The 54,122-nt window shown below is 63.8% G+C and carries 59 protein-coding genes and 1 tRNA gene (2 of these 60 running past the window's edge); 34 read left to right on the top strand and 26 right to left on the bottom strand.

Annotated features, from left to right (window positions below; genetic code table 11):
* The 9 genes in view from IGS55_RS11790 to IGS55_RS11830 are tightly spaced (at most 55 nt apart) and all read left to right on the top strand, a layout consistent with a single transcriptional unit that may run on beyond the window.
* Positions 1 to 158 carry the 3' portion of a hypothetical protein gene (locus IGS55_RS11790; protein ID WP_230518117.1) on the top strand. Its footprint begins 145 nt before the window's first position, so the window shows 158 of its 303 coding nt (coding positions 146–303); the start codon falls outside the window, past its left edge; it ends in the stop codon at positions 156 to 158.
* Entirely contained in the window at positions 148 to 1,575 is a 1,428-nt protein-coding gene (locus IGS55_RS11795; RefSeq protein WP_230518118.1) for a pilus assembly protein TadG-related protein, read from the top strand. The genes IGS55_RS11790 and IGS55_RS11795 overlap by 11 nt, the downstream gene beginning before the upstream one ends.
* Positions 1,572 to 2,054 (top strand): TadE/TadG family type IV pilus assembly protein, encoded by a 483-nt coding sequence (locus IGS55_RS11800; RefSeq protein ID WP_128140989.1) that lies wholly within the window; start codon positions 1,572 to 1,574, stop codon positions 2,052 to 2,054. The genes IGS55_RS11795 and IGS55_RS11800 overlap by 4 nt, the downstream gene beginning before the upstream one ends.
* Positions 2,044 to 2,652, top strand: coding sequence for a TadE/TadG family type IV pilus assembly protein (locus IGS55_RS11805; RefSeq protein ID WP_230518119.1), 609 nt, complete (start codon positions 2,044 to 2,046; stop codon positions 2,650 to 2,652). The genes IGS55_RS11800 and IGS55_RS11805 overlap by 11 nt, the downstream gene beginning before the upstream one ends.
* Positions 2,653 to 2,707: 55 nt before the next feature.
* On the top strand, positions 2,708 to 3,877 hold the full coding sequence (locus IGS55_RS11810) for an AAA family ATPase (RefSeq protein WP_230518120.1): 1,170 nt from the start codon (positions 2,708 to 2,710) through the stop codon (positions 3,875 to 3,877).
* 49 nt (positions 3,878 to 3,926) lie between these two features.
* On the top strand, positions 3,927 to 5,273 hold the full coding sequence (locus IGS55_RS11815; protein WP_080698639.1) for a CpaF family protein: 1,347 nt from the start codon (positions 3,927 to 3,929) through the stop codon (positions 5,271 to 5,273).
* A gap of 10 nt (positions 5,274 to 5,283) precedes the next feature.
* Positions 5,284 to 6,261 carry a type II secretion system F family protein gene (locus IGS55_RS11820; protein ID WP_230518121.1) on the top strand — a complete coding sequence of 326 codons (978 nt, stop codon included), beginning with the start codon at positions 5,284 to 5,286 and terminating at the stop codon, positions 6,259 to 6,261.
* A gap of 13 nt (positions 6,262 to 6,274) precedes the next feature.
* Positions 6,275 to 7,213: a type II secretion system F family protein gene (locus tag IGS55_RS11825; protein WP_046681967.1), complete on the top strand. Its 939-nt coding sequence runs from the start codon at positions 6,275 to 6,277 to the stop codon at positions 7,211 to 7,213.
* Positions 7,214 to 7,224: 11 nt separating this feature from the next.
* Positions 7,225 to 8,292: a LytR C-terminal domain-containing protein gene (locus IGS55_RS11830; protein ID WP_230518122.1), complete on the top strand. Its 1,068-nt coding sequence runs from the start codon at positions 7,225 to 7,227 to the stop codon at positions 8,290 to 8,292.
* 67 nt (positions 8,293 to 8,359) lie between these two features.
* On the opposite strand, the gene IGS55_RS11835 is transcribed toward IGS55_RS11830, so the two are convergent.
* Complete coding sequence (locus IGS55_RS11835) at positions 8,360 to 9,352, bottom strand: EDSAP-1 family PEP-CTERM protein (RefSeq protein WP_230518123.1); 993 nt, start codon at positions 9,350 to 9,352, stop codon at positions 8,360 to 8,362.
* Positions 9,353 to 9,563: 211 nt separating this feature from the next.
* Positions 9,564 to 9,938, bottom strand: a complete 375-nt coding sequence (locus IGS55_RS11840) for a hypothetical protein (RefSeq protein ID WP_230518124.1) — start codon at positions 9,936 to 9,938, stop codon at positions 9,564 to 9,566.
* Between the two features lie 150 nt (positions 9,939 to 10,088).
* Here IGS55_RS11840 and IGS55_RS11845 point away from each other — a divergent pair, with 150 nt between their 5' ends.
* On the top strand, positions 10,089 to 10,400 hold the full coding sequence (locus IGS55_RS11845; protein WP_230518125.1) for a hypothetical protein: 312 nt from the start codon (positions 10,089 to 10,091) through the stop codon (positions 10,398 to 10,400).
* Between the two features lie 27 nt (positions 10,401 to 10,427).
* Here the strand turns inward: IGS55_RS11845 and IGS55_RS11850 are convergent, their stop codons facing one another.
* From IGS55_RS11850 to petA, 7 genes are all read right to left on the bottom strand, one after another.
* The gene (locus IGS55_RS11850; protein WP_034753599.1) at positions 10,428 to 10,634 is read right to left on the bottom strand and encodes a dodecin; all 207 of its coding nucleotides are present in this window, start codon (positions 10,632 to 10,634) and stop codon (positions 10,428 to 10,430) included.
* Between the two features lie 191 nt (positions 10,635 to 10,825).
* Positions 10,826 to 10,901 (bottom strand) — tRNA-Thr (locus IGS55_RS11855).
* A gap of 26 nt (positions 10,902 to 10,927) precedes the next feature.
* A complete protein-coding gene (locus IGS55_RS11860) occupies positions 10,928 to 11,440 on the bottom strand; it encodes a ClpXP protease specificity-enhancing factor (RefSeq protein WP_230518126.1) in 513 nt (170 codons plus the stop codon).
* A gap of 227 nt (positions 11,441 to 11,667) precedes the next feature.
* Positions 11,668 to 12,279 carry a glutathione S-transferase N-terminal domain-containing protein gene (locus IGS55_RS11865; protein ID WP_010394154.1) on the bottom strand — a complete coding sequence of 204 codons (612 nt, stop codon included), beginning with the start codon at positions 12,277 to 12,279 and terminating at the stop codon, positions 11,668 to 11,670.
* Positions 12,280 to 12,399: 120 nt separating this feature from the next.
* Positions 12,400 to 13,164 carry a cytochrome c1 gene (locus tag IGS55_RS11870; RefSeq protein WP_034753006.1) on the bottom strand — a complete coding sequence of 255 codons (765 nt, stop codon included), beginning with the start codon at positions 13,162 to 13,164 and terminating at the stop codon, positions 12,400 to 12,402.
* A 36-nt stretch (positions 13,165 to 13,200) separates the two neighbouring features.
* A complete protein-coding gene (locus tag IGS55_RS11875) occupies positions 13,201 to 14,613 on the bottom strand; it encodes a cytochrome b (RefSeq protein ID WP_230518127.1) in 1,413 nt (470 codons plus the stop codon).
* A 2-nt stretch (positions 14,614 to 14,615) separates the two neighbouring features.
* Positions 14,616 to 15,224, bottom strand: coding sequence for a ubiquinol-cytochrome c reductase iron-sulfur subunit (petA, locus tag IGS55_RS11880; protein ID WP_034753009.1), 609 nt, complete (start codon positions 15,222 to 15,224; stop codon positions 14,616 to 14,618).
* A gap of 412 nt (positions 15,225 to 15,636) precedes the next feature.
* On the opposite strand from petA, the gene mscL reads away from it, so the two are divergent.
* From mscL to IGS55_RS11900, 4 genes are read left to right on the top strand one after another with little or no spacing between them, the layout of a single operon-like run.
* Positions 15,637 to 16,086, top strand: a complete 450-nt coding sequence (gene mscL / locus IGS55_RS11885; RefSeq protein WP_034753010.1) for a large conductance mechanosensitive channel protein MscL — start codon at positions 15,637 to 15,639, stop codon at positions 16,084 to 16,086.
* 41 nt (positions 16,087 to 16,127) lie between these two features.
* Positions 16,128 to 17,288 (top strand): Do family serine endopeptidase, encoded by a 1,161-nt coding sequence (locus IGS55_RS11890; protein ID WP_072455825.1) that lies wholly within the window; start codon positions 16,128 to 16,130, stop codon positions 17,286 to 17,288.
* Between the two features lie 21 nt (positions 17,289 to 17,309).
* Positions 17,310 to 18,002 carry a DUF2461 domain-containing protein gene (locus tag IGS55_RS11895; protein ID WP_230518128.1) on the top strand — a complete coding sequence of 231 codons (693 nt, stop codon included), beginning with the start codon at positions 17,310 to 17,312 and terminating at the stop codon, positions 18,000 to 18,002.
* 15 nt (positions 18,003 to 18,017) lie between these two features.
* Positions 18,018 to 18,362 (top strand): hypothetical protein, encoded by a 345-nt coding sequence (locus IGS55_RS11900; RefSeq protein WP_230518129.1) that lies wholly within the window; start codon positions 18,018 to 18,020, stop codon positions 18,360 to 18,362.
* A 24-nt stretch (positions 18,363 to 18,386) separates the two neighbouring features.
* Here IGS55_RS11900 and IGS55_RS11905 read toward each other — a convergent pair whose 3' ends face one another.
* From IGS55_RS11905 to IGS55_RS11925, 5 genes are all read right to left on the bottom strand, one after another.
* Positions 18,387 to 19,427: an NAD(P)H-dependent glycerol-3-phosphate dehydrogenase gene (locus IGS55_RS11905; RefSeq protein WP_230518130.1), complete on the bottom strand. Its 1,041-nt coding sequence runs from the start codon at positions 19,425 to 19,427 to the stop codon at positions 18,387 to 18,389.
* Positions 19,428 to 19,463: 36 nt separating this feature from the next.
* On the bottom strand, positions 19,464 to 19,925 hold the full coding sequence (locus IGS55_RS11910) for an SH3 domain-containing protein (protein ID WP_128141000.1): 462 nt from the start codon (positions 19,923 to 19,925) through the stop codon (positions 19,464 to 19,466).
* Positions 19,926 to 20,007: 82 nt separating this feature from the next.
* Entirely contained in the window at positions 20,008 to 20,481 is a 474-nt protein-coding gene (secB, locus tag IGS55_RS11915; RefSeq protein ID WP_010394167.1) for a protein-export chaperone SecB, read from the bottom strand.
* Positions 20,482 to 20,641: 160 nt separating this feature from the next.
* Positions 20,642 to 20,908, bottom strand: coding sequence for a glutaredoxin 3 (gene grxC, locus IGS55_RS11920; protein WP_070220900.1), 267 nt, complete (start codon positions 20,906 to 20,908; stop codon positions 20,642 to 20,644).
* A gap of 25 nt (positions 20,909 to 20,933) precedes the next feature.
* Positions 20,934 to 21,350, bottom strand: coding sequence for a rhodanese-like domain-containing protein (locus tag IGS55_RS11925; RefSeq protein WP_230518131.1), 417 nt, complete (start codon positions 21,348 to 21,350; stop codon positions 20,934 to 20,936).
* A gap of 106 nt (positions 21,351 to 21,456) precedes the next feature.
* On the opposite strand from IGS55_RS11925, the gene gpmA reads away from it, so the two are divergent.
* The 17 genes from gpmA (at position 21,457) to IGS55_RS12010 (ending at position 39,573) form a co-directional block, all read left to right on the top strand.
* A complete protein-coding gene (gene gpmA / locus IGS55_RS11930) occupies positions 21,457 to 22,203 on the top strand; it encodes a 2,3-diphosphoglycerate-dependent phosphoglycerate mutase (protein WP_070280024.1) in 747 nt (248 codons plus the stop codon).
* A 76-nt stretch (positions 22,204 to 22,279) separates the two neighbouring features.
* Positions 22,280 to 23,743 carry a murein hydrolase activator EnvC family protein gene (locus tag IGS55_RS11935; protein ID WP_230518180.1) on the top strand — a complete coding sequence of 488 codons (1,464 nt, stop codon included), beginning with the start codon at positions 22,280 to 22,282 and terminating at the stop codon, positions 23,741 to 23,743.
* 47 nt (positions 23,744 to 23,790) lie between these two features.
* Positions 23,791 to 25,284, top strand: coding sequence for a S41 family peptidase (locus IGS55_RS11940; RefSeq protein WP_034753035.1), 1,494 nt, complete (start codon positions 23,791 to 23,793; stop codon positions 25,282 to 25,284).
* 123 nt (positions 25,285 to 25,407) lie between these two features.
* Complete coding sequence (locus IGS55_RS11945) at positions 25,408 to 26,169, top strand: HesA/MoeB/ThiF family protein (protein ID WP_070304513.1); 762 nt, start codon at positions 25,408 to 25,410, stop codon at positions 26,167 to 26,169.
* A gap of 93 nt (positions 26,170 to 26,262) precedes the next feature.
* Positions 26,263 to 26,715, top strand: a complete 453-nt coding sequence (gene gspG, locus IGS55_RS11950) for a type II secretion system major pseudopilin GspG (protein WP_058051125.1) — start codon at positions 26,263 to 26,265, stop codon at positions 26,713 to 26,715.
* A 12-nt stretch (positions 26,716 to 26,727) separates the two neighbouring features.
* A complete protein-coding gene (locus tag IGS55_RS11955) occupies positions 26,728 to 27,222 on the top strand; it encodes a GspH/FimT family pseudopilin (protein WP_230518132.1) in 495 nt (164 codons plus the stop codon).
* Complete coding sequence (gene gspI / locus IGS55_RS11960) at positions 27,222 to 27,602, top strand: type II secretion system minor pseudopilin GspI (protein WP_230518133.1); 381 nt, start codon at positions 27,222 to 27,224, stop codon at positions 27,600 to 27,602. The genes IGS55_RS11955 and gspI overlap by 1 nt, the downstream gene beginning before the upstream one ends.
* Positions 27,602 to 28,225, top strand: coding sequence for a PulJ/GspJ family protein (locus IGS55_RS11965; protein WP_230518134.1), 624 nt, complete (start codon positions 27,602 to 27,604; stop codon positions 28,223 to 28,225). The genes gspI and IGS55_RS11965 overlap by 1 nt, the downstream gene beginning before the upstream one ends.
* On the top strand, positions 28,222 to 29,208 hold the full coding sequence (gene gspK, locus IGS55_RS11970; protein ID WP_230518135.1) for a type II secretion system minor pseudopilin GspK: 987 nt from the start codon (positions 28,222 to 28,224) through the stop codon (positions 29,206 to 29,208). Before IGS55_RS11965 ends, gspK begins: the two co-directional genes overlap by 4 nt.
* Positions 29,209 to 29,227: 19 nt before the next feature.
* The gene (gene gspL, locus IGS55_RS11975) at positions 29,228 to 30,457 is read left to right on the top strand and encodes a type II secretion system protein GspL (protein WP_230518136.1); all 1,230 of its coding nucleotides are present in this window, start codon (positions 29,228 to 29,230) and stop codon (positions 30,455 to 30,457) included.
* Positions 30,454 to 30,987 carry a type II secretion system protein GspM gene (gene gspM, locus IGS55_RS11980; RefSeq protein ID WP_230518137.1) on the top strand — a complete coding sequence of 178 codons (534 nt, stop codon included), beginning with the start codon at positions 30,454 to 30,456 and terminating at the stop codon, positions 30,985 to 30,987. Before gspL ends, gspM begins: the two co-directional genes overlap by 4 nt.
* The gene (locus tag IGS55_RS11985) at positions 30,984 to 31,760 is read left to right on the top strand and encodes a type II secretion system protein N (RefSeq protein WP_230518138.1); all 777 of its coding nucleotides are present in this window, start codon (positions 30,984 to 30,986) and stop codon (positions 31,758 to 31,760) included. The genes gspM and IGS55_RS11985 overlap by 4 nt, the downstream gene beginning before the upstream one ends.
* On the top strand, positions 31,757 to 34,000 hold the full coding sequence (gspD, locus tag IGS55_RS11990; RefSeq protein WP_230518139.1) for a type II secretion system secretin GspD: 2,244 nt from the start codon (positions 31,757 to 31,759) through the stop codon (positions 33,998 to 34,000). The genes IGS55_RS11985 and gspD overlap by 4 nt, the downstream gene beginning before the upstream one ends.
* 10 nt (positions 34,001 to 34,010) lie before the next feature.
* Positions 34,011 to 35,432: a type II secretion system ATPase GspE gene (gene gspE / locus IGS55_RS11995; RefSeq protein WP_230518140.1), complete on the top strand. Its 1,422-nt coding sequence runs from the start codon at positions 34,011 to 34,013 to the stop codon at positions 35,430 to 35,432.
* A gap of 10 nt (positions 35,433 to 35,442) precedes the next feature.
* Entirely contained in the window at positions 35,443 to 36,663 is a 1,221-nt protein-coding gene (gene gspF, locus IGS55_RS12000; protein ID WP_230518141.1) for a type II secretion system inner membrane protein GspF, read from the top strand.
* Positions 36,664 to 36,679: 16 nt separating this feature from the next.
* Complete coding sequence (locus tag IGS55_RS12005) at positions 36,680 to 37,246, top strand: type II secretion system protein N (RefSeq protein ID WP_080698615.1); 567 nt, start codon at positions 36,680 to 36,682, stop codon at positions 37,244 to 37,246.
* A 68-nt stretch (positions 37,247 to 37,314) separates the two neighbouring features.
* Complete coding sequence (locus tag IGS55_RS12010) at positions 37,315 to 39,573, top strand: patatin-like phospholipase family protein (protein ID WP_230518142.1); 2,259 nt, start codon at positions 37,315 to 37,317, stop codon at positions 39,571 to 39,573.
* Here the strand turns inward: IGS55_RS12010 and IGS55_RS12015 are convergent.
* On the bottom strand, positions 39,546 to 40,331 hold the full coding sequence (locus IGS55_RS12015) for a helix-turn-helix domain-containing protein (protein ID WP_034753060.1): 786 nt from the start codon (positions 40,329 to 40,331) through the stop codon (positions 39,546 to 39,548). The genes IGS55_RS12010 and IGS55_RS12015 overlap by 28 nt on opposite strands.
* A 168-nt stretch (positions 40,332 to 40,499) precedes the next feature.
* Here IGS55_RS12015 and IGS55_RS12020 point away from each other — a divergent pair, with 168 nt between their 5' ends.
* Entirely contained in the window at positions 40,500 to 41,114 is a 615-nt protein-coding gene (locus IGS55_RS12020; RefSeq protein ID WP_139091411.1) for an outer membrane protein, read from the top strand.
* A gap of 64 nt (positions 41,115 to 41,178) precedes the next feature.
* On the opposite strand, the gene IGS55_RS12025 is transcribed toward IGS55_RS12020, so the two are convergent.
* The 8 genes from IGS55_RS12025 to IGS55_RS12060 form a co-directional block, all read right to left on the bottom strand.
* On the bottom strand, positions 41,179 to 41,373 hold the full coding sequence (locus IGS55_RS12025) for a hypothetical protein (protein ID WP_034753063.1): 195 nt from the start codon (positions 41,371 to 41,373) through the stop codon (positions 41,179 to 41,181).
* An 18-nt stretch (positions 41,374 to 41,391) separates the two neighbouring features.
* Positions 41,392 to 42,747: an ATP-dependent protease ATPase subunit HslU gene (hslU, locus tag IGS55_RS12030; protein ID WP_329958150.1), complete on the bottom strand. Its 1,356-nt coding sequence runs from the start codon at positions 42,745 to 42,747 to the stop codon at positions 41,392 to 41,394.
* 37 nt (positions 42,748 to 42,784) lie between these two features.
* Complete coding sequence (gene hslV / locus IGS55_RS12035) at positions 42,785 to 43,321, bottom strand: ATP-dependent protease subunit HslV (RefSeq protein WP_010394217.1); 537 nt, start codon at positions 43,319 to 43,321, stop codon at positions 42,785 to 42,787.
* 224 nt (positions 43,322 to 43,545) lie between these two features.
* Positions 43,546 to 43,998 carry an RNA polymerase-binding protein DksA gene (gene dksA / locus IGS55_RS12040; protein WP_034753066.1) on the bottom strand — a complete coding sequence of 151 codons (453 nt, stop codon included), beginning with the start codon at positions 43,996 to 43,998 and terminating at the stop codon, positions 43,546 to 43,548.
* A 481-nt stretch (positions 43,999 to 44,479) separates the two neighbouring features.
* Complete coding sequence (locus IGS55_RS12045) at positions 44,480 to 45,562, bottom strand: CobW family GTP-binding protein (RefSeq protein WP_230518144.1); 1,083 nt, start codon at positions 45,560 to 45,562, stop codon at positions 44,480 to 44,482.
* A gap of 138 nt (positions 45,563 to 45,700) precedes the next feature.
* On the bottom strand, positions 45,701 to 46,648 hold the full coding sequence (locus tag IGS55_RS12050; RefSeq protein WP_230518145.1) for a tyrosine recombinase XerC: 948 nt from the start codon (positions 46,646 to 46,648) through the stop codon (positions 45,701 to 45,703).
* Positions 46,649 to 46,655: 7 nt separating this feature from the next.
* Entirely contained in the window at positions 46,656 to 47,333 is a 678-nt protein-coding gene (locus IGS55_RS12055; protein WP_230518146.1) for a DUF484 family protein, read from the bottom strand.
* Between the two features lie 178 nt (positions 47,334 to 47,511).
* Positions 47,512 to 48,531, bottom strand: a complete 1,020-nt coding sequence (locus tag IGS55_RS12060) for a porin (protein ID WP_230518147.1) — start codon at positions 48,529 to 48,531, stop codon at positions 47,512 to 47,514.
* 415 nt (positions 48,532 to 48,946) lie between these two features.
* Here IGS55_RS12060 and IGS55_RS12065 point away from each other — a divergent pair, with 415 nt between their 5' ends.
* Positions 48,947 to 50,449 (top strand): tetratricopeptide repeat protein, encoded by a 1,503-nt coding sequence (locus IGS55_RS12065; protein ID WP_230518148.1) that lies wholly within the window; start codon positions 48,947 to 48,949, stop codon positions 50,447 to 50,449.
* 11 nt (positions 50,450 to 50,460) lie between these two features.
* Here IGS55_RS12065 and dapF read toward each other — a convergent pair whose 3' ends face one another.
* From dapF to IGS55_RS12080, 3 genes are read right to left on the bottom strand one after another with little or no spacing between them, the layout of a single operon-like run.
* Positions 50,461 to 51,324: a diaminopimelate epimerase gene (gene dapF / locus IGS55_RS12070; protein ID WP_230518149.1), complete on the bottom strand. Its 864-nt coding sequence runs from the start codon at positions 51,322 to 51,324 to the stop codon at positions 50,461 to 50,463.
* Between the two features lie 11 nt (positions 51,325 to 51,335).
* Entirely contained in the window at positions 51,336 to 52,211 is an 876-nt protein-coding gene (locus IGS55_RS12075) for an LpxL/LpxP family acyltransferase (protein WP_034753075.1), read from the bottom strand.
* Positions 52,208 to 53,077: a lysophospholipid acyltransferase family protein gene (locus tag IGS55_RS12080; protein ID WP_070304528.1), complete on the bottom strand. Its 870-nt coding sequence runs from the start codon at positions 53,075 to 53,077 to the stop codon at positions 52,208 to 52,210. The genes IGS55_RS12075 and IGS55_RS12080 overlap by 4 nt, the downstream gene beginning before the upstream one ends.
* Before the next feature lie 188 nt (positions 53,078 to 53,265).
* Between IGS55_RS12080 and metK the strand changes: the two genes are divergently transcribed.
* A protein-coding gene (metK, locus tag IGS55_RS12085; protein ID WP_230518150.1) for a methionine adenosyltransferase crosses the window boundary here: on the top strand, positions 53,266 to 54,122 show its 5' portion. It continues 310 nt past the right edge of the window; the window shows 857 of its 1,167 coding nt (coding positions 1–857); the start codon lies at positions 53,266 to 53,268; the stop codon falls past the right edge of the window.

Raw genomic sequence — 54,122 nt, forward strand, 5'->3', positions numbered from 1 at the left:
GTTATCCGGCCAGCGCGGGCAATCGCCAGCCTGCCGACGGGCTGGACGGCCCCAGCGCGCACGCCGTCATGCAGCGCTACCGCGCTTCGTTCGTCGAACCGAACGGCCAGGCGCCGCAGCCGGTGCAGTTCATGCTGGGAGGCGGCAATGGCAAATAGACGCCGGCGCCAGCGCGGGGCGATGCTGATCGCCTTTTCCATCCTGCTCATCCTGGTGCTGGGTTTTATCGGCCTGGCGCTCGACGTGGGCCAGGTCATCGGCCGCAAGACGGAATTGCAGAACCTGGCCGACAACGCGGCGCTGGCGGCGGCCGCCGAACTGGTGGGCACGCCCGAAGGCTTGCTTGCTGCCGTGACGCAGGCCAAGAGCAGCGCGGCCGACAAGAGCGCGTGGCGGCGCCGCATGCAGGGCGCGATCCTGTCGGACGCCAGCATCCGCTTCGCCAGCGCGCCCGATGCGCCCGCCAGCGAATGGCATGCGGCGGGCGCCGTGCCCGATGCGGCCACGGCGCTGTTCGTGCGTGTCGATACGCAGGCCAATGACCCGTCGCTGGGGCGGGTGGCGACGGCGTTCCTGGGCGCCTGGTCGCCTGCGCTGCGCACGCTGGACACGGGCGCGCGCGCCGTGGCGGGGCGTACCAGTTTGAACCTGACGCCGCTGGCCGTCTGCGCGCTGTCGGCCAGCGCGGCCAGTGCGCGCACGAATGCGGCGCTGCTGCCGGCCGTCGAGCTGCTGGAATATGGTTTTCGCCGTGGCGTGGCATATAACCTGTTGAAACTCAATCCGCACGGCCCGGCGGCCGAACATTTCGTGCTCAATCCGCTGGGCCAGCCGGGTGTGGTGGGCGCGTCGCTGCAGATTGGCGAGACCAGCGTGTTGCCGTTCGTGTGCAGCGGCACGGTGCTGTACCCGCGCATCGGCGGCGCGCAAGTGCACGTGCACCGGCCGTTTCCCGCCACCTTGTGGCCGGCCTTCAACGCGCGCTTCAATCTGCACGCGGGCAGTGGCTGTCATCCCGTCACGGCACCGCCCGACACGAATATCCGCGCTTATCCGAATACGGCCGCGAACTGGTGGATGACGAACACGCCCGACGCACCGAGCGCCCTGAGCACCGGCAATCCGCTGCTGTCCGTGGCCGATCCGGAATCGAATGCGACGCCGCCCGCCGTTGGCAGTTACGGGCCGCTGTGGTCGTTTGCCAAGGCGGTCAAGTACAGCAGTGTGAAGCCGGCCGGCGGCTACCTGCCGTTTGCCACCAGCGACTGGGCCAAGCTGTATCCGGCTAGCCCTGCCGCGCCGGCCGCCAAGTCCGGCTATCCCGCCACGCCGCCGTACCAGACGCTGGCGTACCAGACGGCGCCGACCGGCAATACGGGCGTGGCGCAGCGGCGCCTGCTGCATATTGCCCTGCTGGCCTGTCCGCTGCCGGCCGGCAGCGACGTGCTGGCGCAGGTGCGGGGCATCGGCCGCTTCTTCATGACGGCGCCTGCCAGCAATGGCGTGTTGAGCGCCGAGTTTGACGGCTTGGTGGCCGAGGGCACGCTGGTGGGCCCTGCGGAGTTGCTGCAATGAGGCCGCGCTGCCGCGCGCCACGCCGCCAGGATGGTGTCGCCGCCATCGAGCTGGCGCTGATCTTGCTGTTTTTCATGGCGTTGCTGCCCTTCGTGCTGCTGTTCGGCCGCGCGCTGCTGGTGTACACGGCCCTGCAAAAAAGCACGCACGATGCGGCGCGCTACATGGCAACCATGCCGCTGTCGCAGATGGCCGGTATCGGCACGGCGACCCAGGCGGTCGCATTTTCACGGCAGATGGTGACCGAGGCGATGGCGGAAAGCTGGCCCACCATGGAGGCCGTCAGGGTCAGCGTGGACTGTGTCTATGCCGACGATTCCTACAGCTGCGGCACTTATGCGACGCCGCCGCTGCAGGTGCGCATCAAGTTGTCCGTGGATATGCCCGTCGATATCTTGCCCGAGCTGACGCGCAAGTGGCTGCCGCAACTGGCGCCGATCCCGCTGCGCGCCAACGCGACATTACGCTATGTCAATTAACCCGCCTCCCCGCCGGCTGCGCCAGGGCGGTGTTTTTGCCGTCGAGTTCGCCATGCTGGCGCTGTTGTTCCTGCTCTTCCTGTTCGCCATGCTGGAAGTGGCGCGCGCCGTGTATCTATGGAATATGGTGCATGAGATTACCCGGCGTGCCGCGCGCGGCGCCGCCGTCACCGATTTCAGCAATGCAAGTGCGCTGCAGGCCGTGCGCACGCACGCCGTGCTGCGCGCCGCGCCGGGTGTGCTGCCGCTGGGCGGCGGCATCAGCGACGCGTATGTGCGCATCGATTATCTGTCGCAGTCGAGCGGCGGCGCCGCGCTGGCGGCCGTGCCGGTGACGGTGATGCCCGGCTGCCCGCAACGCAACCGCATCAATTGCCTGGACGATCCGCATGGCGCCAGCTGCATCCGTTTCGTGCGCGCGCGCCTGTGCGTGCCTGGCGACGGCGGGCGCTGCGAGAGCGTGCCGTACCGGCCCATCCTGCCGCTGCTGAACGTGATGTTTCCCTCCGGCGCAGGCGCCGTGCGCCTGCCCAACGGCGCCACCATGGCGGTGGCCGAGTCGCTGGGCTATCCGGACAATCCCGGTTTTTGTCCTTGAGCGCCACTTGGCGGCGCAGCCGAATGTGTAGACCTGAAAGAAGCGAGGAAGTGCGATGAAAGCCTTGATGATTAGCCGCGACACCAGCTTGCACGATGAAATTGCCGCGCAGGGGGCGGCCCGCATGCCCGTGCTGCGCCTGCTGGAACGGCGCAGCGGCCTGCGCGACGCCGTCGAGCGCATGCTGCCGGAAGCGCCGGAACTGGTGATCGTCGACGCCAGCGGCATCGATGCCGATGAAGCCGACCTGCTCGAGCGGCTGGCGCGCCAGTATCCGCTGGCCGTGCTGATGCTGCTCACGCGCGGCCAGCAGCAGGATGTCTTGATACGCGCCATGCGCGCCGGCATGCGCGAAGTGCTGCAGCTGCCGCTGGTGCACAAGGCTTTTCACGAGGCGATGGACAGGGTCGATATCCAGGCCGGCGTGACGCAGATGCGCGACGGTAAAGTGCTCGCCTTTATCTCGTGCAAGGGCGGCAGCGGCGCCACCTTTTTATCGACGAATTTTTCCTACGCGCTGGCCAGCCTGGCCGGCTGCAAGGTGCTGTTGATCGACCTGCACGGCCAGTTCGGCGACGCCACCTTGTATGTGTCGGACCAGAAGCCGGCCATGACCCTGTCCGACATCTGCGCGCAGATCGCGCGCATGGATGGCGCCTTCCTCGCTTCGTGCCTGGTGCACGTGACGCCGAACTTCGGCGTGCTGGCGGCGGCCGACGACCCGTCGCACAAGGTCGACATGCAGCCCGAGCACATGGACCGCATCCTGGCCGTGGCGCGCCAGCACTACGACTACATCGTGCTCGACGTGGGACGCCAGATCGATGCGCTGTCGCTGCGCGCGCTCGATAACGCCGACGCCATCTATCCGGTGCTGCAGCTGGCCTTGCCCGACATCCGCGACGGGCGCCGCCTGCTCGACATTTTCCGCTCGCTCGGCTATCCGGGCGAGCGCTTGCGCCTGATCGTCAACCGCTATGAAAAGGGCGGGCGCCTGCGCCTGGCGGACCTGGAACAGGCGCTGGGCGCGGAAGTGGTGCACACGGTGCCCAACGATTACACCGCCGCCACCGATTCCGTCAACCAGGGCATCCCGCTGCTGCAGCTGTCGCGCACCAGCGCCGTGGCGCGCAGCCTGGCCGAACTGGTGGAGCTGGTGACGGCGCGCCGCGTGACGGAAAGCCGCGGCCTGTTCGATCGCCTGTTCAGCCGCAGCGAGGCCTAGGACAGGATAGATGTCAAGGCCCCCGCCGGGGGCCATCATGGGAGCCGAGATGACTTTACGCGAACGCCTGGCGGCGAATGAAACGGTGCGCCCCGCCACGAATGGACAAGGCGCGCTGGCGCTGCACGCCTACCAGGAACTGAAAAAAACCATGCACCAGACGATACTCGACCGTATCGACCTGGAACGGCTGAAACGCCTGACGGCCGAGCAGTTCAAGCACGAGCTGGCGCTGCTGGTGCAGCGCGTGATCGAGGAAGAACGCATCGTGCTGAACCAGCATGAGCGCCACAGCCTGGTGCTCGACATCCAGCACGAGATGCTGGGCTTTGGCCCGCTCGAACCCCTGCTGGCCGATGCCAGCGTGTCCGATATCCTCGTCAACACCTGCGACAAGGTGTATGTGGAGCGGGGCGGGCGGCTGCAGCTGACGGACGTGACCTTCCACGACAATGCGCACCTGATGAAGATCATCGAAAAGATCGTCTCGCGCGTGGGACGACGGGTCGATGAATCGAGCCCGATGGTCGACGCGCGCCTGCCCGACGGATCGCGCGTGAATGCCATCATTCCGCCGCTGGCCGTCGATGGGCCGATCCTGTCGATCCGGCGCTTTGCCGTGCAGCCGCTCACCATCGCCAACCTGCTCGACTACAAAAGCCTGACGCCGCCCATGGTGCAGGTGCTGCAGGCGCTGGGCCAGGCCAAGGTCAACATCCTGATCTCGGGCGGCACGGGCAGCGGCAAGACGACCCTGCTCAATGTGCTGTCCGGCTTCATCCCCGGCAGCGAGCGCATCGTCACCATCGAGGATGCGGCCGAACTGGCGCTGCGCCAGCCGCACGTGGTGCGCCTGGAAACGCGCCCGCCGAATATCGAGGGCAAGGGCGAAGTGAGCCAGCGCGCGCTGGTGCGCAATGCGCTGCGCATGCGGCCCGACCGCATCATCCTCGGCGAGGTGCGCGGCGCCGAGGCGCTCGACATGCTGCAGGCGATGAACACGGGTCATGAGGGTTCGCTGGCGACCATCCACTCGAACACGGCGCGCGACGCGCTGGCGCGGCTGGAAAACATGGTCGGCATGGCCAACGTGAACCTGACGCCGCGCGCCACGCGCCAGCAGATCTGTTCGGCCGTGACGGTGGTGATGCAAGTGTCGCGCCTGACGGACGGCGCGCGCAAGCTGGTCAGCCTGCAGGAAGTGACGGGCATGGAAGGCGACATCATCGCCATGCATGAAATCTTCCGCTTCGAGCAGACGGGCGTCGATGCCGACGGCAAGGTGCAGGGCCACTTCTGCGCCACGGGCGTGCGGCCCCGTTTTACGGAACGCCTGCGCATGTTCGGCGCGCCGGTGCCCGACAGCGTGTTCGACCCCGACCGCATCTACGAGTAAGGAGGGAACCATGGACCTGGTCTTCTACGGCTTTGCCGTGCTGCTGTTCGCCGCCTGCATCCTGATGGTGGAAGGCGTTTGGCTGTGGTGGTCGGGCACGCATGGCGGCGCGGCGCGGCGCATCAACCGGCGCTTGCGGCTGATGGCGGCGCGCGGCGAGGGCGGCGGCGAGCGGGTCTCCATCCTCAAGCAGCGCCGCTATGCGCGTTCGCCTGGCCTGGAGCGCTTGCTGCGGCGCGCGCCGCAGGCCGCAAAGCTCGACCATTTGCTGCTGCAATCGGGCCTGTCCTGGTCGGTGGCGCAATTCCTCGGCGGCACGGGCGCCTTGCTGCTGGCGGCCTTGCTGCTGCTGGCGGCCTGGTCCATGCCCGTGCCCGGCGCCGTGCTGCTGTTGTCCTGTGCCGCGAGCGCACCGTGTTTGTGCGTGCTGCGCGCGCGCGCGGCGCGGCTGAAAAAGATCGAGGCGCAACTGCCGGAAGCGGCCGATTTCCTGGCCCGCGCGCTGCGCGCCGGGCACTCGTTTTCGAACGTGCTGCAGATGGTCGGCGATGAACTCAATGAGCCGATCAGCGGCGAATTCAAGATGGCGCACGAAGAGATCAATTACGGCGTGCCGATGAACGAGGCGCTGCAAAACCTGGCCGCGCGCATTCCGCTGACGGACTTGCGCTACCTCGTCATCGCCGTGCTGGTGCAGCGTGAATCGGGGGGGAATTTGGCCGAGGTGCTGGTCAGCATCGCGCGCATCATCCGCGCCCGGCTAAAGCTGCTGGGGCAGGTGCGCGTGCTGTCGGCCGAGGGACGCATGTCGGCCTGGGTGCTGGGACTGATGCCCGTGGTGATGATCGGCGTCATGGCGCTGGTCAACCCGCAATACATCCGCCTGCTGTGGACCGATCCCAGCGGCATCAAACTGCTGTGGTACGCGGCCGGCATGGTGGCGCTGGGCGTGGTCTGGATGCGCAACGTGATCCGCATCCGCATCTAAAACAGGAGGTGCTATGAGCGGTGCACAACTGCTGTTTCTCGTGATCGTCTTTGCCGTGGTGGTGGCGCTGGCCCTGCTGGCGTGGGTGATCTTCTTTCCCGGCACTTTGCGCCAGCGCCTGTTTGGCGCCACGGCGCCGGCCGCCAGCGAGGCGGTGGTGGAAAATGGCTGGGTGGAGAGGGTGGCGCGCGTGGCGCAGCCGTTCAGCAAGCTGTCGCTGCCGGAAGAGGGCTGGGAACGTTCGCCGCTGCGTACGCGCTTCATGAACGCGGGCTGGCGGCAAGCCAGCGCGCCGGCCCTGTACTTCGCGGCGAAATCCGTGCTGGCCCTGCTGTTTCCCACCGTGCTGGGCCTGTACGCGGCCAGCGCCATGGCGGCGCAGCTGCGCAGCGTGCTGCTGTTGCTGCTGTGCGTCAGCGCCACCATCGGCTATTACCTGCCCAACCTGGTGCTGGCCAGCACGGCCAAGCGGCGCCAGCGCGACATCTTTGAGAACATCCCCGACGCGCTCGACTTGCTGACCGTGTGCGTGGAAGCGGGCCTGAGCCTGGAGCGCGCGCTGGTGAAGGTGTCGGGCGAAATCCACATCAAGAGCATGGTGCTGGCGCAGGAATTGCAGCTGGTGCTGATGGAAATGCGCGCCGGCTTTTCCAAGGAAAAGGCGCTGCGCAACCTGGCCCTGCGCAGCGGCGTGGAAGACGTCGACACTCTCGTTGCCATGCTGATTCAATCGGAGCGCTTCGGCACCAGCATGGGCGATTCGCTGCGCGTGCATTCGGAAAACCTGCGCGGCAAGCGCAGCCTGCTGGCCGAGGAGGCTGCAGCGAAGATCGCCCTGAAACTGCTGTTCCCGCTGATCTTTTGCGTCTTTCCCACCCTGATGCTGGTGCTCATGGGGCCGGCCGTGATCGAAGTCTATCGCGTGCTCGTGCCGGCCATGGCCAGCCGCTGAAAGGAATCACCATGCGCTTGACGATTTCCCGCCTGGCCGCCGCCTGCGCCTGCCTGGGCCTGGCCGCCTGTACCACGCAGCTGGCCCATGTGCCGGTGGCGGCGTGGCCCGACGCCGATACCGCCTATGCGGCGGGGCGCCAGCATTTCGAGCGGGGCGACTTGCCTGCGGCGCAAGCGGCTTATGAACAAGCCCTGCGCCATGCGCCGCGCCACGTGAACGCGCGCAACGGCCTGGCCGTGCTGCATGCGCAGCGTGGCGAACACGACGCGGCGATCGCCCATTGGCTGGCCTTGACGCAGGAAGCGGGCACGCCGCAGCCGCGGCAAGCCTATCTGTTCAGCAATCTCGGTCATGCCTATTATTTGAGCGGACGCGCTGCGCAAGCGTTGACTGCGCTGGAGCAGGCGTGTCTGCTCGATCCGCTCCATGCGCAGGCCTGGCGGCACCTGGCGCAGGTGCTCGAACGGCTGGGGCAGCACGAGCGCGCCGCCGTCATGCGGCGCCAGGCGGCCAGCTTGCAGGAACACGATGTGCGGCGCGACATGGCCTTGTTGCGCGGCGAGGCGCGGCCGAAGCTTGCGCCCGAGCCTGTGCCGGATGCGCCCGCCATGGCGCGTGTGGAGATCACGCAGAGCGATGGCATGGCCCGCCTGCGGCGCCTGCCGTCGGCCGTCGTGCGCAGCGTGCCCGCTGCCGCGTCGGTGCCTGTGGCGCCTGCACCGGCAGCCGGCGCGCCGCATCCGCGCCTGGAAATTGTGAACGGCAACGGCGTGCCTGGCTTGGCCGCCGCGCTGGCGCGCAGTCTGGCCGGTGCGCCCGTGCAAGTGGTGCGCCTGGCCAATGAAACCAGCTTCCAGGTGGCGCGCACGCGCGTCGAATACCGGCCCGCGCAGGAGCAGGCGGCGCGCCAATTGGCCCGCCAGCTGGGCGCCCAAGTGCAGACCCAGGCCGCGGACTGCCCCGCCAGCGAGCTGCGCCTGGTACTGGGGCGCGATCTCACCGACCCTGCCATGCTGCACCGCTATTATCTGCAGCAATTGCAGCTGGCGCGCCGGGCGCTGGCACGGCTCGGTTAACACGTTTTTATCGGCATAAAAAAATGCGGCGCTTTTTGTGGGCGCCGCGTGTTTTTCATGCTGCGGATTATTTCGGCAAGCGGCGGCGCGTAAAAGCCAGGGCCGCCAGTCCCATGCCCAGCAGGAACAGGGTGCCAGGCTCCGGTACTTGCAAGGGATCGATGACGACGATATCGGTGCGCGTGGACTTGGAAAAGTTCAAGGTGTAGCTGCCGGCGGGCAAAGCGAAATTCGAGGTCAGCGAAAACATCGCGAAGCCGTTCGCAAAGGCGCGCGAGGTGGCCGGATCGTTGGTGCCGGTCGTCATGTTCAGGCTGAAGGGATCGAGGCTGCCGACCGCATGGTTGCCATTGACGTCGCTGCCATTGTTGGCGTCGCCATCGGGCGCGAACTGGAAGATCACGCCATCGGCATTCGCGTTCGACAGGCAGCCGACGGGGCTGGCGCTGTTGCAGGAGATATTGAAGATATCCATGATCGACACGTTCGACTTGTCGCCCATCGTCGTCACGCTGGTGCGCAGATCGCGCCGTCCCATGAAGCTGAAGGTGATGAAGCCGGCGCTCGACAGGGTCAGGTTGACGGAGCCGGTGAGCGTGTCGCCCGCCGTCGACGTGGCGGCGCCCACCGTGTTGCGCTGGGCTTCCGAGACGGCGCGCACGGTGGCGCCGCCGCCGTTGAGCATGTTGCCGAAGGCGTGCGCATCGCCGCGGGCGAACTCCAGGGTGGAACTGGGGCTGGGTGCGTAGTTATTTTGCGGCAAGCCGCCGCAGCCGCCGCCCGAGCACACTTGCAGCACGTCGGCATTGGCGGCCGGCCCCGTATTGACGGCGCGCGGATTGACGGCCACGCCCCCTTCGAAGAAGGCGCTGTCGCTGGCATTGCGGTTGGCGCCAGCCAGCGACAGCGCGCCGGCGCTGGTGGCGATGCGGAAATTGTTCAACTCATTGACGGCCAGGCCGTACGCACCGGCCTGCGCCTGACCGCTGGCCAGCAAGCTTGCCGCCGCCAGTGCGCCCAGCCAACCCAGGGTCTTGTTTCGTGTGTGATCGACGTTCATCGCAGCCTCTTATCGTAGTCAGTCTCGGAAAATCCGGGGGAGAAAGAATCCAGAATGATCTGCCTGGATTCATCTCGTAGACAGTGATAAGCAGCTTGCGTGCCATACAAAAAAAGCATATTGAATCAAGGGCTTGCGCAAAGCGGACTGAGCCGGTGGAAGCAAAGTGTAAGAAAGGCCGACGCCGCTTTGCCGGCGGTGCCGGTCAGTGTCAGGTACCCCGGTGATAGCCGAGGTGGCCACCGGAATTGCGCGCGCAGCCGCAACCGATGCGGGCCACTTCCTCGTCTTCCGTCAGTTTCCAGTTGGTAATCGTCGTGTGCTGCCAGTCGATGTCGCTTTTCTTGACAGGCTTTACCGTCAAGGTGCGTGCTTCCGCATCTGTGTACTCCATCAATTCCTCGTCGTCGGCGATGTCGAAATGGCGGTGGATCAGGGAAATGCCGAAGCGGTCGAGCGCGCCGTAGCGTTGCAGCACGTCGCGCAATTCGCGAAAGCAGGCGAGGTCGTCGGGCAGCAGCGGATTGACGGCGGAAATATCGGCGACGGGCTGCCATTGCATGGCGTGGATGTTCAGGCTGTGCATGATGTTCTCCTGTGCCCCTTGTCGCTAGCCCAGGCTGCCGGAGGGGCGCCGTCACGCCTGGCGAAATGCTCATCGTGGCCGCAACGCCGTTGCGGCGCTTGCGCCAGATCAAAGGTGCGGCACAACGCGCCTTGCCCGGTAAAATAGGCCATGGCAAACAAAACCCCCACCTTCCCCGGCGCGCGCACGGGCCGCGGCCAGGTCCTGGCCGTGCTGCTGTCGAACCGCGACCAGTCCGGCGCCGAGCCGCTGCAAGGCCGCGTCTCGCTGGCCGCCATCGTCAAGGCGCTGAAACGCAAATACCACTGGCCCATCGAAACGCACAGCTTTCCCGCGAATACGCAGGACGGCCGCGCCAGCTGGGCGACCGTCTACAGCTTGCCGGAAAAGGTCATTCAAACCGCGTTGGACGGCGGCGGCCGGGAGTGGCTGGAGAGCCGGGGAGTACCTGGGCGGCGCTGAGCGCGCGGCCCGCCTTGCTCGATCCCTTTATTCGAGCCGGAAGCCGACCTTGAGCGTGACCTGGAAATGCGCCACCTTGCCGTCGACGATATGGCCGCGCGATTCCGTCACTTCATACCAGTCCATGTGCTTGACCGTCAGCGCCGCCTTGGCAATGGCATCGCGTATCGCCTGATCGCTGCTCTCGGTCGACGTGCCGACCAGTTCGATCAACTTGTAAGTGTGTGCGGACATGATATTTCCCCAGGTAGGCAAGCCAGACATCGGGAGCCTGCTTTGCGCAGGTACGTGCTCATCTTGCGCCTAAACGTGCTGATAGTCATTGCGCGGTGCAGCAATCCATCACAGGAGTAGTTCGCAGAAGGGAGAAAAGAAAAAAGGGCTACCAGCCGAAGCGGGTAACCCTTTGATTTTCTACTGAATTCTGGTGCCGACTGCCGGTTTCGAACTGGCCACCTGATGATTACAAATCAACTGCTCTACCAAATGAGCTAAGTCGGCAAAAACTGCGCGTTGCGAATTATACGCTATTTAATGCGTGTCAGGGTCGGGCGGCCGCCTTTTTTTGGTGGCTCGTCGTCGCCTGGTGTGGCGCTGTCGCGTTGTTCGGGGGAGCTGGCCGGCACGGACGACAGGGTCGGACCGCTGGCGGCGGGGGCGAGCACTGGCGGCGGCACGTCGGCCGAGGCCGGGCTGTCCGTCGGTTGCGCATCGGGGTCATCGTTGCCCAGCACGGGCTCGAAAGCCATGCCCTGGCCGTTTTCGTTGGCGTAGATGGCCATCACGTTGTCGACCGGCACATAGATTTCGCGCGAGACGCCGCCGAAGCGGGCGTGGAAGCGGATGGCGTCGTTGTCCATCTTCAGGCCGCTGGTGGCGCCGAAGCTGATGTTGAGCACGATTTCGCCCTTTTTCACGTATTCCATCGGTACCGTGGTGCGCGAATCGACTTTGACCGCGAGATAAGGCGTGTAGCCGCTGTCGGTGCACCACTCGTAGATGGCACGCAGCATATAAGGTTTGGTTGAGATTTCAGACATGGTAGGCACTGTGAGGCGGGAGCGCCGCCACAAGGCGGGCGCACCGGTAATTCAATGAGGCGATAGGGCAACTAGCTCAATACAAAACAAAGAATGATAGTTGGCCCAAGATGCCCCAGAAAGCGTCGCGAGCAAGCCCGATATCGGCTTCAGTAACGCAGCCGTACTTCAGTACGGCGAGTAAGCCAAGTCGAGAGCGGGCTGCGCAGTAGCTTTATGGGGATATCTTAACGGCGCATGACCTTTTCGGAAGGGGTCAGTGCTTCGATGTACGCTGGACGCGAGAAGATGCGTTCGGCGTATTTCATCAGCGGTGCGGCCGTCTTCGACAGTTCGATGCCGTAGTGGTCCAGGCGCCACAGCAGCGGTGCGACAGCCACGTCGAGCATCGAGAATTCGTCGCCCAGCATGTACTTGTTTTTCAGGAACAGTGGCGCCAGGGTCGTCAGGCGGTCGCGGATTTCCGCGCGTGCCTTGTCGTGGGCCTTGTCGTTGCTCTTGGCGCGTTCGCTTTCCAGCACGTGCACGTGCACGAACAGTTCTTTTTCGAAATTGAACAGCATCAGGCGCGCGCGGGCACGCATCAGCGGATCGGCCGGCATCAGTTGCGGATGCGGGAAGCGCTCATCGATGTACTCGTTGATGATGTTCGATTCATACAGGATCAGTTCGCGCTCGACCAGGATAGGCACCTGGCCATACGGGTTCATGGTCGAAATGTCTTCCGGTTTGTTGAACAGGTCGACGTCGCGCACTTCAAAGTCCATGCCTTTTTCAAACAGAACCAGGCGGCAGCGTTGCGAAAATGGGCAGGTTGTACCCGAATAGAGAACCATCATTTTTTATAGTTCCTTAGAAACAAAGGGGGTGAAGCCGCGAACGGCTCACCCCAGGTCGCTTGTCCACTCATGCGGACAACGCAGAAACAGGCATAAACCGGCCTATGGCCGGCGCCTCACTTATTTGACTTCCTTCCAGAACGACGCGTTAAGGCGCCATGCCAGCAGAGCAAAGACCGACAGGAACAGCAGCACCCACACGCCCAGGCGCTTGCGTGTCTGCTGTGCCGGTTCGGCCATCCACTCCATGTAACCGACCAGGTCGGCTACCGCATTGTCATACTCGATCTTGTTCAACGTACCTGGCTTGACCTGCTCGAAGCCGGTAAATTTGTGGATCTTCTTGCCAGCTTCGTGCGGATCATTCTCTTCCACGAACTTGGCAGTCTGGACACCTTGCAATTCCCATAATACATGCGGCATGGCAACATTCGGCACGACCATGTTGTTCCAGCCGGTCGGACGAGTGTCGTCTTTATAGAACGTACGCAGGTAAGTATACAGGTAGTCGCCGCCTGTGCCAGCGGAAGATGATTTCGCGCGCGAAATTACCGACAAATCGGGCGGTACGACGCCAAAGAAAGCCTTGGCGTCCTGCGCTGCCAGGCTTGTCGTCATCAGGTCGCCCACTTTATCGCTGGTGAACAACAGGTTCTGCTTGATCTGGTCTTCCGTCAAGCCCAGGTCGCGCAGGCGGTTGTAGCGCATCGACACGGCAGAGTGGCAATTCAAGCAATAATTGACGAACAATTTGGCGCCATGCTGCAGCGCCGCCATGTTGGTCTGGCGGTCAGGCGCCTTGTCCAGCGGAAAGCCGCCTTCGCTGGCGAGAGCCATGGCGGGCACGAGTGCCAGGATGGCGAGCAGTTTTTTTGCAATCTTCATATGATGTATGTCCTTTGAGCGTGGCGTGAGAGCGGCTTAGTGCGGGTGAAACGTCACACGCGACGGCACGGTCTTGAACTTGCCCATGGCACTCCACCATGGCATCAGCAGGAAGAAGCTGAAGTAAATCAGGGTGCACACTTGCGACACGATGGTTTTTGCATCCGTTGGCGCCTGGGTCCCGAGGTAGCCGAGGATCAGGAACGACAGGCCGAAGATGGCATAGATGTATTTGTGCCAGGTCGGACGGTAGCGGATCGATTTCACCGGCGAATGATCCAGCCATGGCAGGAACGCCAGGATCACGACGGAACCGCCGAAGAACACCACGCCCCAGAATTTTGCGTCCAGCACCTGCGGCAGCATGCCGATGATGGCGACGATGGCGATGCCGGCGATGATGGACTTGACGGTCGTCGACAGGCGCGACTTGAGCCAGATGAACACCACGTAGGCGGCCACGACACCCATCAGCACGTACATGAAGTCGGCCGTGGTGGCGCGTAGCACCGAGTAGAACGGCGTGAAGTACCAGGTTGGCGCGATGTGCAGCGGGGTCTTCAGCGAGTCGCCTGGCAGGAAGTTGTTGTATTCCAGGAAGTAACCGCCCATTTCCGGCGCGAAGAAGACGACGGCGCTGAAAATGACGAGGAAGATCGATACGCCGAACAGGTCATGCACGGTGTAGTAAGGATGCGAAGGAATCGAATCGACCGGGTGGCCGTCGGCGCCCAGGTTTTCTTTCACTTCGATGCCGTCCGGATTGCTCGAGCCGACTTCATGCAGGGCGATCAAGTGCGCTGCAACCAGGCCCAGCAGTACCAGCGGGATGGCGATCACGTGGAAGGCGAAGAAGCGGTTCAGGGTCGCGTCGGAGACGACGTAGTCGCCGCGGATCCACAGCGACAGGTCAGGGCCGATCAGCGGGATGGCGCCAAACAGGTTGACGATCACTTGGGCGCCCCAGTACGACATCTGGCCCCATGGCAGCAGGTAGCCGAAGAACGCTTCGGCCATCAGGCACAGGAAGATGGCGAAACCGAACAGCCAGATCAGTTCACGTGGCTTGCGGTACGAGCCGTACAGCAGGCCGCGCGTCATGTGCAGGTAGACGATGATGAAGAAGGCCGAGGCGCCCGTCGAGTGCATGTAGCGCACCAGCCAGCCCCACGGTACTTCGCGCATGATGTACTCGACGGAGTTGAAGGCCAGGGCCGCATCCGGTTTGTAGTGCATGGTCAGGAAGATGCCGGTGACGATCTGCAAGACCAGCACCAGCATGGCCAGCGAGCCGAAGATGTACCAGAAATTGAAGTTTTTCGGGGCGTAGTACTTGCCCCATTGGTCATTCCACAGCTTGGTCAGGGGAAAGCGGTCATCGACCCAGCCCAGCGCTTTTTCGGCGACGGGAGCGTCTGCCGGGAATTTCGTCTCTTTGAAAGCAGCCATGATCAAGCCTCGCCTTTCTCGTCTTTACCTATCAGCAATTTGGTGTCGCTCAGATACATATGACGCGGCACTTGCAGGTTGTCCGGCGCCGGCTTGTTCTTGAACACGCGGCCTGCCATGTCGAAGGTGGAGCCGTGGCAAGGGCACAGGAAGCCGCCTTCCCAGTCATCGGGCAGCGACGGTTGCGGGCCGGGGGCAAATTTCGAGGAAGGGGAGCAGCCCAGGTGGGTGCAGATGCCGACGGCGACGAGAATTTCAGGCTTGATCGAGCGTGCCTCGTTCATGCAGTATTCCGGCGTGAATTCGGCGGGATTGCGTTGGGAATTGGCATCGGCGACTTTGCCGTCGGTCTTTTTCAGGGACGCGATCATTTCCGGCGTGCGCTTCAGAATCCAGACCGGCTTGCCGCGCCATTCGACGGTGCGCATTTCGCCGGGTTGCAAGGTGGTGATGTCTACTTCGACCGGCGCGCCAGCCGCTTTCGCGCGCTCCGACGGCTGGAAGGTGCTTACCAAGGCTCCCGCGGTTGCCAATCCAACTACACTGCCCGCCGCGCACGTGGCGACGAGCAAGCCGCGACGGCCTGAATCGACCTGCTTTTCGTTACTCATGCAAACCCCAATCAGTCAAAATGCGAATCTTTATTATGAGTGGCAGCCGCGAAAAACCCGTCGCCGAAGCTCTATCCCACTGATTGCCGCGATCCGCATCTTTGTACGGTAACGTGGCAACATCCCTGCGGAACTTCGGCCAATGGCGCAGCCCGTGCCAGTTTCTTGTTGATTATCCGGAAGTGAAAAAGCCACTTCTGGCAACCGCAAATTATAAGTGAAGCAAACAACGAATAAAACAAAAACGTTGCTTGTACCATAATTTATATACTTTTGCAGGAGGTGGCTAGTTCTTTCGAACTAGATGCGCATGGCTGTGCCGGAATTGGTCCTGTCGGCAACCACAAGTTGGTGTCCCCAGGAATCAATAGTATGATCGGCATGTTTTTATATCTATCCGAAGGAGAAATTCATGGCAATGATGCAAGAATTTAAAGAATTTGCAATGAAGGGTAACGTCGTCGATCTGGCGGTCGGTGTCATTATCGGCGGCGCCTTCGGCAAGATTGTCGATTCGCTGGTGCAAGACGTGATCATGCCGCCCATTGGCCGCATTTTCGGCGGCCTCGATTTCGCCAATTACTACCTGCCCCTGAATGGACAAGCCACCACCCTGACCCTGGTGGAAGCGAAAAAGGCGGGCGCCGTGCTGGCCTACGGTAACTTCCTGACCATTCTGCTCAATTTCGTCATTCTGGCCTTCATCATCTTCCAGATGGTACGCCTGATGAACAAGGCCCGCCGCAGCGAACCGGTCGCGCCGGCAGCGGCACCGGCCACGCCGGAAGACATCGTGCTGCTGCGTGAAATCCGCGACTCGCTGCAGAAGAACGGACAGAATAGCAACGATCTGGCAAAATAAGTCGTTCCGGCACGGGCCGGCTGATTTGGGCAGAGAACTGTATGCGACGATTCTGGTTATTGTTTGCGCAAACCGTGACGATCGCGTTGGCGCTGTACTTTGTGTACGGCGCGCTGCGCCCGGCGAGCCGGGTACAGCAACTGGGTTCTCCCGCGAAACCGGTGCCCGTGGTGGAAACGGCGTCCAGCAGCCTGGCGCCCGGCTCCTACCGCGACGCGGCGGCGCGCGCCATGCCCGCCGTCGTCAACATCCTCACCCTGCAAGTCCCCAAGCGCGGCGCCCATCCGCTGGCGCGCGATCCCTTCTTCAAACGTTTCTTCGGCGACCGCGACCCGGACGACGGGGATGACGACGACTTGAAAAACAGCCTCGGCTCCGGCGTCATCGTCAGCCATGAAGGCTATGTGCTGACCAACAACCACGTGGTCGAAGGCGCCGATGAAATCGAAGTGGTGCTCACCGATGGCCGCAAGGCGCCGGCCAAGGTGGTGGGCCTGGACCCGGAAACGGACCTGGCCGTCATCAAGATCGACCTCGACAAGCTGCCCGTCATCGTGCTGGGCCAGTCGGAACTGGCGCGCGTGGGCGACGTGGTGCTGGCCATCGGCAATCCGTTCGGCGTGGGCCAGACGGTGACCATGGGCATCATCTCCGCCCTGGGGCGCAACAATCTGCACATCAACAGTTTTGAAAACTTCATCCAGACGGATGCGGCGATTAACTTCGGCAACTCGGGCGGCGCCCTGGTCGATACGCGCGGCAATCTGATCGGCATCAATACGGCGATTTATTCGCAAAGCGGCGGCTCGGTCGGCATCGGCTTCGCCATTCCCGTGTCGACGGCCAAGACGGTGATGGAAGCCATCATCAAGGATGGCCACGTGGTGCGCGGCTGGATCGGCGTGGAAACGCAGGACATCACGCCCGAGCTGGCGCAAAGCTTCAACTTGCAGCGCACCAGCGGCGCCATCATCGCCGGCGTGGTGCGCAACGGCCCGGCCGACAAGGCGGGCATCGTGCCCGGCGACATCCTGCTGACGGTGCAAGGCAAGCCCGTCGGCGACACGACGGAAATGCTCAACCTGATCGCCCAACTGCCGCCCGGCGAAAAAGCTAAAATGACGGTGCTGCGCAAGAATCGCGAAGCGGCACTCGACGTGATGGTGGGCAAGCGCCCCATCCCGAAAGAGCTTTCCAAATAGTTGCTGATCGGAATTTGACACATGCATGTGCGTGATTTGACCCAATTTTTACGTGAACTGAGCGACAACAACAACCGTCCCTGGTTTGTGATGAACAAGCCCCGCTACGACATCCTGCGCGAGGAATTCCTGGCCCTGGTCACCAGCCTGATCGGCGAGCTGGGCAAGTTCGACCCGGCCGTGAAATACTGCAATCCGAAGAAGGCCATGTTCCGCATCAACCGCGACGTGCGCTTTGCCCATGATAAAAGCCCGTATAAAACGCGTTTTTCGGCCGCCATCGCGCCGAACGACATGCGCCGCCCCAGCAAGGCGGGCGGTCCCACGTATTATCTGCAGATCGACGGCCAGGGGAACCTGCTGTTCGGCGCCGGCGAATACATGCCGCCGCCGGGCCGTCTGAAGGCGCTGCGCGAGCACATGGTCAACGATGCGCCAGGCTTTTCCAAAGTGCTGAAAAATAAGCGCTTGAAGGCCCGTTTCGGCTCCATCCAGAACGAGGGCAAGCTGCAGCGCCCGCCGAAGGGGTTTGACGCGGACGCCGAACATATCGAATTCATCAAGCTGAAGAGCTTTTTCGTCTGGACCGAAGTGCCGCTGCCCGTCAACGCCCCCGAGAAACTGCTGCCGACCCTGGCGGAAGGCTTGAAGGATGCGTGGCCGCTGGTCGAGTGGATGCGCGGCGCGAAAGAGCCGGAGGAAGTCACCGAATAATTGCTGAAGGAGCACATGATGGCATTGGAGCACGCAAGTTCAGGACAGGTGATCGACGTGCTGCGCAGGGACGGCGACGACCTGTCGCAGTTTTCCGCCATCGCGCTGGCCAAGACGGATGAACTGGAATTGATCCGCATGTGCATGCCCAAGGGCAAGACCATGCCCGAGCATCATGTGCTTGGTGAAATCACCTTGCTGTGCCTGCAAGGGCAGGTGGCGGTGGAAGCGCATGGCGGCGTGCACCTGCTGGGGCCGGGGCAGATGCTGTACCTGCTCGGCGGCCAGGCGCACGCCCTGGAAGCGCGCGAAGACAGTCTGTTGCTGCTGACGATCTTGATGGCCAAAGCGGGGCGTTAGGTTTCCCTGGCGGGTCAGGTCGCCTTAGGCCGCCTCGGCGCGCGGATCGCGCGACAGCAGCTGCTGCACCATCACGTGCGGCAAATCCCCATCGAACAGCACGCCGGCCACCGCATTGGTGATCGGCATGTCGACGCCCATGCGGCGCGCCAGTTCGCGCACGGCCTTGGCGCAGGGCACGCCTTCGGCCACGTGACCGAGTTCGGCCACGATGGTCTCCAGCGCCTTGCCTTGCGCCAGGCCCAGGCCGACCCGGCGGTTGCGCGACAGGTCGCCTGTGCACGTCAGAATCAAGTCGCCCATGCCGGTCAAGCCCATGAACGTTTCCGTCTGGCCACCCAAGGCTGTGCCCAGGCGCGTGATTTCCGCCAGGCCACGCGTGATCAGCGCGGCGCGCGCATTCAAGCCCAGGCCCAGGCCGTCGGCCACGCCGGTGGCAATGGCCAGCACGTTCTTGACGGCGCCGCCCACTTCCACGCCTACCAGGTCGTCGCTCGCATACACGCGGATGGTGCCGCCATGCAAGGCCGAGACGACGGCACCGCGCAAGGCGGCATTGTGCGAAGCGATGGTCAGCGCGCACGGCAAGCCGCGCGCCACTTCCTGCGCGAACGAGGGGCCGGACAGGGCGCCGCCGGGGATAGTGTCGCCCAGCACTTCCTGCACGATCTGGTGCGGCAGCAAACCCGTGCCGCCTTCGAACCCTTTGCAGAGCCACACGAGGTTGCCGATGGCCTTGTCTTTCAATTGATGCAGCATGGGCCGCAAGCCCGCCACGGGGCAGGCGGCGATCAAGAGGCCGTGTTCGCCACTGGCATGCGCGACGGCGGCGTCGAAATCGGCGCTGATGCGCAATTGCGGCGGCAATGGGAAGCCGGGCAAATAACTGTTTTCGCCGTTGGCGGCCATGGCGGCCATGGCGTCGCCGTTGCGGCCCCACAGCAGCACGTCGTGGCGGCCGGCCAGGGCCATGGCCACGGCCGTGCCCCAGGCGCCGGCCCCCAGCAGGGTGATCTTGCGGGCGGCGGGAATACTATCGGGAGTGACTTCAGGAGAAACTTGCATGCAACCTCAACGGGGCAGGGGAAACGGGCACGGTGCTTACAAGCCCCACACTTCGCTGGTCTTGACGTAGCCGCTCAGGCCATCCTTGTGGCGCACCTTGACCCAGCCGGAGCTCGCTTGCTCGCTCATTTCCAGCAGCACGCCCTTGTCGACGAGGAGGATGGCGGAGGCGGTATCGTCGGGGCTGGCGCGAACCTTGAGGTTCGCGGCGCGCGCCACGACGTTGCGCTTGGCCGACAGGCCTTTGGCTTCCGTCCAGGCCATTTCGCCGCTGGCGTCGCGTACCTTGACCCATTCGCCGTAGCTGAGCACGACTTCCAGCGGCATGCCGCGTGGCGCCACGTACAGCTTGCCGCCCTTGGCGGACGGCGCGTCATACAGGATCACGGGGGCTGCTCCCACCGTCTTGAAATCGACGGCGTGGCTGGCGGCGGTCGCCAGCAGCAGCACGGCGCCGGCCATCCAGCGGAACTTGCTCAAGAGCGCACTTTTCAACATGATATTTTGAACCTTAACGAAACACGGCGGCCAGGCCGCCGTGTCAGGCCAGCCTTGACGGCCAGCGGGGTCTTGCAAGAGCTTAGTGCGTTTCGCTGGCTGCGGGAGCTGCTGCAGCGGCGTCAGCAATAGCTTGCAGACGTTGTTGGTAGAACACTTCGAAGTTGATCTCGGCCAGGTGCACTGGCGGGAAGCCGGCACGGGTGATCACGTCGGCGATGTTGGCGCGCAGGTAAGGGTAGATGATGTTCGGGCAGCCGATTCCCAGCAGCGGATCGAGTTGATCGGCAGGAATGTTGCGTGCTTCGAAGATACCGGCTTGCTTGCCTTCAACCAGGAAAGCGACTTTATCGCCGACTTTGGCGGTGACGGTGATGGTCACGGTGGCTTCGAAGATGCCGTCGGCCAGAGGCGCAGCGCCCACGTCCAGAGCGACTTCGATCGCTGGTGCTTCTTGTTCCAGGAAAATAGCTGGGGAATTTGGTTGTTCCAGCGACATGTCTTTCAGGTAGACGCGTTGGATTTGGAAGACTGGTTGCAGGTTTTCGTCAGACATGGAACGCTTTCGTTGTAAAGGACAAGAACGGCACACCGTTCAAATATGGTGCTTGCGGTATGTAAACCGCGCCGGATAGGCGCGGCCAGATCAGGTGCGAGGGCAATTGTATCAAAACAATACGACAAAAAACCAAGCAATTTCTCGAACCAGCTTTATATCAGGCTGCCGTGCCATTTAACAAGGGGTCGAGCTTGCCAGCTTGATCGAGCGCATACAAATCGTCGAATCCGCCCACGTGGGTGTCGCCCACATAGATTTGCGGCACCGTGCGGCGGCCCGTGCGTTCCATCATCTTGATGCGCTCTTCCGGGTCGAGGTCGACGCGGATCTTTTGCACGGCGACGCCCTTGGCTTCCAACAGGCGCTCGGCGCGCACGCAATACGGGCACACGGCGGTGCTGTAAACAATAACAGGTACGGTCATGATCATTCCTTCAGTTAAGGCTGGCTTATTTGGCCAGCGACAAGGTTTTCAATGGCAAACCTTGCTTTTTCCATTCGTCGAGGCCGCCTTCCAGACTCGTTGCCTCAGCGAAACCAGCTTTGCCCAGCAGGCCGACGGCGGTTGCCGAACGCGAACCTTTCTGGCAAACCACTACAATGGGGCGCGTTTTGAATTTTTCCAGCTCGCCCAGGCGTTTTGCCAGTTCCGGCAGCGGAATATTTTTTGCGTCAGGCAAGTGGCCCGTGGCGAATTCTTCCGCGCTGCGCACGTCGACGATGGCGCTCTTGCCGCGGTTGATCAGTTGCGTGACTTCCAGCACGGTCGCGCGCTTGCCGCGCATCGACAGCAGTGGCCAGAGGAGGGCGCCGCCGGAAATAATGACGATGGCAAACAGAAAAATGTGGTCGATAATGAATTTCACGTAGGGTCCAATGGTTTAAGTCAATCCGCGCATTATAAAATAGAAGCTGGACGAGGTCTTTTTACGTTTTGCTTTTTTGATTTGAACCCCTTGAGAAGATAGAACTATGTACAAAATCGTTTTCATGCGTCACGGCGAGTCCACCTGGAACCTCGATAACCGCTTCACCGGCTGGACCGACGTCGATCTGACGGAAAAGGGCGTCAACGAAGCCAAGGCCGCCGGCCAGATCCTCAAGCAGGAAGGGTTTACGTTCGACGTGGCCTACACTTCCGTCCTGAAGCGCGCCATCCGCACCCTGTGGCTGGCGCTCGACGAGATGGACATGATGTATCTGCCGATCAAGAACGACTGGCGCTTGAACGAGCGCCACTACGGCGCCCTGCAAGGCCTGGACAAGGGCGAGACGGCCGCCAAGTATGGCGACGAGCAAGTATTGGTGTGGCGCCGCAGCTACGACACGCCGCCGCCGCCGCTGGCGGAAGACGATGACCGCGCCTCATTCAACGATCCGCGCTACGCCGGCTTGCCGAAAGCGTCGATTCCGCTGACCGAATGCCTGAAAGACACCGTGGCGCGCGTGATGCCGGCCTGGGATGACGAAATCGCCCCGGCCATCCGCGCTGGCAAAAAGATCATCATTTCGGCCCATGGCAACAGCCTGCGCGCGCTGATCAAGATGCTCGACGGTATCAGCGACAGCGACATCGTCGGCCTGAACATTCCGAACGGCCAGCCGCTCGTGTATGAACTGGACGCCGACCTGAAACCGATCCGTCACTACTACCTGGGCGACCCGGCAGCGATTGCGGCAGCGCAAGCAGCCGTGGCGAACCAAGGGAAGGCCAAGTAACTTGTCGTCTTTCTTCCGCGGCACAGCCATCGCCCCCTCTGCTGAACGACCCCTGCCGGCGTGGCGCGCCGGTGCCATGCTGTGCCTGGCGCTGCTGCTTTCCAGCGGCGCCGCGCAGGGCGCCAAGCCCACCGAACGCAGCAAGCAGAAGGCGGCCGCGGAAGCACAACGTGCTGGATTGCAACAAAAGCTGACGGCGCTCAAGCGCGACATCAGCCGCACGGAAAGCGCCAAAGATGACGCGGCCGATACCCTGGCCGAGTCGGAAGAAGCCATTTCCAACGCCAACCGCGCCTTGCGCGACCTGGCGCAGGAACAAAGCGAGACAGGCGTGAAACTCAATGCGCTGGGGCAAGAGCACCAGCAATTGACGGCCACCGTCGAGAAACAAAAGACGCAGCTGTCAAAGTTGCTGCGTGAACAATATGTCGCCGGCAACGAAGACCGCATCAAGCTGCTCTTGTCGGGCGACAACCCCAACCGCATCAACCGCGACTTGCAATTGATGGCGTATGTCTCGCAGGCACAGGCGCGCCTGCTGGAAGCCTTGCGCGCCAACTTGCTGGCCGTGGAGAAAAATCAGGCGGACGTGCAGAACGCCAAGGACGAACTGGAAGAAATCGCGCAGGAAGAGCGCGACCAGAAGGCCCTGCTGGTGCAGGAGAAGGCGCGCCGCGCCGCCTTGCTGACGACCCTATCCCAGCGCCTGGTGGCACAGCGCAAGGAAGTGGGCAATGTCGAGCGCGATGAACAGCGCATGGGCAACCTGGTCGACAAGCTGGCAAAGCTGATCGAAGAGCAGGCCGCGGCCGCCGCGGCTGAAAAGAAACGCCAGCAATTGCTGGCCGAGCAGCGCGCCGCCGCCAAAGCGGCCGCCGACGCGAAGATCGCGGCGGAAAAACGCGAACGCCTGCTGGCCGCGCGCGCCAAGGCCGCCCAGGCGCAGGCCGAACGCGAACGCATTGCCAAAGAGCAACAAAACAAATCGGGCAAGATCAAGCCGCAGACGCCGCCTCCGCCACCCGTGAAACTGGAACCGATCGACGACGACGAGCCGCCGCAAGTGGCCAAGGCGACACCGAAACCCGAACCGAAGCCGGAACCGGAGCCGGAACGCCCGAGCCTGGGCCCGGCCGCGCCGGCCGGCGCCTTTGCCAGCCTGAAAGGACAGTTGCGCGCGCCTGTGGCGGGCAAGATCGCCGCCCGCTTCGGCAGCAAGCGTGGTGACGGCCCCAGCTGGAAGGGCGTGTTCATCCGTACGGGCGAAGGCAGCGAAGTCCACGCCATCGCCGGCGGCCGCGTCGTGTTTTCCGACTGGCTGCGCGGATTCGGCAATTTGATCATCGTCGACCACGGCGGCCAGTACATGAGTATTTATGGCAATAACCAATCCTTGCTGAAACGGGTGGGCGACGCCGTCAAGGGCGGCGACGCCATTGCCAGCGCGGGCAACAGCGGCGGCAACGAGGAATCAGGGCTATACTTTGAGTTGCGTCATCAGGGCCGCGCCTTCGATCCCGCCACCTGGGTGAAGTTTTAAGTTCCCACCATTGCTGCGGCAGCGAATTTGTAGATTGCGAAGAATACATGGGTATCAAAGTCAAAAGTATCGGCCTGATCGGTCTGGGCGTACTGGCCGGCATCGGCATGTCGCTGCAGTTCCCGGCCGTGGCGCAAAAAATCACGAATGCCCCGCTGCCGCTCGACGAGCTGCGCCAGCTGTCCGACGTCTTCGGCCTGATCAAGTCCGATTACGTCGAGAAGGTGGAAGACAAGAAACTCTTGACGGAAGCCATTTCCGGCATGGTCTCGTCGCTGGACCCGCACTCCGTCTACCTCGATAAAAATGCCTTCAAGGAAATGCGCGAAAGCGTGCAGGGCAAGTTTGTCGGCATCGGCATCGAAGTGAGCATGGAAGACGGCTACGTGAAAGTCGTCTCGCCCATCGAGGATAGCCCGGCCGCCAAGGCCGGCATCCAGGCGGGCGACCTGATCACCCGTCTCGACAACATTCCGCTGAAAGGCTTGCAGCTGGAAGAGGTCATCAAGAAGATGCGCGGCCAGCCCGGCAGCAAGCTGGTGCTGACGATGTCGCGCAAGGGCGAAAGCAAGCCGCTGGTGTTCCCCATCGTGCGCGAGGAAATCCGCGTGCAAAGCGTGAAGGCCAAGATGGTCGCGCCCGGCTATGCCTGGCTGCGCATCGCCCAGTTCCAGGAACCGACCGTCGACGACATGGTCAAAAAGATCAACGCGCTGTATGCACAAGACCCCAAGCTCAAGGGCCTGGTGCTGGACTTGCGCAACGATCCCGGCGGCGTCGTGCCGGGCGCCATCGGCGTGGCCACGGCATTTTTGCCCGGCAACTCCGTGATCGTCTCGACCAAGGGCCAGCTGCCCGAGTCGAAACAGGTGTTTTACGGCCGCCGCGAATTCTATGCGCCGCCCGGCGCCAAGGCCGACCCGCTGGCCAAGCTGCCGGCCGCGCTGAAAACCGTGCCGCTGGTGGTGCTGGTCAATGCCGGTTCCGCGTCCGCCTCGGAAATCGTCGCCGGCGCCCTGCAGGATTACCAGCGCGCCACCGTCATCGGCACGCAGACCTTCGGCAAGGGTTCCGTGCAAACCTTGCGCCAGATCACGGCCGACACGGCCGTCAAGCTGACGACGGCCCGCTATTACACGCCGAAAGGCCGGGCCATCCAGGCGCGCGGCATCGTGCCCGACTTGCTGGTCGATGAAACGGCCGAGGGCGACGGCTGGAACAGCCTGCGCGTGCGCGAGGCGGACCTGGAAAAACATTTGAGCAGCAACGACGGCAAGCCGGAAGCGGCCAAGCCGACGATGGAAGGCATGCAGGATCAATTGGAAGAAGAGCAGCGCCTGATCGCCACGGCGAAAAAGCGCAAGCCGCTCGAATATGGCGCCAAGGACGATTTCCAGCTGCAGCAAGCCTTGAACCACTTCCAGGGCTTGCCGGTGCAGCTGGCCAAGGTGGACGCCAAGGTTGAAAAGATCGGCGCCAAGCCGGAAATCGCTTCCGACATCAAGGCCGATGACAAGAAGATTCCTGTGCGGAAGCCTTGATGCTTAAACCAATGCAAAAGCTGGGGTCAGTCGCTTCGCGATCGGGATGTGCCCCATTGGGGCGCATCCCCCCGGCGGGTCCGACCCCAGGGTGTGATCTGGGTTTGCAGTAAACGTAAAACCATGAACGACAATCAATTGCTGCGCTACTCGCGCCACATCCTGCTTGATCAGATCGGCATCGAAGGCCAGCAAGCCTTGCTCGATGCGCATGTGCTGGTGATCGGCGCGGGCGGGCTCGGCTCGCCTGCGGCCATGTACCTGGCCGCCAGCGGCGTCGGCAAGCTGACCCTCGTCGATGACGACACGGTCGACCTGACCAATCTGCAGCGCCAGATCGCCCACACGACGGCCCGCGTGGGCCAGCCGAAAGTGCTGTCGGCGCGTGAAACCTTGACCGGCATTAATCCCGAGATTGAAATAGTGGCCTTGCAGGAGCGCCTCGACGGCGCGCGCCTGGCCGAACTGGTCTTGTCCTCCACGGTGGTGCTCGACTGCACCGACAACTTCGCCACGCGCCACGCCGTCAATCGCGCCTGCGTGGCGGCCAGGGTGCCGCTGGTGTCGGGCGCCGTGATCCGTTTCGACGGGCAAGTGAGCGTGTTCGACCCGCGCACGGGCACCCAGCCCTGCTATTCCTGCCTGTTTCCGCAGGAGCAGCAGTTCACGGACGAGGCGTGCTCGACCATGGGCGTGTTCGCGCCGCTGGTCGGCGTGGTGGGCGCCATGCAGGCGGCCGAAGCGCTGAAACTGATCATGGGCGCGGGCGAATCGCTGGCCGGACGGCTGCTGCTGCTCGACGGTTTGCACATGGAATGGAGCAGCATGCGCGTCGCGCGCGACCCCGGTTGCGCCGTTTGCGGCAAAGTGGTCTTGCCGGCCTGACAGCCCCTGCAGAAATTTTTCCCTATATGACAGGCTTTGTCATATTTCCGCTTTATACTCTGCTCTCATTACTCACCTTCTTCTCTCTTTCTTATGCAAAACGCAGCAAACCATCCGATACGCCAGCGCCGCGCGCGCGGCTTCACTTTGATCGAAATCATGGTCGTGGTGGTGATCATGGGCATCCTCGCGTCGCTGGTGGTGCCCAAGCTGATCGCCCGCACGGGCGAGTCGAAAGTGGCGGCGGCGAAAGTCGACATCGCCACCGTGATGCAAGCGTTGAAACTGTATCGCCTCGATAACCAGCGCTACCCGACCACCGAGCAGGGCTTGCAGGCGCTGATCGAAAAACCGACCACGGGACCGGCCGCGAATGGCTGGAAAGCGGGCGGCTACCTGGAAAAGATGCCGAAAGATCCATGGGGAAATCCGTACCAGTTCCTGTCGCCAGGCGTGAAAGGCGAAGTCGACCTGATCTCGCTGGGCGCCGACGGCCAGCCTGGCGGTAGCGGCGACGACGCCGATATCGGTTCCTGGGAACTGTAAGTTTTCCATTGCATGCCAGCCATGAGCACCGGTCGCGCACTGCCCCGGCCACGCGCCAGCGGCTTCACGCTGATCGAGCTGCTGGTGGTGATGGTCATCATCGGCGTCACCCTGGGCCTGGTCTCGCTAAATGCCATGCCGAATGGCCAGCAAGCGCTGCAAAAGGAAGCCGAGCGCATCGCCCTGCTGCTGCAGCTGGCGCGCGATGAAGCCATCGTGCGCAGCCGGCAAGTGGCGTTCGAGGCGGACGAAAATCAATACCGTTTCCTGGTTCTCAATGAAAAGCTGTGGCAACCGGTGACGCAGGACGATTTGCTGCGCGAGCGGGCGTTTGCCAACACGCCCATGCTGCTCAGCGTGCAGCCATCGAGCAGCGTGGCCCAGCCGCTGCGCATCATCTTCGGCCGCGAACCGGTCGACAAGCCTTTTGTCTTGACCCTGTCCAGCGGCGAGCGCAGCGTGGCCATCCGCGCCGACGGCATCGGCCACTTCACGGTCGAGCAATGATGGGACGCTCATTCCGCCGCCGCCAGCGCGGCTTCACTTTGCTCGAAGTCCTGGTCGCCCTCGTCATCGTCGGCACGGCCCTGGGCGCCTCCTTGCGCGCCGTCGGCAGCCTGACGCAGAACAGCGATGGCTTGCGCAGCGCCATGATGGCCACCTGGTCGGCGGAAAACCATCTGGTGCGCCTGCGCCTGGCAAAAACCTTCCCGCAGACGGGCAAGCGCACGGTCGACTGCCCGCAAGGCGATTTGAAACTGATCTGCGAAGAGGAAGTGGTGGCCACGCCGAATCCCCGCATCCGGCAAGTGCGCGTCAACGTGTATGACGCGCAATATCCGGCCCGGCGCATCGTGCGCCTGGTGTTATTGGCGTTCAACGACTGATGGCGCGCCGCACTGTCCCTGCCGGCGGTTTCACCCTGATCGAGCTGCTCGTGGCGATCGGCATCCTGGCCATGGTCGCCGTGCTGGGCTGGCGCGGCCTGGACAGCATCATGCGCTCGCGCGAAGTGCTGACCAGCCAGCTCGAGCAGGCACGCGGCATGCAGCTGGCGTTCGCCCAGATGCAGAGCGATTGCGACCACCTGGCCGGCGCCGGCCAGAATGCCAGCCTGCTGAATGGCCGCACCAATCTGACAGCCGAGACCGACCGCCTGACCCTGGTGCGCCTGGCCGCATCGGAACAGGAGCCGCAACAGTTGCAAGTGGTCACTTACCGCCTGCGCGGCGGCGTGCTGACGCGGCGCGAGTCGAACGGCACGCGCGACCTGGCCGTGCTCGACACCCTGTGGCAGGCGGCGCGCGACGATACCGATACCTCGAGCGCCGACGTGGCCTTGATGCGCGGCGTCGACAGCATGGTCATGCGCGGCTGGAGCAATGGCGCCTGGAACGTGCTGACGGCGGGCGCCGCCATCTCCGCGCAAGTGCCGGGCCTGGAAGTGACCTTGCAGATGCCGGGCCAGGACGCGGGCCTGTCCAAGGTCTTTTTACTGGGGCCGGGATGAAGCGCATCCAGTTCATCAAGCTCCCGGCGCGCCAGCGCGGCGTGGCCGTCATCACGGCCCTGCTGCTGACGGCACTGGCCATTACCGTCGTCGCCAGCCTGTTCTGGCAGCAGCAGGTGCAAGTGCGCTCGATGGAAAACCAGCGCCTGCGCCTGCAGACGCAGTGGGCCATGCGCGGCATGGTCGACTTCGCCCGCTTTTGGTTGCGCCAGGACAATGTCACGCTGACGGCGCTGGACGGCGTCTGGGCCACGCCCATCGAGGAAGCGCGGCTTGACGATTACGTGGACCGCGAAAAGGTCGACACGGAAAAATTCGACGCCACCGTCTCGGGCCGCGCGCTCGATGCGCAGGCGCGTTTCAATATCACCAACCTGGCCACTGCCGCGGGCGCCATCAGCCCGCCCAACGTGCAGGCCTACCAGCGGCTGCTGTCCAACTTGCAGCTCGATAGTTCCCTGGCGCAAGCGACGGCCGATGCCGTGCTGCGCGCGCGGCCGAAACCGCGCACTGCCGACAGCGGCGCGGACGGCAAGACGCCCGCCGCCAAACCGGCCACGGGCGGCGGCAGCGAACCGGTGGCGTTTACGCAGGTCGAGGATTTGCTGGCCGTGCCCGGCTATACGCCGCAGATGATCGAGAAACTGCGCGACTTCATCATCGTGCTGCCGAAACCGACCGCGGTGAACGTGAATACGGCGCCGGCCGAGGTGCTGTCGGCCATCACCGACATGTCAGTCTCCGAGGCCAGCGCCCTGACCTTGAGCAACCCGCGTAAAAAGTTTGTCGATAGACCAAATTTCCAGAATAATATCAACGGCAAGAAACCGATCGACGGCGTGGAGATCGATGTGAAAAGTCAGTACTTCCTCACCGTGATCCGCGTGCGCCTGGACCGCGCCGCGCTCGATGCGCAGGCACTGGTGTGGCGCGAGCCGAATCCGCAGCGCACCACCAGCCTGGTCTGGTTGCGGGAAAATTAACAGCTGAAAGCGAGTCACTTTGACAATACTGTATATGCGTCACCCGGCCAAGGCGTCCACCGACAGCGCGCCCGCCTGCTCCTTCGTGCTGGCCGGCGACGGCGGCGCCCTGCTGCAGCAGGGCAGCGCGCCGCTGGGCAGCCTGGGCCAGCTGATCGCCGGCGCGAAGCAGGTGGTGCTGCTGCTGGCGGCGGCCGACGTGACCCTGCTGCGCCTGAAAACGCCGCCGCTGGCAGGCGCCCGCTTGCGCGCGGCCTTGCCGGGCCTGGTGGAAGAACATATCCTCGGCGACGCCCAGGATTGCCTGCTGGCCGCCGGCGCGCCCGATGCAAACGGCATGCGCACGGTGGCCGTGGCGCAGCGCGCCTGGGCCGAGGTCCTTGTGAAAGCCTTGCTGGCGCAGGGCGCGCGCAAGGTGGCGCTGCTGCCGTCGCAGCTGTGCCTGCCCTTGCAGCCGGGCAGCGTGACGGCCGCCCTGCAGGCCAGCGGCGACGGCCTGGAACTGGCCTTGCGCCAGGCGCCGCAAGAGGGCCTGGGCCTCGTATTGCCGGCGCAGCCGCAGCAGGCGCTGCTGACGACGCGCGCGTTTGCCGGCGACGTGCCGCTGACGGTCTATGTGGCGCAGGCCGAACTGGCGCAGTATCAACAGCTGGCCGCCGGCATGGATGGCGTGACGGTGGAGCTCGATCACTGGGCGCACTGGATCGCCGGCGCCAAGGGCGCGGGGCTGGATCTGGCGAGTGCCCTGGGCACGGCGACGGGATCGGCCACCGAGTGGCGCCGCTGGCGCTGGCCGCTGCGCCTGGCGCTGCTGGCCGTGGTCGTCAACCTGGCCGGCATGAATATCGAATGGATGCGCCTGAAGCGCGAGGCCGCCACCGTGCGCACCTCGATGCAGCAAACCTTCAAGGCCGCGTATCCGAACGAAGCGCCCGTGTATGGCCTGGAAGCGGAACAGATGCGTCGCAATATCGCCGCCGCCCGCCTGCAGGGCGGGCAAGCGAGCATGGATGATTTCACGAGCATGAGCGCGGCCCTGGGCGAGGCGCTGGGCGGCCTGGCCGGGCGCGGCGTGGTGGCCTCGCTGGAATACCGCGAGCGCAGTCTGATCGTCAAGCTGAAACCGGACATGGTCGACGCCAGCGCCCAGGCGCAGGTGCGCGACGGCCTGGCCGCGCGCAAGCTGACCTTGAATGAAACGGCGCCGGGCGTGTGGAAGATCACGCCGGCCACGGGAGCAAAAGCATGAGTGCAGCAGTCAACAAGGCGCGCGCCGCGCTGGCGGGACAACAGCAGGCCGTGCAGGCCTTCTGGGCCGAACGCACGCCACAGGAACGCAAGCTCTTGACCATCGGCGGCGTCGTGGCGGGACTGGCCCTCGTCTACGCGGTGTTTTTCGAGCCGGCCTGGACGGGCCGCATCGCCTTGCAAAAGAGCTTGCCCGAGCTGCGCCAGAACGCGGCCCAGCTGCAGGCGCTGGCCCGTGAAGCGGGCGAACTGGCGCGCCAGGCGCCCGTGCAGGTCGCTCCCATGGCCCGTGAAAGCCTCGACGCGTCGCTGAAAGCGCGCGGCCTGGCACCGCAATCGCTGTCGCTGACGGGAGAGTACGCGCGCGTGCAATTGACCGGCGTGCCGTTCGCCAGCGTCATGCTGTGGCTCGACGGCTTGCGCCGCGAAGGCCGCGTGGCGGTGCAGGAAGCGAAGATCACGGCGCAGGGCAAGGCGGGCTTGGTCGACGCCAGCCTGACCCTGCACCAGAGCCCGGGCGCTGCACGATGATGCGCCTGCTTGGCTGGCTGCTGGCCATCATCGTCAGCGTCTGCGTCACCCTGCTGGTGTTTTTCCCGGCCGGCTGGGTGGCCAGTATCGTGGAAAAACAGACGGGCGGACGTTTGACCTTGGGCGACGCGCAAGGTACCCTGTGGCGCGGCTCGGCCTTTATCGGCGGAGCGTCCAGCGCGAATGGCGCCGTGACGCCGCTGCTGCCGGGGCGCTTCAGCTGGCGTATTTCGCCTTCGGTGCTGTGGGGATCGGCGGACGTGGAACTGCAAAACCCGCAGGCGCTGTCGCAGCCGGTGAACCTGCGCGGCTCGTGGTCGCACTGGCAAGTCAGCCCGGCGGCCCTGCTGCTGCCGGCCGATGGCCTCGGCGGCCTCGGTGCGCCTTTGAATACCGTCGCGCCGACGGGCAGCATGCGCCTGTCGTGGAGCACCTTGCAGCTGGCCCTGGAGCAGCGGCAGTTTTCCGCCATCGGCCGCACCACCTTGCAGATGACGGACATGGCGTCGCGCCTGTCGTCCCTGCGTCCGCTGGGCAGCTACGAGCTCGATTTCGATTGGCAGGGGCAGCAGGCGACGTTGACACTGCGCTCCATCAAGGGACCGCTGCTGCTTGACGGCAGCGGCAGCCTGCAACAGGGGCGCATGCAGTTTTCCGGCCAGGCCCAGGCCGCAGCAGGATATGAAGAGACCTTGGCGAGTTTGTTGAATTTGCTGGGACAGCGCCGTAGCAATAGCGAAAAAAACATCATCGCCTTAGAGTTCAGACAATGAAAAAACCATCCGTGAGCCCAATTACCTCCTCCTTCTCGCTGCGCCGCCTGTCGGCCGCCGCCTTGCTGTGCTGTTCCGTGGCCGGCATGCCGGCGCCCGTCTGGGCCGCGCCCGGCGATGAAGCGGCGCTCAATTTCGTCGGCGCCGACATCGAATCGGTGATCAAGGCGGTGGGCCATTACACCAACATCAATTTCGTCATCGACCCGCGCGTCAAGGGCACGATCACCCTGGTGTCGGAAAAGTCGATCAGCAAGACGCAGGCGTTCGGGCTGCTGGCCTCCGCGCTGCGCCTGCAAGGCTATGCGGTGGTCTCCGGCGACGGCTATGCGAAGGTGGTGCCGGAAGCGGACGCCAAGCTGCAATCCGTGCCGACCCAGGTGGGCAATGGCGCCAGCCAGGTGAAGGGCGACCAGATCGCCACCCAGGTGTTTTACCTGAATTACGAATCGTCGGCCAACCTGCTGGCCGTGCTGCGCCCCTTGATCTCGCCGAACAACACGATCAACGCCAACCCGGGCAACAACTCGCTGGTGATCACCGATTACGCGGATAACCTCAAGCGCCTGGCGAAGATCATCGCCGCGCTCGACGTGCCAGCGTCGACGGACCTGGACGTGATCCCCGTGCGCTATGCCATTGCGTCCGACCTGGCCTCGATGGTGAACAAACTGATGGAGGGCGGCAATGCGGGCGGCGCCGCAGGGGCCGATGCGGGCAAGGTGTCCGTGCTGGCCGACCCGCGCACCAATTCGCTGGTGCTGCGCGCACCGTCGGCGGCGCGCGCCAACCTGGCCAAGTCGCTGATCTCGAAGCTGGACCAGCCCACCACGCAGCTGGGCAATGTGCACGTGGTGTACCTGAAAAACGCGGACGCCACCAAGCTGGCGCAGACCCTGCGCTCGGTGGTGACGTCGGACGGCACGGCCGCTTCGGCGCAGCAGGGCACCAGCAATGTCGCCACGAATAATCAGATCAACCAGAACAACAGCGGCATGAACAGCACTGGCCTGGGCGGCAATACGCAAAGCGGCACCACGGGCGGCGCGTCGCTGAACAACGGGCCGCAGCAGCTGTCGTCGGGCGGCGCGGCCGGCTTCATCCAGGCCGACGCATCGACGAATACCCTGATCCTGACCTGCAACGAAGCCGTCTACCGCAACCTGCGCGCCGTGATCGACCAGCTCGACGTGCGCCGCGCCCAGGTCTACATCGAGGCGCTGATCGTCGAAGTGACGTCGGCCAAGGCCTCCGAATTCGGCGTGCAGTGGCTGGGCCTTTCCGGCGACAGCACCAGCAACTACCGCGTGGGCGCGCTGCAGTCGTTCGCTTCGGGCACCAGCAACAACATCGCCGCCATCGCCACGGGCGGCGGCAAGGTCTTGCCGACGGGCGGCCTGACGGTCGGCATCTTCAAGCAGATCAACGGCGCGCTGGGCCTGGGCGCCGTGGCGCATGCGCTGGAATCGGACGGCAACGCCAACATCCTGTCGACGCCGAACCTGATCACGCTGGACAATGAACTGGCGACCATCAAGGTCGGCCAGAACGTGCCTATCCTGACGGGCCAGTACACGAGCACGGCCGGCACCAACACGAACCCGTTCCAGACCATCGACCGCAAGGAAGTGGGCCTGACCCTGAAGGTGCGTCCGCAGATTTCCGAGGGCGGCACGATCAAGCTGGGCATCTATCACGAGACTTCGAGCGTGGACAAATCCACGGCAGCCGCCGTCAGCGGCATCACCATCAACAACCGCGTGATCGAAAACAATGTGCTGGCCGACGATGGCCAGATCATCGTGCTCGGCGGCCTGATCGAGGACAGCACGGGCGACAACGCGGAAAAAGTACGCGGCCTGGGCGACATCCCCCTGATCGGCAACTTGTTCAAGTACCAGACGCGCGAGCGCAAGAAAACCAATCTGATGATCTTCCTGCGCCCCGTCATCGTGCGCAACAAGGAGCAGAGCGGCAGTCTGGCGGCCGACCGCTACGACTACATGCGTTCGGCCGAGACGGCCGCCGTGCCGGCCACGGGCAACCTGATGCTGAAAGACCTGGGCACGCCGGTACTGCCTGCCCTGCAGGATGGCCAGCCGGTGGGCGGCAGCATGGTGACGCGTCCCGTGCCGCCGGCACCGACGCCGCCGCCAGGCGCGCCGGCCAACGCGGCCACGCCGCCGCAGCCGCTGCTGCAGCAATACCAGCAGCAGCAATTGCCGCAGCAGCAGAAGTGATGGGGCAGTCATGAGCAATCTGCTTCCCTACGCCTACGCGCGCGATTTCGGCTTGCTGGCCCGGCCCGGCGCCATCGACGGCGCCCCCGTCGAAGTGCTGGTGGCCGCATCGACGGCGCCGGCGGCCATTGCCGAAGTGTCGCGCCGTTTCGGCCAGATCCAGCTGACGGTGCTGCCGCGCGGCGAACTCGATGCGGCCATTGCCGGCGCCTACGCGGGCGGCGGCGGCGACGCGTCGCAGATGGCCGATGAATTCGACGCCGACCTCGATCTGACCAAGCTGCTGCAGGACGTGCCGGCCATCGAGGATTTGCTCGAATCGTCCGACGATGCGCCCGTCATCCGCATGATCAACGCGCTGCTGACGCAGGCGCTGCGCGAAGGCGCGTCCGACATCCATATCGAGCCGTTCGAGCAGACCTCCGTCGTGCGCTTCCGCATCGACGGCAGCCTGCGCGACGTCGTGCGTCCCCGCAAAGCCATCCACGGCTCGCTGATTTCGCGCATCAAGATCATGGCGCAGCTCGACATCGCCGAAAAGCGCTTGCCGCAGGATGGCCGCATCACCTTGCGCGTGGGCGGCAAACCCGTCGACGTGCGCGTCTCGACCCTGCCCACGGGGCATGGCGAACGGGCCGTATTGCGCTTGCTGGACAAGGAAGCGGGCCGCCTCGACTTGCAGCACCTGGGCATGAGCGCGCCCATGCTGGCGCAGTTCGATGGCCTGATCACGCAGCCGCACGGCATCGTGCTCGTCACGGGCCCCACCGGCTCGGGCAAGACCACCACCTTGTACGCGGCGCTGTCGATGCTCAACGCCACCACCACGAATATCCTGACGGTGGAAGACCCGATCGAGTACGACCTGGCCGGCGTGGGCCAGACGCAGGTCAATCCGCGCATCGACATGACCTTTGCCAAGGCGCTGCGGGCGATCTTGCGGCAAGATCCCGATGTGATCATGATCGGCGAGATCCGCGACCTGGAAACGGCGCAGATCGCCGTGCAGGCATCCTTGACGGGCCACCTGGTGCTGGCGACCCTGCACACGAACGACGCCTCGGCGGCCGTCACGCGTTTGCTCGACATGGGCATCGAACCGTTCCTGCTGTCGTCGTCGCTCCTGGGCGTGCTGGCGCAGCGCCTCGTGCGCAAATTGTGCGGTTCGTGCAAGACCTTCGACGGCCAGTACTGGCAGGCGGTCGGCTGCGAGCATTGCGGCCAGACGGGCTACCAGGGCCGCGTGGGCGTATATGAACTGCTGCGCACGACGGAGCAGATCCGCGCGCAGATCCACAACCGCGCGTCGGAAGCGGAAGTGCGCGCCGTCGCCCTGCAGGACGGCATGACGAGCATGCGCGAGGACGGCGAACGCTGGCTGCGCGACGGCACCACCACGCAGGCTGAATTGCTGCGCGTGACCAAAGACTAGGCCCGCCACCATGCCCGCATTCCGCTATGAAGCCGTCGACGCGCAGGGCGCCACCCGCAAGGGCGTGCTCAATGCCGACAGTCCCCGTTCCGCGCGCGCCGAGCTGCGCGTGCAAGGCCTGGTGCCGCTGGCCGTCGAGCCGATCGCCGCGCAGGTCGACGCCGCCGGCGTGACCAAGCGGCGCGGTTTCGGCGAGCGCCTGTCGAGCACCGAGCTGGCCCTGTTTACGCGCCAGCTGGCCAGTTTGCTCGAAGCGGGCCTGCCGCTGGAGCAGGCGTTTTCCGCGCTGCTGGAACAGGCCGAGCGGCCGTATCTGCGCGATCTGATCGCTTCGATCCGTTCGGAAGTGATCGGCGGCGCCGCCTTTTCCGACGTGCTGGCGCGCCATCCGCGCGATTTCGCCGAGATCTACCGGGCGCTGGTGGCGTCGGGCGAGCAGATCGGCCATTTGTCGCGCGTGCTCTCGCGCCTGGCCGACTATATCGAGCGGCGCAATGCGCTGGTGCAGAAGGTCAAGCTGGCGTTTACGTATCCCGCCATCGTCACGGTGGTGGCGTTTTCCATCGTGATTTTCCTGCTCACCTACGTGGTGCCGCAGATCGTCTCCGTGTTCGCCAATACCAAGCAAAAGCTGCCCATGCTCACCGTGATCATGCTGGCGCTGTCGGACTTCGTGCGCAACTATGGCATCGTCGTGGCGATCGTCCTTGCCGGCGCCTGGTTCGCCTGGCGCCGCGCGCTGCGGCAGCCGGCCCTGAAGCGGCGCTGGCATACCTGGCTGCTGACGGCGCCCCTGTACGGCAAGTTCGAACGCAGCCTGAATACGGCGCGTTTTGCCAGCACCCTGGCCATCACCACGGGGTCCGGCGTGCCGATTTTGCGTGCGCTCGACACGAGCCGCGACACGCTCACCAACGTGGCGATGCAGGAACTGGTGCAGGAAGCCAGCGGCGCCGTGCGCGAGGGCGTGAGCCTGGCGCGCGCGCTGTCGGCGCAAAAGCATTTTCCACCGATGCTGATCCACATGATACGCGCGGGCGAAATCACGGGCGAGCTGCCGGCCATGCTGGAACGCGCCGCCAGCGCGCAGGAGCAGGACCTGGAACGCCGCACGCTCACCATCGCCGGCCTGCTGGAGCCGGCCCTGATCCTGGCCATGGGCGTGGTGGTGCTGCTGATCGTGCTGGCCGTGCTGATGCCGATTATCGAAATCAATCAGCTCGTCAGATAAGAAACCCAAGGAAGCCATGAAGCGTTTGCCTCAATTTACAAGTTTGCTCGCCGTCGTGGCGCTGTCCGTATCGCTGGCCTATTGGGCCATGCAGCTGTTCAAGGCGCCGCAGCGCCCCATCAATCCGCCGGCTGTGCCGGTGGTGCAGGATGCCAGCGTGGAGGCGGGCGCCTCGCTGTTCGGCGGCCAGGTCAGCGTGGCCACGGCCAGCAACTACCAGCTCAAGGGCGTGGTCGCCGCCGGCAATGGCCGCGGCAGCGTGGCCATCATCTCGACCGATGGCAAGCCGTCCGTGGCCTTGCCGGAAGGCGCCGAGGTGGTGCCCGGCGTGACGGTGCTGGAAGTGCATGCGCGCCACGTGCTGCTGCGCGATGGCGGCGTGAGCAAGCGCATCGACCTGGTGGCCGACGACAAGGCGCTGGCCTTGCCGGGGCCCGTGTCCGCCACCCCAACGCCGGCACCGGCCCCGGCGCCGGCATCGAATCTGGTGCCGCCGCCGCTGCCGATGGAGCAGCAGCGTCCGGCCACCGTCATGCCGGCCGCGCCGCAGGTGACCACCACCAGCACGCCGCCGTCGAATTAACGCTCATTAACGTCGTTCTTATCGTATTTTGCCGATGGCGCCGTGCCGCCATCGCGACTGGAGTCTTCATGTTCTCGATCCGTGCCGTCCTGGCGGGCTGCGTGGCGGCGCTGTGCGCCTTGCCGCAAGCCGGCGCCGCAGCCGACGCTCCCGCCGTCACGCCTTCCCCCGTTTCCACCGTGGCCACTCCTGCCTCCGCGCCGGCGCGCCCGCGCATCGCCCTCGTGCTGTCGGGCGGCGGCGCGCGCGGCCTCGCGCATATCGGCGTCTTGAAAGTGCTGCAGGAGCTGCACGTGCCGATCGACATGGTGGTCGGCACCAGCATGGGCGGCGTGGTCGGCGGCGCGTATGCGGCCGGCGCTTCCGTGGCGGACCTGGAAAAAATGGCGCGCGAGACCAACTGGGCGCGCGTGGTGGCCGACCGGCCGCCGCGCGACGAACTGGCGTTCCGCCGCCGCGAGGAAGATTTGCTGCTGCCGTCGCGCATCGAGTTTGGCACCAGCCGCAACGGCATTTCCACGCCGCCGGCGGCGGCCAGCAATGCGGCGCTGGAAATGGCCTTGAACCGGCTGCTGCCGGCCGGCATGCGCGACCGCCCGGCCAGCCAACTGCCCTTGCCCTTCCGCTCGGTGGCCTCGGATCTGGTCAACGGCGAACTGGTGGAACTGGTCGACACGCCGCTGTTCCTGTCGATGCGCGCCTCGCTGGCCGTGCCGGGCGTGTTTGCGCCCGTACGCGTGAACAACCGGCTGGTGGTCGATGGAGGCCTGGTGCGCAATCTGCCCGTCGACATGGCGCGCGCCATGGGCGCCGACGTCATCATCGCCGTCAACGTGGGCACGCCGCTGGCGCCGGAAAAAGAGCTGGGCAGCGCCATCGGCGTGGCGCAGCAGATGCTGCAGATCCTCACGGAGCAGAACGTGCAGCGCTCGCTCAAGGAGCTGCAATCACAGGATATCCTCGTGGCGCCCGACCTGACAGGTGTGAGTTTCCTCGACTTTGAAAACTATGCGCGCGCCATGCGCGCCGGCGAACAGGCGGCGCAGGCATTGGCCGCCCGCCTGGCGCCGCTGGCCCTGCCGCCGGAACAGTATGCGGCGCGCGAGCAGCTGCGCCTGGCGGCGCCGGCCCTGCTGGACGTGGCCCTGCCGCTCACGCGCCTGGCCGTGGAGAGCGAAGGCGATATCAATCCGCGCATCCTGCAGGCCCAATCGGGCCTGGTGGAAGGGCAGCCCGTCAGCCAGGAAGATGTGCTCAAGGCGGCCGCCAGGCTGTATGGCCGTGGCGACGTGGCGCGCGTGGAGACGGAAGTGGTCGACGCGGGCGACCAGCGCACGGTCAACATCAAGGCGGTCGAAGCGCCATGGGCCAGCAACCGCCTGCGCGTGGGCCTGGAAATGGCCAGCGATTTCAGGGACAGCAATACCTTTGCCCTGAAGCTGCTGCACGTGCGCTCGAACTTGAACAGCTGGGGCGGCGAATTGCGCAGCATGGCGCAGATCGGCAATGAGCGCGGTTATGGCGTGCAGTTCTGGCAGCCGCTTGGGGCCGGCAACCCGTGGTATATCGCGCCGGAACTGCAGTACAGCTCGTCGGCGATGGATTTGTTCGACAAGGGCCGGCGCAGCTCCCGTGTGACGTATAACGGCCAGACGGCGGCGCTGGTACTGGGACGCCAGTTCGGGACCTGGGGCGATCTGCGGTTTGGCGTCACGCGCACGGAGGTCAAGGGCAAGCTGGCGATTCCGGCCGACCCTACGCTGCCGGAATCGCGCGCATTGGGCACCACGCAGTTTGTGCAGCTCCGCGTCGATACGCTCGATTCACCGGGTTTCCCTACGCGCGGCATGCTGGTGGATGCCACCTGGACGCGCGATTCGAGCACGGGTTCGGGCGAAGCGGCCCTGGGCCGCTCCTCCATCACCGGCATGCAGGCTTTTAGCCGCGGCAACTGGGCCGGCCACGTGTATGGCGAATGGGCGCGCGCGCAGCGCGGCGAGGCGCCGCTCAGCCTGGGCGGCTTCCTGCGCCTGTCCGGCACGCAGTTCGAGTCGGTGACGGGGCGCAGCGTGGCCCTGGCGCGCTTCGTGATGGCGCGCCGCATCGGTTCCCTGCCCAGCACCCTGGGCGGCGCCGTGCGGGCCGGCTTTTCGCTGGAGATGGGCGGCGGCTTCGATCAGAGCGAGCGCTGGAAATCCACCAAGTTCACGCAAGCCGGCAGCGCCTTCATCTCTGTCGATACGCGCTTCGGTCCCGTGTACGTGGCCTCGGGCGCATCGAAGGGCGGCGAGAGCACGTTTTATCTGTTCCTGGGACCGGTCTGGTAGGGCGCCGCCGGGGCGGCGGACGACGAGCTGCGGCGCAGGGCCGTGAAGGCGGCAAATTCCCATGAGCGAAAGCCCAGCAGCAGGGTAAAGCCATCGCGCTCGGCGGGCGCCAGGCGCCGGTCGTTCTGGTGCAGGCGCGCCAGTTCCTCGGCCAGCTGGCGGATCTTCTGCACCAGCTCCTGCGCACTCGACAGCGACAGGCGCGCCGGGATGCACATCAGGGTTTCGCCGGCGCCGTCGAAATGCCCGCTGAAATAATCGGCCACCACGTGTTCGCGGAAGTACTGCTGCACCGGGCCGTCGGCCAGCCAGTGGAAGGCGTTCGAGACGCGCAGGCTGTAGCGGTTCAGCGGTTTGAGTTCGATCAAGCCCAGTCGGTCCAGTTCGGCCAGGCAGCCGATGCATTCGGCCTGCGTCAGCGCATACGTTTCCACCACCTGCTCCAGGCTCCAGTGGCCAAGGCAGCAGATCGCCACCAGCAGCAGGCGCGGATGCGCCACCAGCGATTTTTCCTGCACCAGGGTGAGCGTGTCGGCATGCGGCGTGATGTCGGCCGCGCCGCGCAGCACGTCCTCCATGGCGATGCCCGAGGCCTTGCAGATCAGGGCCAGGCGCGACAGCGACATGTCGTGCTGGCCAAACATGCGCTTGACGCTCGACTCGCTCATGCCGATGCGTTCGGCCAATACCTTGTAGGTGATGCCGGCGGCGCGCAGTTGGGTGCGCAGCACGCGCAAAACCAGTTCAGGTGAACTCACGGGATATCCTCTTTTACAAGTTTGGTAGCGGGTGACGGTACCGAATGTAGCCCTTAATGGCACTTTGCACAAGGTGATAGTACTTTTCGGCAAAAGCGATGACACTCCCGCTTGTGGCTCGCGCAGCGCGCTACAACCAGGCAATCCATCCACTTGTAGAGGTTATCCATGTTCCCATCTTTCCGTTTCCCCGCAGCGCTGCTGGCGCTGGCCACCATCGCTCCCTTGCACGCCAACGCAGCCGAAGCCGCACCGGGCCCCATCTATGCGGGCGCCAGCTATGGCTTTCGCGCCAGTAGCGGCCTCGATTGCATCGCCGGACAAAGCGATTGCGACAAAAGCAGCAAGCGCAATGGCAAGGCCTACGTGGGTTACAGTTTCGACGCGCTGCCGTTTCAGGGCGGCGTGGCCGTGCCTTCGATTGAACTGGTGGGGTACATGGGGGGCGAGGTCAAGTCCGGCTTCGACACGGACGCCGGCAAGCGCGCTGGCCGCGGCAAGTTCACGGGCCTCGGCATGCAGGGCGTGCTCGGTTACCAGTTTGACGCGTTTACACTGAGCGGCCGCGCCGGTGCGGCCTACACGCAGGGCAAGGTCGATTATCTGAGCGGCGGTTCGGACAAGAAGAGCAAGATCGGCCTGACCTACGGCATCGGCGCGGCGTATGCGCTGAACAAGAATTGGTCGCTGCACCTCGACTGGGACCGCGTGCCCGTCAAGTACAACAGCAAGCAAACGACCAAGGTCGACATGTTTTCGCTGGGCGCGTCCTACCGCTTCTAAAGGGGACGTTCAGCAGACGATGGCCTGATGGCGGACGCCCCGGAACGGGGTGTCCGCGGGCGGCCTATTTGTCCGTTTCGACTTTCAACAGCAGTTTCGCCAGCAGGCGTTTTTCCTGCTGGCGCTGGCCCGACACGGTTTTCACGTGCGCTCCGGCGGCGCGCTGCAGGGCTGCAGTGGCGACCGGGTTGCGCGGTTTTTGCGAGGGTTCGACGCGGAACTGCATTTTCTGCCGCGTCGCCAAGGCCTTGTTTGCCATCGGTTTACCCCTTCCTTCTTACAGCACGTAGCGCGACAGGTCCTCGTTGACCGACAGCGCTTCCAGGCGTTCGTTGACGTAGGCGGCATCGATCACCAGCAGGTTTTCCGAGCTGCTGCTGCCTTCGCTGGCCGTAAACGACACTTCTTCCAGCAGTTTTTCCATCACCGTGTGCAGGCGGCGCGCGCCGATGTTTTCCGTGCGCTCGTTGACCGAATAGGCGATTTCCGCCAGGCGCGTGATGCCTTCCGGCGCGAACTGCAGTTTCAGGTTTTCCGTCGCCAGCAAGGCTTCGTACTGCATCGTCAGGCAGGCGTCGGTGCTCGTCAAGATGCGCTCGAAGTCCGCAATCGACAGCGATTCCAGTTCCACGCGGATGGGGAAGCGGCCCTGCAGTTCCGGGATCAGGTCCGACGGCTTCGACAGGTGGAATGCGCCCGAGGCGATGAACAGGATGTGGTCCGTGCGTATCATGCCGTACTTGGTGTTGACGGTCGTGCCTTCGACCAGCGGCAGCAGGTCGCGCTGCACGCCCGCACGTGAAACGTCGGCGCCGCCCGATTCCGAACGCGAGGCGATCTTGTCGATTTCGTCCAGGAAGACGATGCCGTTCTGCTCGACGTTCTGGATGGCCTTCTGTTTCAGCTCATCTTCGTTGAGCAGCTTGCCCGCTTCTTCCTCGACCAGCAGTTTCAAGGCTTCCTTGATCTTGACCTTGCGCGCCTTCTTGCGCTGCGCGCCCACGCCCGAGAACATGGACTTGATCTGCTCCGTCATTTCCTCCATGCCGGGCGGCGCCATGATTTCCATCTGCGGGCCCGCCTCGGCCAGCTCGATCTCGATTTCCTTGTCATCGAGCTCGCCCTGGCGCAAGCGCTTGCGGAAGGTCTGGCGCGTGCTGTCGCCGCTGCCGCCCGCATCCACGGCCGCGGCCGTATTCGGCGTGAAGCCGAAGTCGCGCGCCGGCGGCACGAGGATGTCGATCACGCGGTCTTCGGCCGCATCTTCTGCGCGTGCGCGCACTTTCTTCATTTCCAGCGCGCGCGTCTGTTTGATGCCGATGTCGATCAGGTCGCGGATGATGGTGTCGACGTCGCGCCCCACATAACCGACTTCCGTGAATTTGGTCGCTTCGATCTTGATGAAGGGCGCTTCGGCCAGCTTGGCCAGGCGGCGCGCGATTTCCGTCTTGCCGACGCCCGTGGGGCCGATCATGAGGATGTTTTTGGGCGTGATTTCATGGCGCAGGGGCTCGGCCACCTGCTGGCGGCGCCAGCGGTTGCGCAAGGCGATGGCGACGGCGCGCTTGGCCTTGGCCTGGCCCACCACGTGCTTGTCGAGTTCGGTAACGATTTCCGACGGGGTCATGTTCATGATCATAGTTGGCTTTCTATTCTTTGCTCGCGGACGCTTAGTCGAGCGTCTCGATGATGTGGGACATGTTCGTGTAGATGCACAGCTCGGCGGCGATGGTCAGCGACTTCTTGACCACCTCGGCCGGCGACAAGTCCGTGTTTTCCTGCAGCGCCTTGGCGGCGGACTGGGCGTAGGTGCCGCCCGAGCCGATGGCGCCGATGCCGTCTTCCGGTTCCAGCACGTCGCCATTGCCCGTGATGACGAGGGTCGATTCGCTGTCGGCCACCAGCAGCATCGCTTCCAGGCGGCGCAGCACGCGGTCGGTGCGCCAGTCCTTGGCCAGTTCGACGGAGGCGCGCAGCAGATTGCCCTGGTGTTTTTCCAGCTTGCCTTCAAAGCGGTCGAGCAGGGTAAAGGCGTCGGCGGTGCCGCCGGCAAAGCCGACCAGGACTTTGCCCTGATACAGCTTACGCACTTTGCGGGCCGTGCCCTTCATGACGATATTGCCGAGCGTTACCTGGCCGTCGCCACCCAGGGCGACTTGCTTGCCGCGCCGGACGCAGAGGATGGTGGTGCCGTGAAATTGTTCCATAGTGACCTCAAAAGATTCGTGCCGATGCGTGCAAGGCCATGCGATTGCGCGCCCATGCTTCAAAAGTGGGGATGGAAAAGGCAATTGCAAGCGGCACTTGCCGCTGCCGTGCCTGCTTCAGTGTAGGCCGGCGCGGGACGAAAAAAAAGCACGCAACCGGGGTTGTGTGCTTTTTTTATCGCCATCGCGGGGCCGCCGGGGCGGCCGTGCAAGGGGAGGGGCGATCAGTCGCCGTAGAGTTTTTGCTTCAGTTCGCGCCGTTGCTGGGCTTCCAGCGACAGGGTGGCGGTCGGACGGGCGATCAGGCGCGGGATGCCGATAGGCTCGCCCGTTTCTTCGCACCAGCCATAGTCGCCGGCGTCGATGCTGGCGATCGATTGCTGTACTTTCTTCAGCAATTTGCGCTCGCGGTCGCGCGTGCGCAGTTCCAGCGCATGCTCTTCCTCGATGGTGGCGCGGTCGGCAGGGTCCGGTACGAGCACGGTTTCACGCAAATGTTCCGTGGTTTCGCCGGCGTTTTTCAGCAGGTCTTTTTCGAGCTGCTGCAGACGCGCCTTGAAGAATGCCAGTTGTGCCGGATTCATGTAGTCATCTTCGCTCATGGCGCGAATTTGATCTTCGCTGATGAGAGGGATGTCTTGGTTGGCGGCCGGGGTCGATTTATTAGTTTTGGTCATAACTTCGCTTACCTTCGATACGACAGAGTTTTCAAATTGATCAGTTGATGCGGCGATACCGAGCAACTGTACAGGTTCCGCTTGGCATTGCTGTCCCGCTGTACTGCGTGCGACCTTGGCTTGCCGGCGTAAGCCAGGATTACCGGCCGGCTAAGGTGCCATGTTGATAACTTTTTACCGCTCTATGCCAGTCGCGCTATGCGCGCGTCAACAGGCGTGTTGGGTGGATCGGTTGCATGCCTGGCATGCGGCCAGCGGCAGTTTGCCAGCATTTCATGACAGGCTAACGACATGGGCCGTTTTCGTCGCTGATTTTGGCACGCTTTGCTTTATATTGCCATCCCGATTTGTTGACTAGCCGATCAGAGACGGCTACTTGTTGGTTTATTCCAGCAAGATGGGTGTCGGACAGCGGGAAAGCGTGCTTAACTTTCCCTTTTGTTTCTGCTTTGCAACGGGTACTTTGCAAAACCCGGCTAGTTTATACCAAACATTGTTCGAGTCCGCGAATAAAAATGTCTTTTGGTAGATTTTTGCCAATAAACACCATTTTGCTGCCACGCACTTCGTTTTCGCCCCATTTGGCGCCCAGGTCGCTGCCCATCAGCTGGTGCACGCCCTGGAAGACCACCTTGCGCTCGGCGCCCTGCATCAGCAGCACACCCTTGTAGCGCAGCATGCGCGGGCCATACACTTGTACCAGACCGCCGAGGAACTCGTCGAGCTTGGCGCTGTCGAACGGTTGCGTGCTCTTGAAAACAAAGGCGGCGATATCGTCGCTGTGCTGCGCATGGTGGTGGTCGGCATGGCCGCAATCGGTGGCGCAGGCTTCGGTATGTTCATGTTTGTGCTCATGGCCGTGATCGTGGTCGTGCGCATGGTCATGATCGTGCACGTGCGCCGTTTCCGTGGCGAGGAAATCCGGGTCCAGTTCCAGCTTTTCATTCAGGTTGAAACCGCGGATGTCGAGCACTTCGGCCAGCGGCGCACGGCCGAAATCGACCTTGGCGATCGGTGCGCGGGGATTGATGCGCTTCAGGCGGCGCGTCAGGGCGGCCACGTCGTCTTCACTGACGAGGTCGGTTTTCGACAGCAGCAGCTTGTCGGCAAAGCCTACTTGCCGCTGGGCTTCCTCGTATTCATCGAGTTGCTTCATCGCATGGCGGGCATCGACCACCGTGATGATGGCATCGAGCATGTAGTGGCTGCCCACTTCCTCATCGACAAAGAAGGTTTGCGCCACGGGGCCGGGATTGGCCAGGCCCGTCGTTTCGATGACGACGCGGTCGAATGCCAGCAGGCCGGCGTCGCGCTTGCGCGCCAGTTCCGTGAGGCCAACGATCAGGTCGCCGCGCACGGTGCAGCAGATGCAGCCGTTGTTCATCTCGATGATGTGTTCGTTGCTATCCTGCACCAGGATTTCATTGTCGATGTTTTCCTGGCCAAACTCGTTTTCGATCACGGCGATGCGCATGCCATGGTCTTCCTGCAGTATGCGGTTGAGCAAGGTGGTTTTGCCTGCGCCCAGGAAGCCGGTGAGGATGGTGGTTGGAATCAGTGCCATGAAGATGCCTATGCTGTAATCGGTGGTGCCGCCGCGCAAGCGGAAGAATGCGGACGATTATGCCGGAATTTTGCAAAAGCTTGCAAATGCGCGCCGATCCGCTTGATATGGATCAGGCTGGCCAACGGGCGCGGTTGCCTACTTGACCTTGGCGCGCGGGTGCGCCTGGTCGTACACGTGCGCCAGGTGCTGGAAATCGAGGGCCGTGTAGACCTGGGTCGAGGTGATGCTGGAATGGCCCAGCATCTCCTGCACGGCGCGCAAGTCGCCCGACGATTGCAGCACGTGCGAAGCAAACGAGTGGCGCAGCACGTGCGGGTGCACGTTCGCGGGAATTTCCGTGGCCAGCGCGTGCGCCTTCAGGCGCAGCTGCAGCACGCGCGGCGAGATGCGCGTGCCGCGCGTGCTTAAAAACAGGGCAGCGCTGCCATCGGCCGCCGGCGGACGCACGGCCAGCCAGGCAGTCAGGGCCACGAGCGCTGCCTTGCCGACGGGCACCTTGCGCATCTTGTTGCCCTTGCCCGTGACGATGACTTCGAAGCTGGCCATGTCGAGCCAGCCCAGCGAGGTGGGTTGGCCGTTCTCGGCCTTGCAGTAATGGGTGTCCAGGCTGGTCAATTCGGACACGCGCAAGCCGCTCGAATACAGCAGTTCGAACATGGCACGGTTGCACAGCTGCTCCGGCTCGGCCCCGCCTTGCTGATGTTGCGCGGGCGCCACGAGGCGCACGGCGTCGTCCACCGACAGGGCTTTCGGTAAGGTTTTGGCCCGCTTGGGGGCGCGGATGCCGTCGACGGGATTGGCGTCGAGGGTGGTCTCGCCGCTGAGCCAGTTGAAAAAGCCCCGCCACGATGACAGCTTGCGGGCGATCGAGCGCGGGTCGAGGCCGCCGGCGTGCAGCCTGGCCGTGTAGCGGCGCACTTCGTTGTGCGCCAGCGCCGTCCACGGCGTATCGCCGCTCAGTTCCAGCAAGGCGCGCAAGTCGCGCCCGTAGGCGTCCAGGGTATGCGGCGACAGCTTGCGCTGCGTGGCCAGCTGCGCCAGGTAGGCGTCGAGCCACTCGGCCTTGCCGCGCGCCGCATTCATGGCGTGCTCAGGCAGGCGAGCCGGCGCGCAGCGCGGCCAGGGCGGCGCTGGCCGTGGCGCCGATATGCACGAGGAAATCCGTGCCCATGCTCGACGTAAAGCGTTCGCTGTCGGGCGAACCGAGCACGAGCAAGCCGAAGGTGCCCGTGGTGTTCGGGGCGCGCAGGGCGATCATGACGGTCGATTCGATTTTATCTGCCTGTAACCAGTGCACGGCTTCGAAATCGCGGTTGCTGCCGCAGTACGGTGTTTGCAGGCTGTTGGCGAACATGCGCACGTCGGCCGTCACGTCTTCCGTGAACCAGGCGTCGGCGTGTTCCGGCAGCACTTGCCACAGGCGCAGGCTGACGCAAGGCACGTCGAAATTGCTTTGCAGGGCATCGACCAGCACGCGCGGCATGTCGGCATCGTTGCGAACTTGCAGCATGGCCTGGTTCCAGCCGTGGAACTTGCTGGCGATGTCGCCATTTTCCTCGGCTATACGGCTCAGCTTGGACATGCGCAGCTCGAGCGCCTTGTACTTGTCGCGCATCACTTCCATCTGCCGCTCCTGCAGCGAGATGGTGCGTCCCGTCAGCGGGCTGCTCAGCTTGACCTCACCGAGCAGCGCGGTATGCTCTTCGAAGAAATTCGGGTGCTCGCTCAGGTACTGGGCGACGGTGCTGGAATCGAGTGTGGCGGTCATTGAGAATATCTGTCAGTGAAAGTTGAACGCTTCATTCTAACCGAGAGTGCGGCGGCATAGGCGCAAAGGGCGTGGCGCCGATGCATTTTCCGCACGCCCATGAAAAAAGCGGCATGGTTGCCCATGCCGCTTTGTCTTCCTGGTCAGCTGTCACCCGCGGAGGGTGACAGGCGGGCCATTAGAAGTTGTGGTGTACGCCCAGACCGATGTAGGTGACCGACGTTGCTGCCTTGCGGTTCGAGATGTCCGCGTACAGGTAGGTGCGCTTCGACAGGTTGTAGTCGTAGCCCAGCGATGCCTGCTTGGTTTTGGTCACGCCGTCTGGTGTTTTTTGACCGTAGCCAGCGCGAACCTTGCCTGGGCCGACGTCGTAGTTGGCGCCGAGCAGCCATGCTTTGGTGTCCGTGTTGACGAGCTTGAAGTTGCTGTCATCCTGATGCTGGTACGACGCCATCAGTTTCAATTCCGTGATCGGATTGAACGATGCGGCAACCGACCACAGCTTCGCTTCCAGCGCATTGCGCTCGTAAGCGGCCATGGCGGCGAATTGCGCGTTCGTGTACGTGGCCGAGACCGAATATGGATTCGAATCGGGCGTGGCATTGGCCGGCACGGCGCGGTTGGCAGCCGTGGCAGCGACGGCAGCGTTGCCATTGGCTTCCTTGGCGGCGACGGTGGCGTTGATCTGGAAGCCGCTGAACACTGGCGAGTTGTAGAACACGGCGTTCGAGAAGCGGTTACGCGAGTTGCCGGCCGGGCTCAGCGGATCGCTGGTGTAGGCGGCTACGGTGAGGTCGGTCTGGAAACCGGCTGGCGTAGGCATGCCCGACCATGGTTCGAACGCGGTGCTCGATTCCTGGAAGGCGGTCAGGCCACGGCCCAGGCGCACGGTACCGAAGTTGCCTTGCAGGCCGACGCGGCTTTGACCCTGGAACAGCGGACGGGCGTTGCTTTCCAGCGTACCTGTGTCGGATTCATAGCGAATTTCCAGTTGGAAAATAGCTTTCAAGCCATTGCCCAGATCTTCCGTGCCCTTGAAGCCCAGCTTGTTGTTGTCGCGCTTGGTGACCTTGGTGGTATCACCGGTCGACTTGCCCAGGCCAGCATCGATCGTGCCGTAGATTTGGACGGACGACTGCGCTTGTGCGGTTGCGGCAAAGGCGCCGAAGAGTGCGAGGGCAACGAGTGATTTTTTCATGTCTTATTCCCTATTAAAAGTGAGTTCCGTCCGAGATCCGAGCAGATTGAAACACGCCAACTGCCGCGTTTCGATGAATGAACCTTAATTCGTCGGCGCGCTAGACGTGCGGGATTGGTCAAATATGCGTGAAAAGATTGGTGAAAAGCGGCATAACTGCATGCCCCTGTTGTATTTTTGTAACGCGCGGTTTCTGCCGATCCTGCACCGATGGCACGCGTTCTCCCATCGCCACGGTATCGGCGCCTTGTGATATTGGCATGTCCTGGCCGCGAGATTGTTGCGTTGAATCAAGTTCTTGCGGCCGCTTTGGCGGATTTATGACACAAGGACGTTACACTAAGGGACGGCCTGCACTGATGGGCCTGGAGACGACTCACTATTATTAGAATCATTGACTCAATATCGAGAATCGATGGCAAATCGCGAAACATTAGGATTGATCAAGGGGGCGCGTGCGGGCGATGTGGCTTGCCAGCTGGCGTTGGGGCGCTTGTATCTGTTTGGACAAGGTGTGCCGCAAAGCCTGCCGACGGCCTTGCACTGGCTGGCGCGGGCGGCCCAGGAGGATAGCCAGGAGGCGTGCTTGCTGATTGGCACGCACGTGCCGTTCGAAGTGGCGCAACCGGCAGCCAAGGCGCTGATCCCGTATTACGCGCATGCGTTCGATGCGGGTCTGGTGCAGGCGGGCCTGGTGCTGGCGCAACTGGTGCTGGGCAATGCCGCCAGCAGTAGTGAAGCCTTGCGCGCCAAGGCGCGCGTGGCGCTGGACGCCGCCGTTCGCGCCGGCTTGCCCGATGCGCAATGGTTGCTATCCCTGCAAGAAAGGTCATCGGCAACACCCGGGCAGGACAGCAGCGTGGCTGGCGAACAAGCGTTCGATGGCGACGCGCCGCTGTACGTCTGGCTGGAGCAGGCGTGGAGCCAGGGCAACCATGCGGGTTTCCTGTCGCAAGGCTTGCCGCTGGCGCGCGAGTTGCTGCAGCGCCAGGCGGCGGCCGGTACGCGCACGATCGCCCTCGATGCGCAACAGGTGCTGTTGCTGTCGCGCTGCGCCCAGGCATTGGCGCCCGGCGGCGATGCCGAAGGGTGGCAGTGCTGCGAGCTGGCCGCGCATGGCGGCGACCGCACGGCGCAGCTGGAGCTGGGGCTCGGCTATGCGCGCATGGATGCGCATGGCCAGCGCCTGGCCACGCGCAATGGCGCGGCCAATTTCAAGCGTGCCGTGCGCTGGCTGACGCAGGCGGGCGAGCAGGGACTGGCCGAAGCCTGGTTCGTGCTGTCGCGTATCTACACGAAACCGGAATTTTCCCAGCGCAATGTGGTCGAAGCCCATTTCTGCCTGGAGCGGGCCGCCGACCTGGGGCATGGCCCGGCCCAGCTCGAGTGCGGCATGCATGCGTGGCGCAATCGCCGCGACGGCGTCAACAACGATGTGCGTGCCGCGTACTGGCTGCTGCAGGCGCAGGCGCAAGGCAGCAGTGAAGCGGAAGCGGCGCTGGCGAAAATCGCGCCGCAAGGCGAACCCGGCGACTGGGGCCAGTGCACCGCCATGCATGCGCATGGACAACTGCGCCAGTTGGGCCAGAGCCACCCCTTGCTGGCGGCGCGCCTGGAACTGGCGCGCTGCTTTCATCTGTCGCGTGCCGAGGCGCTGCTGCTCGATATCCATGCGGCCGACCAGGGGCATTGTCTGTTGATCGATATCAGCGCCGCGCATGGGCGCGGCAAGCGGCGCCTCGTGCTGATCCGCACGGCGCAGGAGCGCCAGTTGCTCGATCAGGTGGTGCGCCTGTTTGAGCGCGTCGATTGCGGCGTGGCGGGACCGGAAGGCAATTACCGGCAGCGCCTGTACCGCCTGAAATGTTACCTGGCCGAATTTGATGTCGCGCAGGAACAGCAGTTCCTGGCGGCCTGACTTTTAGGCGCTTACAGCTCGATCGTGCCTTCGAACACGGTCACGGCCGGGCCCGTCATCAGGACGGGATGGCCGGGGCCTTGCCAGGCGATCGACAGTTCGCCGCCGCGCGCACTGATGCGCACGGGGGAATCGAGCAAGCCGCGACGGATGCCGGCCACGGCGGCGGCGCAGGCGCCCGTGCCGCACGCCAGTGTTTCACCGGCGCCCCGCTCAAACACGCGCAATTTCACGTGCTGGCGGTCGACGATCTGCATGTAGCCGGCGTTGACTCTGCGGGGAAAGCGCGGATGGTGCTCGATCAGCGGGCCCGATTGTTCCAGGTCTTGTGCGTCGACATCGCCGACCACTTGCACGGCATGCGGGTTGCCCATCGAGACGACGGATACCAGCACGGGCGCCGTTTGGCCCGGCAGCGCCAGGTCCAGCGGCCACAAGGTGTCGCTGCCTTGCGCCACACCATCGAGGCCGGCTGCATCGAACGGCACCAGCGCGGGTTCAAGCACGGGCGCGCCCATGTCGACCGTGATGCTGCCGTCGAGTTCCAGGCGCGGCGCGATGACGCCGGCCATGGTTTCCACGCGGATGCTGGCCTTGTTGGATAACCCTTTTTCGCTGACGAACTTGACGAAGGCGCGCGCGCCATTGCCGCATTGCTCGACTTCGCCGCCATCGTTGTTGTAGATGCGGTAGCGGAAGTCGCAGCCGGGCAGGCGCGGCTTTTCCACCACGAGGATCTGGTCGGCGCCGATGCCGAAACGGCGGTCGGCCAGGCGTTGCCACTGGGCCGGCGTGAAGTTGATATCCTGGTTGATGGCGTCGACGACGATGAAGTCATTGCCGGCGCCATGCATTTTCGTAAAGTGGAGTTTCATGGTCTGCCGTATCACTTGTGCTGGTTATAGAACGACGCTTCGCCTTCCGGACGTGTCTTGAAGCGTTTATGGGTCCAGAAATACTCGGCCGGCGCTTCGCGCACGCGCTCCTCGATGAACTCGTTCATGCGGCGCGTGGCGGCCGTGATATCGTCGCCCGGATAATCGTCCCACGCCGGATAGTAGGTCACTTGCCAGCCCTGGTAGTTGGGCAGGAAGGTGGCGATGACGGGAATCACCTGTGCCTTGGCGGCCAGCGCCAGGCGCGCCGTGGCCGTCAGGGTGGCGGCGGGGACGCCGAAGAAGGGTACGAATTCCGCATCCTTTTCGCCAAAATCCATATCCGGCAGCATGAAATACGGCAAGCCGTCGCGCAGCGCGCGCAAAATCGTCTTGATGCCGTCCTGGCGCGTAAACAGCTTGGGCGGCTTGAAGCGCGAACGGCCGTTGCGCAAAGCCTGGTCGAAGGCGGCGTTCTTTTGCTGCACGTACATCGATGAAGCGGAAATTTCCATGGCTGTGGCGGCGCCGGCCACGTCGAGGCAGACGAAATGCGGACACAGCAGGATGGTGGGCTTGGCCGCGATCTGCTGGCCCGGGAAGGCGGGCACCTTTTTGATCAGGCGGTTCAGGCGCGCTTCCGACGACCACCACAGGATGCTGCGTTCCCACACGCTGCGTGAATAGGCCTGGAAATGCTGGCGCGCCAGCGCCACGCGCTGTTGTTCCGTCAATTCCGGCATGCACAGGCGCAGATTCGTCAGGGCGATCTTGCGCCGCGTGGGCATGGCGATGAACAGCACGCTGCCGACGGCCACGCCGAAGCGGCCGAGGATAGGCAAGGGCAGCCAGTGCAGCAGCCACATGAAGGCGATCAGCAGTCTCATGCCTGCTCCCCGGCGGCATCGGACGTGGCGGGCGTGGGCGGCGGTGCGCCGCGCGGCACTTTATAGCGGTTGTAGCTCCACAGGTATTGTGCCGGGCTGCGCGCGATCAATTGTTCCATGGCCGCATTGATGGTGCGTGCCTGTTCGGCCGAGGTGCTGTCGAGCGATTCGGTGAACGGCACGAAATGCACGACATAGCCGCGCCCGCCCGGCAGGCGTTCCGCGTAGGTAATGATGACTTCGGCGCCGCCCATCTGCGCCAGCTTGGCAGGCAGGGTCATGGTGTAGGCGGGACGGCCGAAGAAGTCGGCCCACACGCCTTCGCCTTCCTGCGGCACCTGGTCGGGCAGCAGGCCGATCGGTTGGCCTTTTTTCAGGCATTTGGCAAAGATGCGCACGCCCGACATATTGGCTGGCGCCAGCATGAGGTTTTCGCGCGCGCGGGCTCCTTCGATCAGCGGTTTCAAGGCGGCGCGCTTGGGCGGGCGGTACATCACGGTGAGCGGCGTGCGCAGCGCGATTTGCTGGGCGACGATTTCAAAGCAGCCCAAATGCGGCGTCAGGAAGACGATGCCGCGGCCATGCTGCAACGCTTTTTCCACCAGTTCCCAGTTTTCCACCGTGGCATGGCGCGCGACGCGCTCGGCCGGCGCGCACCAGATGAACGGTAATTCCAGCACGCTCTTGCCCGCTTCGGCCACGGCCGTGTGCAAGTGTTGCGAAAACCCCGCACCTTGCATGTTCTCGCGCATGCGGCGGCGGTAGGATGGGGAAATGGCGTAAATCACCCAGCCGAGCGCAGCGCCCAGGCCATGCAGGACGGGCAGGGGAAAGACGGACAAGAAGCGAAAAATTGGGACTAACATGTATAAGCGGTTTCCAGGAATGGCGTGTTGCTGTGCCAAAATTTTTTAAGAAGCGTAAAATACCACGTATGCAGTAACCGCTGAGTTAATAGACAACTTGCGAAGCGGAATATAAATATCGCTAAAGCGTCGCAGGCAAAATCCTCTTTACTGCGACAGAACATTCACATAGTAAACAGGAGCTTGCAATGTCAAACGACTATCTCTTCACTTCCGAATCCGTCTCGGAAGGCCATCCCGACAAGGTTGCCGATCAAATTTCCGACGCCATCCTTGACGCCATCCTGGCCCAGGATCCGACCGCCCGCGTGGCTGCCGAAACCCTGTGCAACACGGGCCTGGTGGTGCTGGCTGGCGAGATTACCACTCACGCCAATGTGGATTATATTCAAGTTGCGCGCGAAACCATCAAACGCATCGGCTACGACAATACGGAATACGGCATCGACTACAAGGGTTGCGCCGTGCTGGTGGCTTACGACAAGCAGTCGCCCGATATCGCGCAAGGCGTCGATGAAGGTGCGGGTATTGACTTGGATCAAGGCGCCGGCGATCAGGGCCTGATGTTCGGCTACGCCTGTGATGAAACGGCCGAGCTGATGCCTGCCGCCATTCACTACGCACACCGCCTGGTCGAGCGCCAGTCGCAGCTGCGCAAGGATGGCCGCTTGCCATGGTTGCGTCCGGATGCAAAATCGCAAGTGACCCTGCGCTACGTCGATGGCCGCCCCGTCGGCGTGCACACGGTCGTGCTGTCGACCCAGCATGCGCCGGAAATCTCGCACAAGCAGATCGAAGAAGCCGTCATCGAAGAGATCATCAAGCCGATCCTGCCGCGCGAATGGCTGACGGACACGAAATTCCTCGTCAACCCGACGGGCCGTTTCGTCATCGGCGGTCCGCAAGGCGATTGCGGCTTGACCGGCCGCAAGATCATCGTCGACACCTACGGCGGCGCAGCCCCGCACGGCGGCGGCGCGTTCTCGGGCAAGGACCCATCGAAAGTCGACCGTTCGGCAGCCTACGCGGCCCGTTACGTGGCGAA

This window comes from Janthinobacterium sp. EB271-G4-3-2, assembly GCF_020858035.1.
Taxonomy (GTDB): Bacteria; Pseudomonadota; Gammaproteobacteria; order Burkholderiales; family Burkholderiaceae_D; genus Janthinobacterium; species Janthinobacterium aestuarii.

Excerpts from the sequence above, each read along its gene's own strand:
- IGS55_RS11795 (WP_230518118.1), top strand. The coding sequence starts at position 148 with ATGGCAAATAGACGCCGGCGCCAGCGCGGGGCGATGCTGATCGCCTTT.
- IGS55_RS11800 (WP_128140989.1), top strand. The coding sequence starts at position 1,572 with ATGAGGCCGCGCTGCCGCGCGCCACGCCGCCAGGATGGTGTCGCCGCC.
- IGS55_RS11805 (WP_230518119.1), top strand. The coding sequence starts at position 2,044 with ATGTCAATTAACCCGCCTCCCCGCCGGCTGCGCCAGGGCGGTGTTTTT.
- IGS55_RS11810 (WP_230518120.1), top strand. The coding sequence starts at position 2,708 with ATGAAAGCCTTGATGATTAGCCGCGACACCAGCTTGCACGATGAAATT.
- IGS55_RS11815 (WP_080698639.1), top strand. The coding sequence starts at position 3,927 with ATGACTTTACGCGAACGCCTGGCGGCGAATGAAACGGTGCGCCCCGCC.
- IGS55_RS11820 (WP_230518121.1), top strand. The coding sequence starts at position 5,284 with ATGGACCTGGTCTTCTACGGCTTTGCCGTGCTGCTGTTCGCCGCCTGC.
- IGS55_RS11825 (WP_046681967.1), top strand. The coding sequence starts at position 6,275 with ATGAGCGGTGCACAACTGCTGTTTCTCGTGATCGTCTTTGCCGTGGTG.
- IGS55_RS11830 (WP_230518122.1), top strand. The coding sequence starts at position 7,225 with ATGCGCTTGACGATTTCCCGCCTGGCCGCCGCCTGCGCCTGCCTGGGC.
- IGS55_RS11835 (WP_230518123.1), bottom strand. The coding sequence starts at position 9,352 with ATGAACGTCGATCACACACGAAACAAGACCCTGGGTTGGCTGGGCGCA.
- IGS55_RS11840 (WP_230518124.1), bottom strand. The coding sequence starts at position 9,938 with ATGCACAGCCTGAACATCCACGCCATGCAATGGCAGCCCGTCGCCGAT.
- IGS55_RS11845 (WP_230518125.1), top strand. The coding sequence starts at position 10,089 with ATGGCAAACAAAACCCCCACCTTCCCCGGCGCGCGCACGGGCCGCGGC.
- IGS55_RS11850 (WP_034753599.1), bottom strand. The coding sequence starts at position 10,634 with ATGTCCGCACACACTTACAAGTTGATCGAACTGGTCGGCACGTCGACC.
- IGS55_RS11860 (WP_230518126.1), bottom strand. The coding sequence starts at position 11,440 with ATGTCTGAAATCTCAACCAAACCTTATATGCTGCGTGCCATCTACGAG.
- IGS55_RS11865 (WP_010394154.1), bottom strand. The coding sequence starts at position 12,279 with ATGATGGTTCTCTATTCGGGTACAACCTGCCCATTTTCGCAACGCTGC.
- IGS55_RS11870 (WP_034753006.1), bottom strand. The coding sequence starts at position 13,164 with ATGAAGATTGCAAAAAAACTGCTCGCCATCCTGGCACTCGTGCCCGCC.
- IGS55_RS11875 (WP_230518127.1), bottom strand. The coding sequence starts at position 14,613 with ATGGCTGCTTTCAAAGAGACGAAATTCCCGGCAGACGCTCCCGTCGCC.
- petA (WP_034753009.1), bottom strand. The coding sequence starts at position 15,224 with ATGAGTAACGAAAAGCAGGTCGATTCAGGCCGTCGCGGCTTGCTCGTC.
- mscL (WP_034753010.1), top strand. The coding sequence starts at position 15,637 with ATGGCAATGATGCAAGAATTTAAAGAATTTGCAATGAAGGGTAACGTC.
- IGS55_RS11890 (WP_072455825.1), top strand. The coding sequence starts at position 16,128 with ATGCGACGATTCTGGTTATTGTTTGCGCAAACCGTGACGATCGCGTTG.
- IGS55_RS11895 (WP_230518128.1), top strand. The coding sequence starts at position 17,310 with ATGCATGTGCGTGATTTGACCCAATTTTTACGTGAACTGAGCGACAAC.
- IGS55_RS11900 (WP_230518129.1), top strand. The coding sequence starts at position 18,018 with ATGATGGCATTGGAGCACGCAAGTTCAGGACAGGTGATCGACGTGCTG.
- IGS55_RS11905 (WP_230518130.1), bottom strand. The coding sequence starts at position 19,427 with ATGCAAGTTTCTCCTGAAGTCACTCCCGATAGTATTCCCGCCGCCCGC.
- IGS55_RS11910 (WP_128141000.1), bottom strand. The coding sequence starts at position 19,925 with ATGTTGAAAAGTGCGCTCTTGAGCAAGTTCCGCTGGATGGCCGGCGCC.
- secB (WP_010394167.1), bottom strand. The coding sequence starts at position 20,481 with ATGTCTGACGAAAACCTGCAACCAGTCTTCCAAATCCAACGCGTCTAC.
- grxC (WP_070220900.1), bottom strand. The coding sequence starts at position 20,908 with ATGACCGTACCTGTTATTGTTTACAGCACCGCCGTGTGCCCGTATTGC.
- gpmA (WP_070280024.1), top strand. The coding sequence starts at position 21,457 with ATGTACAAAATCGTTTTCATGCGTCACGGCGAGTCCACCTGGAACCTC.
- IGS55_RS11935 (WP_230518180.1), top strand. The coding sequence starts at position 22,280 with ATGCTGTGCCTGGCGCTGCTGCTTTCCAGCGGCGCCGCGCAGGGCGCC.
- IGS55_RS11940 (WP_034753035.1), top strand. The coding sequence starts at position 23,791 with ATGGGTATCAAAGTCAAAAGTATCGGCCTGATCGGTCTGGGCGTACTG.
- IGS55_RS11945 (WP_070304513.1), top strand. The coding sequence starts at position 25,408 with ATGAACGACAATCAATTGCTGCGCTACTCGCGCCACATCCTGCTTGAT.
- gspG (WP_058051125.1), top strand. The coding sequence starts at position 26,263 with ATGCAAAACGCAGCAAACCATCCGATACGCCAGCGCCGCGCGCGCGGC.
- IGS55_RS11955 (WP_230518132.1), top strand. The coding sequence starts at position 26,728 with ATGCCAGCCATGAGCACCGGTCGCGCACTGCCCCGGCCACGCGCCAGC.
- gspI (WP_230518133.1), top strand. The coding sequence starts at position 27,222 with ATGGGACGCTCATTCCGCCGCCGCCAGCGCGGCTTCACTTTGCTCGAA.
- IGS55_RS11965 (WP_230518134.1), top strand. The coding sequence starts at position 27,602 with ATGGCGCGCCGCACTGTCCCTGCCGGCGGTTTCACCCTGATCGAGCTG.
- gspK (WP_230518135.1), top strand. The coding sequence starts at position 28,222 with ATGAAGCGCATCCAGTTCATCAAGCTCCCGGCGCGCCAGCGCGGCGTG.
- gspM (WP_230518137.1), top strand. The coding sequence starts at position 30,454 with ATGAGTGCAGCAGTCAACAAGGCGCGCGCCGCGCTGGCGGGACAACAG.
- IGS55_RS11985 (WP_230518138.1), top strand. The coding sequence starts at position 30,984 with ATGATGCGCCTGCTTGGCTGGCTGCTGGCCATCATCGTCAGCGTCTGC.
- gspD (WP_230518139.1), top strand. The coding sequence starts at position 31,757 with ATGAAAAAACCATCCGTGAGCCCAATTACCTCCTCCTTCTCGCTGCGC.
- gspE (WP_230518140.1), top strand. The coding sequence starts at position 34,011 with ATGAGCAATCTGCTTCCCTACGCCTACGCGCGCGATTTCGGCTTGCTG.
- gspF (WP_230518141.1), top strand. The coding sequence starts at position 35,443 with ATGCCCGCATTCCGCTATGAAGCCGTCGACGCGCAGGGCGCCACCCGC.
- IGS55_RS12005 (WP_080698615.1), top strand. The coding sequence starts at position 36,680 with ATGAAGCGTTTGCCTCAATTTACAAGTTTGCTCGCCGTCGTGGCGCTG.
- IGS55_RS12010 (WP_230518142.1), top strand. The coding sequence starts at position 37,315 with ATGTTCTCGATCCGTGCCGTCCTGGCGGGCTGCGTGGCGGCGCTGTGC.
- IGS55_RS12020 (WP_139091411.1), top strand. The coding sequence starts at position 40,500 with ATGTTCCCATCTTTCCGTTTCCCCGCAGCGCTGCTGGCGCTGGCCACC.
- IGS55_RS12025 (WP_034753063.1), bottom strand. The coding sequence starts at position 41,373 with ATGGCAAACAAGGCCTTGGCGACGCGGCAGAAAATGCAGTTCCGCGTC.
- hslU (WP_329958150.1), bottom strand. The coding sequence starts at position 42,747 with ATGAACATGACCCCGTCGGAAATCGTTACCGAACTCGACAAGCACGTG.
- hslV (WP_010394217.1), bottom strand. The coding sequence starts at position 43,321 with ATGGAACAATTTCACGGCACCACCATCCTCTGCGTCCGGCGCGGCAAG.
- dksA (WP_034753066.1), bottom strand. The coding sequence starts at position 43,998 with ATGACCAAAACTAATAAATCGACCCCGGCCGCCAACCAAGACATCCCT.
- IGS55_RS12045 (WP_230518144.1), bottom strand. The coding sequence starts at position 45,562 with ATGGCACTGATTCCAACCACCATCCTCACCGGCTTCCTGGGCGCAGGC.
- IGS55_RS12050 (WP_230518145.1), bottom strand. The coding sequence starts at position 46,648 with ATGAATGCGGCGCGCGGCAAGGCCGAGTGGCTCGACGCCTACCTGGCG.
- IGS55_RS12055 (WP_230518146.1), bottom strand. The coding sequence starts at position 47,333 with ATGACCGCCACACTCGATTCCAGCACCGTCGCCCAGTACCTGAGCGAG.
- IGS55_RS12060 (WP_230518147.1), bottom strand. The coding sequence starts at position 48,531 with ATGAAAAAATCACTCGTTGCCCTCGCACTCTTCGGCGCCTTTGCCGCA.
- IGS55_RS12065 (WP_230518148.1), top strand. The coding sequence starts at position 48,947 with ATGGCAAATCGCGAAACATTAGGATTGATCAAGGGGGCGCGTGCGGGC.
- dapF (WP_230518149.1), bottom strand. The coding sequence starts at position 51,324 with ATGAAACTCCACTTTACGAAAATGCATGGCGCCGGCAATGACTTCATC.
- IGS55_RS12075 (WP_034753075.1), bottom strand. The coding sequence starts at position 52,211 with ATGAGACTGCTGATCGCCTTCATGTGGCTGCTGCACTGGCTGCCCTTG.
- IGS55_RS12080 (WP_070304528.1), bottom strand. The coding sequence starts at position 53,077 with ATGTTAGTCCCAATTTTTCGCTTCTTGTCCGTCTTTCCCCTGCCCGTC.